Origin of the sequence: Vibrio chemaguriensis, assembly GCF_012275705.1 — a bacterium.
GTDB lineage: Bacteria > Pseudomonadota > Gammaproteobacteria > Enterobacterales > Vibrionaceae > Vibrio > Vibrio diabolicus.
Genome location: NZ_SHOE01000006.1, coordinates 1 through 57,671, shown reverse-complemented (window position 1 = coordinate 57,671; position 57,671 = coordinate 1). Strand labels below are relative to the sequence as shown.

Sequence of the window (57,671 nt, the reverse complement as noted above, 5' to 3'; positions counted from 1 at the left end):
CGCCATTCCAAAAGACTTTTTCCTGAACGGCTCTCTTCATTCGATGAAAGTGATCTGTATTGCGCGAATTTGACGGTACCAACTCGGTAATCGGTTTCGCTAAAATATCCGCATCAGCGAAAAAGAGTTGTTGGTGAAGTTTTGTATTTACAGAGGTAATGCAGCCTTTCTTATCCAGCGTTAAGCGAAGCATTTCTTCATCTAAACTGTGTTGGATTTGCTGCAAGCGTTGCAGATCCTGCTTTAATCGTTGGTTTTCTTGCTGAAGCGACTTATTAAAAAACATAACTTTCTCTCATTTGACTAATCTTCGAACTAGTCAACGGTTTATTATTTATATGCCCAATAGCCTGCAAAGATACGATTTCGTTTGATCGTTCTTCAAACGCAACTCCTGTCTCCGAGCTGAGACACCTACATGACATAAGGCTATTTTTCTTTGGTATGACTTAAGCGCAGTATACTGAAATTTCTTCACCGCCCAAGTTGTTTATATATTTATCAATATTAAGGCAATTGGCAGCTATTAGAGATCCGTATTAATGCGGATAGTTGTATGGAGAAAGGATGTATTTGGATCAAAAAAAGCCCTTTCCAAAAAGGAAAGGGCTTTGACTTAGTTCCCAAAATTTTTGCCGTTTTACAGCAGTTCCACCGACTGTTGAGCGATTACCCACTCTTCATTGGTAGGAATAACTAGTGCTTTCGCACCGAGCAACTCAGATGTTGCGATAACACCTGCGTTGCCAAATCTTGCATCTTCGTTGCCTTTCTCATCTTCAACAAAACCTAGCAGTTTTAGGTTTTTCAAGATTTCACGACGAATTGGTAGTGAGTTTTCACCAATACCACCAGTGAAGATGATGCCGTCTAATGAATCCAGAGCAGCTAGGTAAGAAGTAATGTATTTCGCAACACGGTAAGTGAAGATTTCAAATGCCAACTTCGCACGTGTGTTACCCGCTTCCATGGCTTCTAGTACACCACGTGCGTCACTTGTTACACCGGATACACCTAAGAAGCCTGACTTCTTGTTCATCATCTCGAACACTTCGTCTTTTTCCCAACCTTTACGGAAAAGGAACTCGATAACACTTGGGTCGAGGTCACCACAACGAGTGCCCATCATTAGGCCAGCTAGCGGCGTCAAACCCATACTTGTATCAACACATTCGCCATTTTTAACCGCACTCACTGATGCACCATTACCTAAGTGCACGGTGATAAAGCTGCTTTCTTCAACCGGTTTATCTAGCATTTTCGCTGCTTCACGGCTTACGTAGTAGTGGCTTGTGCCGTGAGCACCGTAACGACGCACTTTATGCTCCTCGTAAAGCTCGTAAGGAAGCGCGTACATAAACGCTTTGGCAGGCATTGTTTGGTGGAAAGCAGTATCAAACACAGCGAATTGAGGCAGTGAAGGGAATGCTGCCATTGCTGCTCGCATGCCTTCTGCATTCGCTTTGTTATGAAGTGGCGCTAGCTCAGCAAGACGCTCAACTTCTTGAATAACTTTTTCATCGACTTTTACTGTGCCTTTAAAGGTTTCGCCACCAGCAACAATGCGGTGGCCTACAGCTACAAATTTTGAGCTCAAACCCAAAGTCTCGAGTAGTTTTACCACTCGCTCAACAGCGTACTGATGATGGTTACCGCCAGCAGGAATTGCTTCAACGGTTTTTTCTCCCTGATATTTCCAACTGATTTCAGCTTCAGGTAGGCCAAAACACTCACCAATACCTGATACCAAAGCTTCACCGGTTTCAGAATCAATAACAGCAAATTTTAATGAAGAGCTACCAGAGTTGATCACCAGTACAAACGAATTAGACATGAAATAGTTATCCTGTTGTAGAGCAGAGGTTGTAATAGCGCTTGTGCGCTGCGTACTTCTTGTTTGCCCCTCTATTATTCAATAATTTTTTAATCTTTCAACAATCTTTTAGTAAAAGCGATTTGATTGAACAAATTTTGTTGATCTGTAGCAAGTTTTGATTTTATTTGAAGACTAAAAAATATGACTTGTTAAACATAATTTATGAATAGGTCAATTTGTACAAATTCAGAGATATGAGCTACGTTGTTTATTGGGTGAACAAAAATAATAAACCAATCAATAAATCGGGGTAATAATGTGCCCACTATTGCATTTCTATTAGTGATCTTAGGTTTGATTTTGCTCTGCTGGGGATGGCAGATGACAAAAAACATCTGCTCGAGAACTGATGTACCCGGGTGGACTTTCCTATTGGTGTTAATCAGCTGTTTCATTTTTGCGTATGCCGCTTTTTTACACGCTATAATGCAAAAACCTATCGCTTCCCTCTTGGAAACCGGAGTTTCTCTCATTCTATTCGGTGGCAGCATTTTTGTGGTGCTGGTTATCAAATGGAGCAACGACTCCATACTAGAACTTCATACCGTTGCTGAAAAAGAGAAGCGTAATGCCGTTCACGACGCACTTACTGGACTCCCTAACCGTAAATACTGCTTTGAGTTAATCGAAGATAGAATACAGTCTGGAGACCCTTTCTCAGTGATCCTTTTCGATGTCGTTAACTTTAAACAAGTCAACGATGCTATGGGACACTTTTGTGGAGACCAACTGCTGATTCAAATTGGGCAACGTCTCCAAGAGAAACTTAAAGGCAGTGACAAGATTTTCCGCGTTGGTGGCGATGAATTTGTCATCCTCACCTCGTCAGCATGCGAGGAAACAGGCAAAAGTCTCATCGAAGAGTTAGATTCGGCACTGTCTAATCGCTTCCATTTAGATGAGTTTCAAGTCTCTTCCCGCGTTGTTTTCGGTGTCAGTACCTACCCTTATGACGCTCTATCCAATGATCTATTGATAAAGCATGCGGACATTGCCATGTATCACGCCAAACGAAATGGCAACCTCTTTGCATTTTATAATGAGGACATGAACGTCGGGGCCAAGTACCAGCTCGAAATCTCTTCTCGTATTCAATGTGCGCTGGAAAAAGAGGAGTTCCAGCTATACTACCAACCGTTGATTGACGCACATACTAACTTAGCTGTCGGCTTTGAAGCCGTGATCCGTTGGCATGACGAAAATGGTAAAACGATTTCGCCTAACGACTTCATCCCCATCGCGGAGCGAAGTAATCAAGTGCACAACATCACCATGTGGGTCCTCAACCAAGTTGAAAAAGACCTCCAGACCTTTATAGAAAAAGACATCAAGCTTCCTGTCCACGTTAACTTATCTGCAAAAGATCTCTCGTCTAATTTATTGTTCAACCGCTTGGAAACACTGCTCAAGGTAAACCCTCAATTTGCTGACCTTATAAGCTTAGAGATTACTGAAACGATGGCGATTGATAGAGTTGTTGAGCTCAACCCCCTGATTCACCAAATCAAAGGATTGGGTATTAAGATCAGCTTGGACGACTTTGGCACCGGGTATTCATCTCTGTCGCTTTTGAGAGATCTCCCGGTTGATCAAATTAAAATCGACCGATCATTTCTTTGTACCGCAAGCCGGACAGAAGGCACCCGCTCTATCGTTGAGAACACAATAGCGTTAGCGCATGGCCTAGGGTATTCAGTCGTCGCAGAAGGCGTTCAAGACATGGATACACTGCATTTTTTGCGCAGTCGTGGCTGCGACATCATTCAGGGCTACTTGTTCTGCCCAGCCCTACCCTTAAACGAAGTAATAACCTGGGTAAATGAGCACGATGAAAAACAAAGCCGTATTCGACGCGCATAAAAAAGCCGAGCATTTCGCTCGGCTTTCAATTCTTACGGCAATTTAATCAATTGCTCTAATCACTGATTCGTGATTATGCTTCTTGAGTGCGACGACCACGGCCGTGACCACGCTCACCACGGTGGTTACCACGGTGATCACCACCACGGTTACGATCGAAGCGACGTTCGCCACCTTCACGGTTACCATCGCGGTTGCCGTCACGGTTACCACGGAAGCCACCTTCGCGACGACCGCCTTCACGACGATCACCACCACGGTTGCCGCCTTCGCGGTTGCCACGGTAACCGCCGCCATCACGACGACCACCATCGCGACGACCACCGTCACGGCGACCACCACGAGACTCTCGGAAGTCATCGAAGTCACATACTACAGCACCAACATCTTGTTGACGGATGCGTAGTTTGCTTAGCTTGCCCGCAGCTTCAGAAGTCATTGCTTTTGGTAGCTGAACGAATGTGTGGCCTTGTGCTAGCTTGATCGCACCGATAGAGCCTTTACCTAGACCTAGTTCGTTCGCTAGAGCACCAACGATGTCTTTAACTTGAACACCTTGCTCGCGACCAACTTGAAGCTGGTAAGTATCCCAATCTTGGTTGTTGAAGTTACGACCGCCGTCACGACCACCTTCACGGCGCTCTTTGCGGCGTTGCTTATCACGCTCAATCGCTTCAACCATTGGATCTTCGCCAATGTAGAACAGAGGACGTTTACCTTGCTGGCGCTTAAGAAGCATAGCAGCAAGCGTTGCTGGGTCGATGTCTAGAGAAGTTTGTAGTTTCTCTACTAGCTCAGCAAATTTGTCTAGAGCTTTGTGCTCTTTCTCTGCTTCAAGCTCAGCGCCTAGCTTAGCTAGACGAGCTTCAGCAACTTGGTCACGTAGAGGAAGTTGAATCTCTTCCATAGATGACTTAGTTACGCGCTCGATAGTGCGAAGCATACGGATTTGGTTAGTGCGAACAAGAAGGATCGCTTTACCTTTACGTCCAGCACGGCCAGTACGACCGATGCGGTGGATGTAAGACTCAACATCGAATGGGATGTCGTAGTTGAATACGTGCGTAATACGTGGAACATCAAGACCACGTGCCACAACGTCAGTTGCAACTAGGATGTCGATAACACCTTGTTTGATGTGATCAACAGTACGCTCACGTAGAGACTGAGGAATGTCACCGTGCAGAGCAGCCGCTTTAAAGCCACGTGCAGATAGCCAATCAGCTAGACGCTCAGTGTCTTGACGAGTACGTACGAAGACGATTGACGCATCAGTTTCTTCTGTTTCAAGAAGACGAGACATCGCTTCATCTTTCTCTACACCCTTCACTACCCAGAACTGCTGTTGAACTTTGTCTACAGTGTGGTTCTTACCAGCAACGTCAACCATTACAGGCTCACGTAGGAAACGCTCAACGATTTTCTTAAGCATCGGAGGCATTGTTGCAGAGAATAGAACGCGTTGAGCAGACTCTGGTGCATGTTCCATGATCGCAGTAACGTCATCAACGAAACCCATGTTTAGCATTTCGTCAGCTTCGTCTAGTACAAACGTGTTTACTTCATCTAGGTGTAGACGTTCACGGTTGATAAGGTCTTGTACACGACCTGGAGTACCAACAATAACTTGTGCACCACTCTTAAGAGCACGCATCTGATCTACGATAGAAGCACCACCGTAAATCTCTAAAACTTTAAGACCCTTGATGTTCTTACCAAGGTTTTTCATTTCAGCCGCAACCTGAATCGCTAACTCACGCGTTGGCGCAAGAACGATAGCTTGTGGTTTACGTTGGTTGAGATCGATCTTATTTAGAAGAGGCAGAGAGAACGCTGCCGTTTTACCTGTACCTGTTTGAGCTTTACCCAGCGCGTCAGCACCTTCCAACAGGTGTGGGATTGCCGCAGCCTGAATTGGAGTTGGTGACACGAAACCCATTCCGTCTAGAGCAGAAAGGATAGAATCATTCAGAGATAAATCGCTGAATTGAATAACAGAATCTTGCATTGGGATCCTACTTAATTAAACAAAAAAACAGTCCCATATGCTCTTCCAATTCGATACTGATTCATCCAGTTACTGATTCCATTCAGACAGGAACACAGCACAGTACACAACCGCGATAAGCCATTAGGGACGACTAAGGGAGGCGGATTATTCCTTAAAAGCATAAAAAAAGCCAGAAAAAATTGAATTACATCACAATTTATTCTCAATAATGGCATTTTTAGCATATTTTTCCACCAACCCCACCATTCCCCGTAGATTTGCGCAGCTCGCAGATGAGTTTTTCATCAATATTTAAGCCGATTTCCTGCAATTCGATCAGCAAAATTCACGGCGAAATTGCGCTCCACAGGTAGTAATAATAGCTCGCAATGATTATAGTGTGCCCAACTCCATAGGTAATTTAAGAAAAGATGTTTCAAGATAACCCACTACTCGCTCAGCTTAAGCAGCAAATCCAAGAAAACCTGCCGAAAAAAGAAGGCTCAATAAAAGCCACAGATAAAGGCTTTGGCTTTTTGGAAGTGGACAGCAAGACTAGCTTCTTCATCCCACCTGCGTACATGAAAAAGTGCATGCACGGTGACAAAGTCGTCGCCATTATCCGCACAGAAAATGAACGCGAAGTTGCAGAGCCACAAGAGCTGTTAGAACAAGCCGTGACTCGCTTTATTGGTCGAGTCAAAATGTTCAAAGGCAAGCTAAACGTAGCACCTGATCACCCGCAGCTTAAAAAGCTTTCTCTTAAAGCGAAACTAAAGAAAGGTCTAAAACCTGACGAGTTCGCTGAGGGAGATTGGGTTGTCGCACATCTTATTCGCCACCCTCTAAAAGGCGATAACTCTTTCTTCGTAGAAATTTCTGAAAAAATCACAGACGCGAACGACAAAATTGCACCTTGGTGGGTAACGCTTGCTCAAAACGATCTACCAAACTCTGAGCCAGCAGGCATCGAGAACTGGGAACTGAAAGACGACGCCGATCTAGAACGCGTAGACATGACACACGTTCCTTTCGTGACTATCGATGGTGAATCAACCAAAGATATGGACGATGCGCTGTACGCGAAGAAAACCGAATCTGGCGATTTCGAACTGACTATCGCTATCGCAGATCCAACCGCCTACATCACACCAGAAGATGAAATGGATAAAGTAGCACGTGAGCGTGGCTATACTATTTATCTTCCGGGCCGCAATATTCCAATGCTGCCTCGCGATCTAGCAGACAACCTATGCTCTCTGATTGAAGGCGAAATTCGCCCTGCTATTTGCTGTACCGTAACCGTAAATAAAGACGGCGTAATTGGCGACGATATCAAGTTCTTTGCAGCAAACATCAAATCACACGCACGCCTAGCATACGATCACGTGTCTGATTGGCTAGAAAACGGCAGCTCAGAAGCATGGCAACCATCTGAAGAGATCGCGACGATCGTTCGTGACCTTTACGACTTCTCCCTTGCTCGCGCAGAATGGCGTGAGAAAAACGCAGTGGTCTTCCCAGACCGCCCTGACTACCGTTTTGAGCTGAGTGAAGACAACGATGTGGTTGCTATCCATGCAGATATGCGCCGCAGTGCAAATCGCTTGGTTGAAGAATCAATGATTACCGCAAACATCTGTGCTGGTCGTACACTGCGCGATAAATTTGAAACAGGTGTTTTCAATACTCACGCTGGCATTAAGACTGAGAAGATTGAAGAAGTGGTTCAACTTGTCAATCCAGAAGGTGCACTGGAATTCACAGCGGAGTCAATTACTACTCTAGAAGGCTTTGCTGCATTGCGTCGCTGGTTGGCTGCGCAAGAAACCTCTTACCTAGATAATCGTATTCGTAAGTTCCAAGCCTACAGTGAAGTAGGTAATCAGCCTCTTCCTCATTACGCTATGGGGCTGGATATCTATGCGACTTGGACATCACCAATTCGTAAGTACGGCGATATGATCAACCATCGCATGTTGAAGGCCGTCATCCTAGGTAAAGAGCCAGTGCAAAAACCTGATGATCAAGTCGGTGAAGAACTAGCTCTGCACCGTAAACATCATAAAATTGCTGAGCGAAATGTCTCAGATTGGTTATATGCACGTACGCTTGCTGATGAGCCGAACAAGAAAACTTGTTTCACAGGTGAGATTTTCGATATTAATCGTGCTGGTGCACGTGTCCGACTTCTCGAAAATGGCGCAGCAGCCTTTATTCCTGGTGCACTAATTCTTGATAATAAAGAAAGAATTGAGTGCAATGGCGACAACGGTACCATCTCTATCGATAAAGAGGTCGTATACAAACTTGGTGATACATTGGAAATTGTCCTTGCGGACGTAAACCAAGAGAACCGCAGTTTAGTTGCAAAGCCAACCCAGGTATTTGCTGAACAACCAGCAGCACAAGCAGAACAAACTGTAAGTGAATAATACCGAATGAAGTTAAAAGGCGCTCTATTGAGCGCCTTTTTTATTTGTTATGTAAAAATGATAAGAACGAATATGCCGAACATTGAGATCATTCGCTTTAATCACTTCACTGCGCGCAAAAGTGAGCGTTACACCGCAACACATAATGGCTTATATGTTGTTGAAGAAGGTGCCCTATTAGTTCATCAACCAAATGGTGAACAGTTTGAACTTAAAGCAGGAGATTTTACTCTCTACAACTCCGCTGATTTGAGCAGCGCAGAAGCTATCCCTAGTGAAAAAGGCTTTAAAGCACTGGCTCTAGTCTTCAACCCAAATCTATTCTGTGACTTTAAAAAAGCACACCCAATGCTACGCTCCAAGACGGAAGAAAGGCGCTTCTATCCTTTTTCAGCGCAAGCCAGCAGCGAAGTAGCACAACTAAAAGACACATTGGTCAACTTAGCGAGTCGCAATGCTCCAGACTACACACAAGGTCATATCGCAATGGCACTGCTGTCGTTAATGGTGGAGGTAGAGCCAAACATCCTATCAATCATAGATGATGCAAGCAGCCTAAGCGACTCTCAAAAGGCCATCAAGTATATTGAGAACAATATCGAGAAAGATATCACTCTGGAAGGCTTAGCGGCTCATATGAGCATGTCTATCGCGACCTTAAAACGCCGCCTCGCCGCAGAGGATCTTTCATTTTCACAGATATTAAAAGTGAAGCGGATCAACTTCGCCGCAACCCAGCTGCGCATGTCAGAAAAATCTATAACAGAAATAGCGTTTGAATCCGGATTTAAAAGTGCAGCGCATTTCAGTACCGCATTTAAATCGGTTTACAACATGACGCCGAAAGACTTTAGAAACCAAGTCGTTAAATCCAAAGCATAAATTATGGCGACATTGGCAGCTGTTAGAATTGGAGCGTTCCCTATTCCCAAAAACACGCTTGAGGATCGCTTTCCAATTCGGTGAGTAGTTCTTCAAGCGTTTGGCTGTATGGAAGTGGCTTATAAGGTATCCACCTTAATAATTCGTTGCGATACGTTGGGACGTAGAAATACCAAAGCTGATTGCCCTCATCAAACACGATCTTCGCGACGGGAGAGGTATATTCGCTGTGCTGTGAATCAAGAAGAAAATGCGCTCTATGAAGCTCTACACCATTCTCCACTGGCTCATATAGGCACTTACCCTGCTCGACAGGCAGGTTAGCATTACGCGCAGAGCAGAGCGATTGAACTGATTTGTATAAACGACTTGTCGCCATTTGGGACACTGACATCAACGTTCTCCCGATGGATGATAGTTAGAGCTGTCGATCCTAGTATATAACCTTTACACCACCACCGATGCTGATTATCTGCCTACCTCAAACAAAGGATGGCTATATTCTCATTTCCTCAGATTATCATCTCACTTTACTTGGAAACGCTACCTACATCACCTCTTGGTTAGAAAGAATTCCCTTGTTTAGACCTGACAGTTCACAAAAGTGTAACCTGAACGCAATATCATAAACGCTGCTTTATACCGTATATGGAGTTTAATATGTTACGTTTTACTGTGGCGACGTTATTGGCCATAGCAGTCTCCCTCCCCGCCATTGCAAAAGAAATTAATATCTCTGGGTCAACCTCGGTTGCTCGCGTAATGGATGTACTTGCAGAGGAATACAACAAAACACACCCGGACGATTACATTGCAGTTCAAGGTATTGGTTCTAGTGCGGGTATTACAATGGTTAATAAAGGCGTAGCCGAGATTGGGATGAGCTCTCGCTATCTGACAGAAAGCGAAAAAGGTGAAGATCTCAACGTATATCCTATCGCTTATGATGGCCTAGCTGTTGTTGTAAACCGTACAAACTCTGTAAAAAACCTTTCTCAACAACAACTGTTTGATATCTACAAAGGTAAAATCAAGAATTGGAAAGAGGTTGGTGGTGCAGATCAACCTATCGCTGTTGTCACTAGAGAGGCGTCTTCAGGCTCGCGCTACAGTTTTGAAAGTCTGCTAGGACTAACCAAAATCGTAAATGATCGCCTCGTCTCAGATATCAGCCCGAACAACTTGGTTGTAAATAGCAACAGCATGGTAAAAACCATCGTGAACCATAATACTCGTGCAATTGGGTTTATTTCTGTGGGATCAGTAGATCGCTCAATAAAAGCGATTCAATTAGATGGTATTGACCCAACTTCGGCAAACATTAGCAATCACAAGTATAAATTGGCGCGGCCATTCCTAGTACTCTACAAAGTCAATAAGATTAGCGAACCAGGTAAAGGGTTCGTCACCTTCCTTCGCTCAGAACAAGGACAAAAAGCGATTGCTGATTACGGTTACACTCCAGTAAAAAGCTTTAATCAATAAAACCAAAAAGAGAGCATATTAATGCTCTCTTTTTATATGTTTTCTATCTGGCTCTGGAATTAGAAATGCAGTTGAATAACAGAAACGACAACAGCACCAGGTCGACGAATACCTTCGATTTCCACTTTAATTTCACGCTCGATCTCCAAACCTTTTTTGATCGGCGTTACTTTTGTCAACGTGCTGACAGCACGAACGTTGTTTCCTGCTTTAACAGGGTAAGGGAAACGAACTTGGTTTAAGCCTAAGTTAACGACCATTTTGGCTGTTGGGAACATTGGCTTATCAGGGTCCACTGAGTCAGTCAATTTAGGCAACAATGCTAATGTTAAAAAGCCATGAGCGATGGTTGTTTTAAATGGAGATTCAACTGACGCGCGTTCTGGATCTGTGTGAATCCACTGCATGTCTTCCGTTACCGCACCAAATTGATTGATACGTTCTTGAGATACATGCACCCAGCCACCAGTGTGAATCACTTCACCAATTTTTTCACTTAACTCGTCATACAGCTTTTGAGCCTCAGGTGCCATTACGATTGGTGCAGGTTGAGGCGCAACCTCTTCGTTAACAGCTGGCTGTTGGTGATCACGAACTTTCGAGAAAAGAAAGCTATTCTGAGCTTTTCCCAAAAAGTCACTCCAATAATCGCGTAACGTTGGAGACATCCAATTCATAAACTCGGATTGATGAGCAGAAATCGCATCAACTTTGTCTTTAAATAGATTTGTGACCTTCATAAACACCCTTAAAAATTTAAGCACAACTGGCTATACCAGTTAATTTTGAATTAGTTCACAAAGTCTTGCAAATACTTTCGGGCGAACACCTGTACCCTAAAAGCAAGTTATTTCTTAAATATCATAAAGATAACAATAAAACACCATTTTATTGACTTGCGCCAATATAAAGTAAAAACTCTATAAATCGCTACTATTTGTCTCTTTTTTAACCCATTTTCAAACTGTTTAACATTACATCAGCGACTATAAAACGAGCAAACAGTACTTCTATTATAATTCAGCACTTTACAATTCGGACTATGCTCCCTATTATACGTTCCGCAACGGAGAGATGGCTGAGTGGTTGAAAGCACCGGTCTTGAAAACCGGCATACGTTAATAGCGTATCTAGGGTTCAAATCCCTATCTCTCCGCCACTTATTCTTAGAAAAAAGCCTTTGATTATCAAAGGCTTTTTTCGTATCTGAAGCATAGAAAAGTCACCTAACACAGATAGGTGATACATATGTATTTGATAAAACTGGCTTCTGGCGTGTACTACACACGTATTGCCACCCCTGCTTTTCTACAAAACTCCCATGACTATCCGAAGGAAGTTCGCTTCTCTTTGCTTACTAAAACGCGTCGTGAAGCGATTAAACGCAATACTCGGTTAGCTAGTGCTATCTGCTCTCTCTTTGACAGAGCATTCAATCAGTACATGCCATACAAAACGTTCAAAGCCATTCTCCTGGTGTTGATAAAGCGTGTACGCGAGGAGTTTAAGACGAGTTCGAAGATGGAGCCTCATCATGCGCCAATTACCGTCGAAACTCCGCCACCAACTCCTGTGGAAGCCTTACCTGAACAACAATCTAAGGACTCGAAGTTCTTCGCAACGGAATTAGATGATTTTATTCGCTCTAAAAGCCTTGAAAACATTACTCATCTATCTTCTGTTCAGCTTAAGCAACGTTGTACAGACTTCATCTTCTTTGTGAAGAAGCGGAAACTTCCAGTAACGCCTAAAACAGCCATACCCAAAAGAGACAGGTCACTCCTCACAAATCTTCATTTAAAAAACAGTTTAAAATAGACACTATTTTGTAGACAGTTTAACGCAGACAAAATGCCATTCTAGGGACATAGAAAATGATAAGAGCTTATTTAAGAGCCTCAACTGATGAGCAAGACTCTTCTCGTGCTAAGCAGGAATTACGAGAATTCGTTAAATCCAATAATCTACAGATTGCATCTTTCTATCAGGAGAATATATCAGGTACAGCAGCCGAGCGTCCTGAGCTAGATCGGCTCATTGAAGACTCTGAAGATGGCGATGTCCTATTGATTGAAAAAATGGATAGATTGACGCGCTTGCCGTTCCAAATCTGGGAAACCCTCAAAGCGCGAATCAAAGCTAAAGGGATATCAATCGTAGTTGCAGATCAACCTATGACCCACCAGTCTTTATCTGATGCAGATGTGTCAGTCTCGGCAATTCAGCAGGCGTTAACAAACTTCATGTTGGATCTGGGCGCAGCGATGGCTCGTGATGATTACGAAACGCGCCAGAAACGTGCTCAGCAAGGTATCGCAAAAGCAAAGGTAGAAGGACGCTACAAAGGACGACCTGTGAACGCAGAGACAGCACAAAAGTGCCGAACTGTTAATTTGCTAGTTTCTGACGGTGAAACCGTCAGTGCTGCATGTAAAGCACAGGGTGTAGGTAGAGCAACTTATTACAAGTACCTATCCGCCCGAGGCTGACGGCTCAAATATACTCTTTAGCGTATAAATAGAAAATATACGCCATAGAGTATATGAGGATTTGAATTACTGGGTAAAAGGAAGATAGAAGATGTACGTGAGTGATCCATTAGCGTTGGCAAACTGGATGCGAGAAGCAAGGCAAAACAGTGGATTGACACAAAAGCAGGCTTCAGAGTTAAGCGGGCTACGGCAAGCAACGATATCTAAAATCGAAAATGAACCAGCATCTTGCACCATCGAAACCTTGTTATGCCTGGCTAGAGTCTATCAATTAGAGCTTCACCTGTTACCGATGCTGGTTAAGGGGGAGAACTATGAGCACGAGATTTCTAAGTTGGAATGGTAGGTGTACTGTATAGGAGGTTTCCCTCCTATACAGTTAGTGAATTTAGATTAGGGTAGATACCACTCTACAAGCTCCCGTACTTCTTCGGGGCCACCATGAATGTTGTCTTTGAAAGATATTGTTGCTTCAGATATAGAATCGACATATTCAGCCAATATTTTAACATCGTCTGGTGGGAATCCATATCTGAGAAGTAATGTATGTACTGAGTTATTTGTTCCATACTTCAGTAGCTCAATCATTTTCAGGGCGTTATTGTCCTTTGTGAATTTGTGATAGATAGACATCGCTCCTATCAAAACATCTGACAACGAGAATGAGATAACAGTATCTAAATAATCATAAGTATCAAAAACTATAGCATCATAGCTTACATCTTTTGCTTTTGTTCCTATAGGAAATAATGAGAATCTAGAGGTTAGTTTACTGTCTGGCAGTTTGTTTGCTGGTTGTGAAAACGCAGCATTAACATTTCTGTTTTCTCCTCGTTTTGATATGTAACTATATCTTATACCAACAATCTCTTTAAATGATCGCCCTTGAATAATTTGAAAAAATATATTAATCGCATTGTCAAAAACACTGTCTTCTCCATCGTAAAGTTCTCTTCCTAAAGATAAACAATATATTTTCTTAAGAGCAGATTTACAAATTATTCGATTGTCTTGATTCTCTGGTCCAAATAAGCTAATACCAAAACCATTACCATAGAACAAGTTCAAGACAATTTTTATATTTTCGAGTGATTCATCGGTTGATAATCGTTCTATTTTAGTTTGAGGTAAGCTCAGTTCATCATTAAAAGTTCCATCTTTAATTGATGAAATTAGTTCTTTTTCGTCTGAAACGTTATCTACATCTTGATCTAACAGTGATTCTTCAGACAATTTAAAATTATTATTTATCCGTTCTATCGCTAGCTTAGGGCTTTTGGTGTACACATAACCAAAGTCAAATTTCATTTCACTAGAAAGTCTGCCACTGCGCCCAATTAAGTTTTTGAAAGATAGCGCTCTATCATCATCGGAGTCGCTCTCAATACGCATACTTTCAAGCCAAACGATATCAAATGGCATATTTATGCCTTGTGCTAGGGTACTTGTAGCGAAGCAAATTTTCGCAAATCCTTGACGTATAAAATCTTCGACTAAAAATCGAACATCTAAAGGAATCGAACCGTGGTGAATAACAACACCTTTCTTTAGTAGATCAACCAATCTAGAACGATGATCAGTATCGTTAGCACCGAGGTGGTCCTCTACTTGAGAAATTATCTTCAAAGCGTGAGGGTCTGTAACAGCTTCAAATTTATCTATATACTTAGAGAAACCGTCAATAAAGTCGCCGCGATATATAGAGGCCTTTGATACAAAAACTAATACTGACTTTGTTCCATCAAAAGCGGTAACTTCAAACTTGTTTTCCAGTTGTAGACAGTTTTTTACTAAATAACCTTTATTATTATATGGAGAAAAGTAATAATCCTTATTGTTCTTATGACCAAAAACAAATACTTTACCTACTGTACTGTGTGGATACGAGCGTGAAAAAGAATTTTCATCACTTATTTCATGCTTCTTAAATTGTGCGGATGGGTTTTCAACGAATGGATGTGCGAATATTAGCTTAGCATCAGGGTATGCTTTTTTAACCCGCCTAACTAGCACATCAAAAATAACACCGCGTTCTTTTTCCTCAGACACCTGTGCTTCATCGAAGAAGAATAGCTTTATATCTCCTTTGTCTTTTGAGTGGAATAGTTCCCTTGCCCTTTCTGGAGTTAGTACAAATATTCTTCTTAGATGCCTGTCAGTAAATACATAATCAACAAATGACAAAATCATAACGGATTTATTACCCTTAAAAGAATCGCGTAATGTCTTTATATACTCGGCAATAAGTGCTCTAGAGGGAACTACTATTACACAATCCCCTTGCATTTCATTAATATAATCTCTGATAGAAAATGATTTTCCCGCACTTGTTGGTGCTGATATTGAAACATACTGCTGGCTTTCTATTGCATTCCTCACATGAGCTTGGACGGGAGTTAAGTATTCATTGTATTTTTTCTTATGTGTATTACCAACCCCAGATAAAATAAATGAGAGTAAGTTGTTAGGATTTGGGTTTTTATAAAACAATCCAAGGGTAGATATTACTTGCTCTTCAAGATCAAAAAACACTTCTGGATAAAACAATTTTAAATATGATATTTTTTCAATGATTTTATTATCCGTCGGACCATCTCTATGTAAAATTGATATGGTGTCTAGCAATAATCTTCTTGCGTCATTTTCATTTTGTATGTTTTTTATTTCGAACATTTTACACCAACAACATATATTTTATTAGCTTTGCCAATTAAATCTGATTTGGCTATGCTAGCTAAAGCGTTTGCCATTATTTTATCAAGCTCTTGAGATGTGATAGAAAAAGCTGCGATAACTCCATATTTGTCTTGATCTAAGTTTTCTATACTTTCCTGTTTCGTTAGGTTGATGAGATGTACACGATCACGAAAGTGTTTTTCTTCATTGAGAAATCTACCGATTTGAGGAATAGCTTCACCATGAGGATTTGTACTAGCTGAATATTTAGCCTCACCGAAATTTATTAAGTTGTCATTGCATTCCGTATGAAAGTCAAATCCTTCATTTTGTTTTTTTTGCGGTTTCCAGATTTCCGCGATTGGTAATCGGTTATGTTCAAAAATTAGTTCTAGCGCTCGAGAGGAACCTATGGAGACCATTACTTCACCAAATTCAGCTCCCAAAGGGTTCCCATTCGCTACTTCATTAAAGATTTGGACAAGGGCTTCAGCAGTCTCATTAGCAGTGTATTTATAACTACGTTGGGTTCCCGCGTCCATATTTAACATCCATGATGTATCCAATACGGATTGAGTTAACATTTGGGCGATGAACGTTAAATCTTCTACATTGACAATACAGGCATGAATTGATTGTTCATCAGAATGCTTCGTATGCGTACAGCCCCAATCAGGATCTGCTACCTCCATTCAATACTTCCTATTAGTCGGTGAAAAATTCAGTCCAGAAATGATATTTATTAATCATTAGAGATGAAAAAGTGGAGTTATTTTAGTTAGTTAACTATACCAGTTAATCTAAGAACCGTTAACTCAAGGTAACCTTCAGTTGGTAGAAAAAGTGCAACTAATCACATAAAATGATGAGATTTGTGCGCTACCCAACAAAATTGATTCTGCTCTTCTTGAAATGCTGTGCGGACAGCTAGTGAGCATAATTACCCTTGCTAGGTTCTGGTTTCTATAGTTGAAAATTTGTACTTTCCAAGAAGAAGATAGAGTGTTAAATTGAAGTTCCTGATGTGACTCACTGTTGGGTTCTAGACTTTTCCATTTTCAGCAGAAAATCCTCCATCGAGTCAAAGACTTTGATTTTTATAGGTTTCAGTGTAGATAGTTTTCAAATCCCTATCTCTCCGCCACTTATTTAGAACGCTCGCATTTATTGCGAGCTTTCGTCGTTTTAGTGTTTGTAAAATGACGGAGGTTCGAACCCCTAGTCGTATACGGCCCCAGAACTTCACCACATTCGAATAAAGAGCCCGCTAAAAATTAGCGGGCTCTTTATTTCTATTTTCTAGTGTTTAAGCAAACTTCTTAATCATTTCAGATAGGTCATTGGTACAACTTTGCACTTTAGAGTTCATCTGATTTGTTTCTGTCATCAGATCATACGATTCACTGTACTTTAAGTTAAGCGACTGGATGTTTTCGTTAATCTCATCCGTTACGTAAACCTGTTCTTCTATAGCTACCGCAATTTGTTGATTTCGCTCGACTACATCCTGAACGAGAGATTGCAGCTGTTGGATGCTCTCTAAAGCCGTGCCTAATAATGTTACCGTTCCGGTCGACATGTCATTGCCTTTCTCTAGCGCAGAAACCGCTGATTTACTGCCCTTTTGAATCCCCTCAATGGCCGCTTTAATTTCTGTTGTCGATTCCTGTGTTCTTTTAGCAAGGGTTCTCACTTCATCCGCAACGACTGCAAACCCTCTTCCTTGTTCGCCTGCCCTCGCCGCTTCAATTGCTGCATTCAACGCTAATAAGTTGGTTTGTTCAGCAATATCATTGATCACTTCAACAACAGTTCCTATTTGCTCGGTTTGTTGGTTCAAACGCATGACCACTTTAGAGATTTCGCCGAGCTCACCCACCAGCTCTAGCACCGAGTGGTTAACATTATCGATAACGCTACGGCTATCTGTCATCGTGTTCTGCGCTTCTAGCGTAGCATCAGCAGTCGCTTGAGCATTATTTGATATCTCAGATGATGAGGCTTGCATCTCATTGACCGCTGTAGCGACCGAGTCGATCTCTACTTTCTGTGCACTCAAGTTTTCCGTCACTTGCTGGCTATTAGTCGCAGCACTGTTGGCACTTGCACGCGTTTCTTCGCAAGAGTCTTTTACAGACACCCCGACTCGCCCTAATAGCGCATCTGCAAATTGCTTACGCATCTTCATACCCAGCTCAATTTCAGCCAGATCGTTAATTTTTCCGCAATAAATATACTCCATTAGTGGATTATTGAAGTCTTGCCTAGCCTGTCTAGCGAGCTTCTCAACTGGCCTTGTTAATACATAAATTGAGAAAACGGAAAGTAATGCAGCAATGCCAAAGGCCACCGCTGGTGATTGATTCATTTGTAGAGTTAGCAAGCCAAGAAGGTTTGAAATGAAAAGAAAGAAGGCTGCTCTCATCCACAAACGCGTACGGGGAAGATACATTTGCAATGGTTTACTGTTATTCCGAAGTTTTGAATACGCTTTTTCCGCTCGTTGAACGTGTATACGCTCAGGTTTAAATCGAACCGATTGGTACTCAACAACTTCACCATTGGATTTGATAGGAGAAGCAAACGCATCAACCCAATAATACCCTCCGTTTTTACGTCGGTTTTTCACCATTCCCATCCAGTGCTTTCCAGTTTTCAGGTGAGTCCATAAATCTTTAAAAGCCTGTTTCGGCATGTCGGGGTGGCGTACAACATTGTGAGGCTTACCGATAAGTTCACCATCATCAAACCCCGCGACTTCATTAAAGTTTTCACTGGCATATTTGATATAGCTGGACGTATCGGTGATAGAAACTAGGCTGTAACTCGAAGGGTAATCATATTCCGTTTCACTCATAAACATGTGTCCTTACATTGATTAATTAAATAAACGGCAAGTATGAGTGTAGCAGCATAACATTTATGCGCATAATGATAAGCGCATTGTAAAATTCAATGAAATTACTGATAGGTCAATTTATTACCTGCAAGCGTAGTGGCTGTTTCACTCTCAAATAGCACTACCCTTGAGTGCTCACAAGATGCTGCATTGATTAAAATTAATACACAAAAGCGCTTCCTTACTGAGTTCGTAAATTGTTATAAATAAACGATTACAACGAAAACAAGGAAGACAAACATATGACTATTCGTTTTAGTCAACTTGCTGCTCAAGGGAACACGGCTCACCTATTTATTGACGATTGGAAAATAGATACTCAGCAATCTTGGGGAATATTCAGCGCGGATGGGGATATTGGTTCTCTACTTGGAGACCTTATTTGTGGTGAACTTTCACCAATAAGCGGAAAACTTGAGCTTGATGGGCTGTCCGTTGCTCAAGTGTCGTTATCAGAGCAACAGCGATTACTGGAAAGAGAATTAGAAAAGGACGATACAGACTGCCTTGATCGTATCGATCAAGGCAGTACCGTTTACTCACTCATTCAGGAGCGCAGCCAAGACTCTAATTTAATAGATCAGCTGATTACCGACCTCGACCTAACTCACCTTAAACACAGTGGCTTTCGTGTTCTCTCTACAGGGGAAACAAGACGAGTGATGCTAGCTCGCGCTTTAGCAACACAGCCTGATTTGTTACTGCTAGATAACCCATTTACTGGTTTAGATATTGCCCATCGAGCAGCTCTCGCTCACTATTTACACTCGATTTCTCAAACCGTACAGCTGCTGGTCACGTTTTCTCGCGAGTCTGATATACCTGAGTGGATTGATCGAGTTGCGCTTTTCAGTGCGGGAAAGCTGGACAGTACGATGGATAAATCCAGTTGGGATAATCATCCAATCATTGAACAAATTAAATCTCAGTCCGAGCAACAGAGTGAAGAAATGATGAACTTGATACGTCAGCATCAGCACTCGACACACTTCGACAATCCAATATTTGAACTAACAAATGGGTCTGTTGAATACACTGATAAGAAGATCTTTACTGACTTAAACTGGCGAATAGACAAGGGTCAGCACTGGCAAGTCAAAGGTCCAAATGGCTGTGGGAAGAGCACCTTGCTTGGGTTAATCTTTGGTGATCATCCTCAGTGCTACAGCAATGACATTGATATCTTTGGTAAAAATCGAGGGTCTGGCGAGACAATCTGGGAAATTAAGCAGCACATAGGCATGGTATCTTCAGCGTTACACCTTCAATACCGCGTTAACTGCAGTGCGCTAGACGTGATTTTGTCCGGTTTTTACGACTCCATAGGGTTGTATAACCAACCCACTCGTAAAGAAGTGGACATCGCAGACGAATGGCTCGACATCCTACATATGAGCCAATACCGAGAAACCTCATTCAAGCAATTAGAGTACGGTCAGCAGCGCCTGTTGTTGATTGCAAGAGCCATCGTTAAACAACCAACATTACTGATTTTGGACGAGCCATATCAAGGGTTGGATTTTCTTGGCAGGCGTTTAGTTAAGAATACACTTGAGCTCATCGCCCGAGAGAATTTAAGCCAGCTATTGTATGTATCTCATTACCAAGAAGACCGCTTGGATAGCATCAAGAATGAGCTAGAGTTTGTTTTTGATGACAATGACCAATGTTACCGGGCTAACGTTTACCAATCATAATGACTTCGCTGAGCAAGTTGATCATAAGGTAAAGGCTTGGAGTAAAAATATCCTTGATGATATCGCACTCCCATCTTTTTCAAATGGTCGGCTTGCGCCGTTGTTTCTACACCTTCAGCGATGAGTTGTACTTTTAGCTCTTCCGCAAAGTGAACAATAGCTTTTAAAACGGAAGCACTAAGGCTAGGTATACCAATAGTTTCGACAAAACATTTATCGATTTTTAGGTAATCAATACGCATGTGCTGCAGAAACGCCAGCGAGGTTTGACCGGTACCAAAATCGTCGATCAACACATCAATTCCATGTACTCGCAGCGCTGCGATGCACTTTCTGGCTTCAGCATCAATGAGTTGACGTTCTGTTATCTCTATGCCTAATGAGACGTTATTTCGACTTAACTTCCTATCAATGAGTTGAATCTTTCTAATCGCGTTTGGCCCAACTAAGTAACCGGGCGGCACATTAATACCAAGGTGAACAGACTGATTAAAGTCTAATTTACTAAAGTCTTCTGCCGCTTTATCGAGAACGTAATCCGTGAGTAAAAAGACCAATCCACTTTGCTCCGCCGCTGGCACAAACTCATCAGGAGAAATGAACCCTTTATTCTGATGTTCCCATCGCACTAGGGCTTCAAAACCAAATAGTTGACCAGTATTGACGTTAACCTGGGGCTGGTAATACAGAGTCAACTCGCCTTTCTTTATGGCTTTCTTTAAATCCAGGACCAAGCTTCGATGAGGATCGATAAATTTATTTAACGCATATAAGCAAAGATAGATAACAAAAATGATTGGAATTGAATACAAAAAATAGGAAAGTGTTCTCTGTTTGACGAATAGATCGCTAGCTTCACTCAAAGCTTCATATTCAAACATTTGCGACGATTTGATGCCAATAGGGTTACTTCCCGTTCTCAACGCTTCTTCAGGTGCAACTTGGTCATGGATAAATAAGGCAGAGCGTTTTAAACGTAAATCGTTATTAAATCCTATCTTCGCATTAAAGTAGTCATGATCAATAATCGTCACCGCTTGATAACCTCGCTCTCCTTCGGTCACGACGAGCAAAAATTGGTCATATACGCTATCCACGTTTCCAAGTGCTAATGCTTGTCCCTCGGGAAATGTAATGTGCTCGGCTAACGGCTTAGAAATTACGCCCAGTTTAGAAGAGCACGTAATGATCCCATCTTTTACAATCAGCATTTCTTCGATATCTCGTTCAAACATCAAGTTTTGCTGAAGCTCTTCACATCGTCTAGGATGCAACAAAGCCGTGCGGTTTTCGGTCTCTATTTGGAATAAAATTTCGTCTGCGATTTGAACGTTTTTTTCTAATAGATGGTTGAGGTTGTTTTGCACGCTTTCACGAGCTAAATACAAGACTTCGCCAACAATCAAAGGAATGGGCAACAAAAAAATGATGGCTTTTTTAAAAAGCGCCTTATTCAGCATATAAAAGTAACCTTTTATAAAACCGATTTACTGAGATGGTATCTGGATTCTGATACCCACTAGCAACTCTCGTTTATAATATTATTTATTTAGATTAACTCAGTATGCGAAACACTTGGTAATACCGCAAACTAAACAATGCCTTAATCCCTCCTGTTCCAATTTAGCATCAAACGACTCAAACCTGAGACGTCAATACGACATCATTTTTGAGCCTATCGGTACCGAGGTAAGCCCTCAGTCGTCAAATTCTCACTCTACGAGAATTACCCATTAAAATTATTTTTCTTTTCTCAGTGATTAAGAATTATATTTGTCGTAATTCATATAACACGTTACAACACTCTCATGACGACAAACAAAGCTAATGCGAACCAGGTAAACGAAAAAGCACTGCAGTTGTTAATGCAAGTTGCAGTTAGTCCATTCCCAGTCTCTGCGAAAACGCTAAGCGAGCAATTGAACGTTCCTTTGAGCAGTCTCTACCGACACTTGAAGCTGCTCAAAGAGTGGAACTTGATTGAAGAAAGCGTACACGACAAGACATTTGTAGTTGGCCCGGCAGCATTGCTGCTCATGCATAGCTATGAGACCGCACAGCATGGTTTAGATATGGTCGAAACCATACTGGCTCGGTTGGTACAACAAACAGGGGAAATGGCCGCTTATATGGTACCTGCAGGGTATCGCGCGCTTTGTGTCAGACAAAAAGAAAGTATGCAGGCGCTGCGTTGCAGCTTCGTCCAGGGTCAAAGTCAACCTCTGCTACGTGGTGCCTCATCTAAAGTGATGCTCGCTTTTATGCCTCAAAGTCGATGCGAGAAAATCTTGAGATACTTTAATCAAGATCACCGACGAGACGAATGGGAAAAAGAGCTCACAACCATCCGTAAACACGGATATGCCGTCAGTACTTCTGAAATTGACCCGGGTGTTTCTGGCATCAGTGCACCAGTGATGAAAGGAAGCAAACTGATCGGCGCGGTCTCGGTGATGGCTCCGGCCCACCGAGTCGAAAAGGATAAGCAGCGCATTATTTTGCATGTGTTGCAAGCGGCAAGGGCACTACCACCAGAAAGGTAATTCATCATGTTAAGCTTTTTCAAACGCTATAAACTCCACCACACCGTGAAACAGCCGCAGCATTACCCTTTTTCTTTTATGACAGTGTGTGAGTATTTGCCACCCATGTCTAAGGGCGCGTTTGAATTAGCTGATCAAAGTTTAGAAAATGCTAGCGACTGGCTGTACCAACAGCATGATCATGAAACCGCTGAAAACTTTGGTCACTTCAACCACGACAAGCTGGAAAATGGCGAGTTTCAGGAAGCGTTAAGCCTTTCGCTTTCTCGTCATTCTATTCCCGTTTTAGTGACCAACTGTACCGAGGCAATCTTGTCCATGTTACCTGTGGTCGTGTCCTATCGAGACGAAGTGGGTGTGGTAAATATTGGACATGACATGAACTTGAAGCCGACACTTGAACCACGTTTAGGCTCGGCATTCCATTTTGCTCTTTCTCGCTATCAAAACGTGCGATTATTTTTTGCTGGTGTTAGCGAACAAGATACAAAGCAAGAAACGTGGGAATACGCGGAGGATCAAGGTTGTGACTGGGTAACCGATAAAGAGTTTTCTTTTCGTCATCGCAATAATGTAAAGCAGTTGATCGGCAATTACCTCGACCATTGCGACCAAATAATCCTCAGTATCGACCTTGGCTCCCTAAAAACCAAAAACAGCCTTGATGGTACCTCAGAAATTGATATCCAAATGGTTCTACGCACCATTAGGCAATGCCTGGTTGCAGGTAAAGTCAGAGCCATTCAACTCGTTGGCGATCGCGATCGTCTGGTCTATTCGAGACAAACGAAAGCCATACTAGAAGAGTTATATCAAATGGCCCCACTCATTGTTCACGCAGCCTAGGATTAAGTTCTGTTCAGAATCAGGACGCTCAAGCTACTGGTTCTGAATCAACATGGTTAATTATTATCTTTTACCAACAAATAGTTACATAAATAAAGCGACTCATGTCACACTTAGCTATTGAACTAATCTCATACTTAAGTTCTAATAACGCCAATAAGCTTTGGTATGACATACGAAATAAAAATAGCCAAAGTTCAATAAGTAAGCGGATTAAAAACCAAAAACACCGCCGACATTTCAACTTCTGTGAGCACTTGCTCACGCTCGCTTGATGCCATCTTGTTCCACTTTTTTAGGACATTTGATGATGCGTCTTTGCAGTATTTTCGCTGCGGTTCTTGTTTTACCGCTAGCCTCACACGCCACCACTTATGACGTCAAAGATCTATCTGAGCTAGGTCAACTTTGCTCACACAAGAGTTTTAATATCGGAAGCGATGGTACGACTTATCACTGTACAGGGAAACTAGTTCTACCCGCTGGTGACAAAATTATCTCCTCATTACCGGAAAAAGAGATAACGTTAAAAGCAGATTATGGCATTGTGTTAGAGGGGAACAATACGATTGGTGAACCCAATAAGCGTATCTCTCTCCACGCACTCGCTACCGGATTAACGGTTAACAATGAGAAAGCATCAAGCATTGACGATTACCAAAACAAGCACACGGTTATCTATGGTGATCTTCTATCGGCTTACCCAACAAAGCTGAATAACGTTCTCATCGATGGGGATATAGAGCTAACAGGTGAGGCCCTTCATATTGATGGTGAGTACAACACCATTATTGGTGACATTTTGACTCACAGTACGACCGATATATTCAACGCTAACGTTTGTGGCACCATTGAATCAAAAGGCCATCAATTGCATCTCAAGACGAAGAACCCTCTCCAACGACATTTCGTCGTCGGTGATATTGTGGCGCACAGTTCTCTGCTTATTGATGACATGGAGATCTACGGCACTACTGAGACTAAAGGAGCATCTGCCGCATTGAACGGTTCGTTCTATGGCTCTACTACAGCAATTAAATACTTCCAAACATTGAACTTCAACAACGCTCCAAATCAGCCAAGTCAAGTTTGTGGTGAAATCCAACAAACGCCAGGAAGTGCACAAACGAAAGCACAAGACAACAAATACACGCAATACTGTGGATTGGGCGACACTGATTGTCACTACTCTTCTCAGCTCTGTCCGATCATCCCTCAAGATGTTCCGAATTGTAGCATGCAACCTCCATCTGAGAACGACTTCGACCTAAACGTCACACCATCGGACGACATGGCACTGATGTGCGGCGACAATCTTCCGCAATTTACAGCAACAACAACCAATAATGGAGAAGTTGTAAGCGCAGAAGTCAGTGCAGCCCTATCACACCCTGACTTGTTCACTTTAGAGGTGGTCAAAGGTCAGCAGATATTAAAAGCAAACCAATTTATGTCTGACGACAATGGTGAGCTCGTTGTTCGAGTGGTCCCGAACGATATTGATACCATCGCGTTAGGTACTAACTACACGCTGACTTTCACTATGGCAGAAGACACCAGCAAGCATCAAACGGTTAGCTTTATGTTTACGCCATATATGTTTGAGGCCTATTCAAAGACGAAAAGCGCAACTTTAAATGAAATACGCGTTATTGCAGGTAAACCAGAAAACGTGCATGCGCGATTGCTTGCTTGTGCTTCCACCGGCGAACCTGTAGTCGCAAGCAACTACAATGGTACTCCTAAGATTTTTCATCCATTGGTTCAACCATTAGGAGGAAGTGAAGGAAACTTTAGCTATTCAGCGGAATTTAAAGACGGCTTGTCTGAACATGGTCTTGTCACGAACGAGTCCGGCATATTTGAAGTGACACTGTCCGATCATTTTGAATGTGAGGGATTTGAAGAGTGCCCTGAAGAAGGCAAAGTGGAAGTGAAAGGGACATTTAATGTGTACTCGCGACCATGGACACTCGCTATTTGTGACAACCAACGTGCTTTGCCTTCTGGCACCTCTGAACAAGGAGATGGGTTTATTGCCGCCGGAGAACTTTTCTCTCTAACAGTGAAGCCGATCATTTGGCAAACTGACGGCTCTGTAAGTGGTTCTGTTGAATCAGCACGTTATTGTGATGCCTCTATCACCCGTAATTTTATGCTTGATGACGCTCCAGCAGCATCCGTTGTCTTGTCGAGTGAGCAACATACGCCATCAGAGACAGCGAACCAAACCTCGAAATTGCTAAAAAGTAGTTACTCACTGGCTCAGGCGCATAATTCAGCTAAGAATGATCAATTCGTCTTTAATGGATTATATTGGGAAGAAGTCGGGAGCTTGAGAGTAAAAACAAACCTAGAAAGTAAATATCTAGGTATGACTGTTAACGAAGGCTATCGTTACATCGGTCGTTTTTACCCAAAATATTTTCAAGTGCAAGACCAAGAATGGCACTACCCACATGGCCAAACTTTTGCTTACATGAATCAACCTTTTGAAAAAGTCACTTACGATGTTGTCGCACTCAATGCGAATAAAGAAAACGTGAAGAACTACGTCCACTTTTCATCTAACCTTCAACAACATTTCGATTTAGGCGAGCTAAGCTCATACTCCGATCGGTTTTTGCCGCCTAAGCCTAAGAAGGTAGACTGGAAACTACTGGGTAACGCGAGTGTTGGAACGTTTGTTATCGAGAAGCCCTCGACCAATGCGACTTGTAACAATAGCCCATGTTGGAAAAAGAACACGACCGATAAACAATACCCTGATGGCCCATTTAATAAAGGGACTAACAGTGACAGCAGCAAAATAGGTATAGTCACGACTAAAGCCGTTGATGAGGTAAATTTCTTTGATAACAGCGAAATGCTCACTCAACAACCGGACATTCGATTCGGTCGTTTGAACTTTCAAGATGTAGGTGGCAACCAAGGCATGGTGATCAAAGTGCCACTTGATGTGGAAATTTGGCAAAACGGTCGATTTACGACTAACTTCGATGACAGCTCAACAACGGCGAATGGTGAATATTACTTCAGCACGCCAATTTGGTCGCATGCGCCAGCAAACAACGCCCTGCTTTCTGGCGTTGGAACGATGAGTATTGGCAGAATGACCGATATCGTTGCAAGCCAAATTGACTCAGCGCGCGAGCAAATACAATTCCACCTAGATTTAGACAGCTCAGGCAATCGCATCCCTTGGCTGAAATACGACTGGGATAGCTCTACAAGTGAAGAGGAAAACCCACCCGTCATTGTTACGTTTGGTATTCACCGAGGAAACGATCGCATTATTTATCGTGGTGAACCCAATATGCTTGGCCTAAATTAACGCGAAACGGCAAACAAAAAGAGCCCCTCAATTGAGGGGCTCTTTTCATCACAAACTGATGTAATTTACTTTGCGCCACGACGCGCTTTCAGGCGCTTCACCATAGCAAGACGACGCTCTGCCGACCCTTGGTCTGTTGCCGACTGGTTCGGATTATTACGACGACCTTGACGATTCTTGAATGCTGGTTTTGAGTGCAGCTTTTCAATGTAAGATTCACGCTGTTTTGGTTCATAGCCTGCAAGCTCAATACGGCGAATGCGTTGCTGGATTAGATTTTCAACCTGAACCACCGTGAGCTCTTCATCTCGGTTTACAAATGAAACAGCATGACCTTGTTTACCTGCACGACCCGTACGACCAATTCGGTGAACGTAATCTTCCGCTAGGAAAGGCATGTCATAGTTCACAACGTGAGGTAAGTCTTCAATATCTAGACCTCGAGCAGCGACATCGGTAGCCACCATGACACGTGCTTTGCCAGACTTGAACTCTTCTAGCGCACGACGACGAGCGCTTTGAGCACGGTCACCATGACAAACCACCGCTTTGATACCATCAAGTTTCAGCTCTTTTACCACTTCGTTTGCGGTCTCTTTGTAGTTCACAAATACCAACACTTGTTTCCAGTTCTTACGACCAATTAGCTCTGAAAGCAGTTCCGTTTTTCGCTCTTGATCAACTGGATATAGCACGTGAGCAACTGTTTGTGCCGTCGTATTTGCACGCTCTACTTCGATACGTTTTGGTTTACGCAGAATGTCTTTCGCTAACAGATTTAGCTGGCTTGAAGTCGTTGCCGAAAACATCATGATTTGTGGGTCTGTATCCACATCCAGCATGATCTTACGAACTGCATGAATAAAGCCCATATCCAAGATACGGTCTGCTTCATCAAACACCAAAAACTCTAAGTGTGCCACCGAGACATTACCTTGTTCGATGTGTTCTTCCAATCGACCAGGTGTAGCCACAAGGATATCAACACCATTTTCCAGTGCCGCAACCTGAGAAGACATTTTACGACCACCGAAAATCGCCGCCACCGACAGATTGGTGTACTTCGTGTAAGCTTTGATGTTGTCAGCAATTTGTTCAGCAAGCTCGCGAGTTGGAGCCAAGATAAGTGCACGAGCAGTCTTACGAGAAGCGCTACGGTTACTGTCTAACAACTGCTGAATCATAGGCAGAGAAAACGCAGCCGTTTTACCAGTACCTGTTTGTGCTGTAGCGAAAATATCATGGCCTTTGCGAGCCATTGGAATCGCCTTCTGTTGAATTGGCGTTAACTTTTCATAACCGCATTCTGCCAGTGCTTTAACCACTTCTGGCGCAAAACCTTGAGATGAAAATGACATTGAGCGTATTCCTTAAACAAACCACTAAAAATAGCTTTAAAAATTTAGCCGTGCACTATACCCGAATTTGAGTGATTTATCTCACTTTTCTCATTGAAACGCTACAAAAGCAAAAACGGCGAACGCAGACAGATTGCTGGTTCACCGTTTCCGTTTAACATTTGTTCGATTTAACGCTTGATGCCAGACAACTGAAGGAGAATTTGCTCAAGTTCATCCCATGGCAACAGCTGAGAATCTATCACTTCTAATCGTGATTCAAACCCTTCTAAGCTGATTTCATTCACCGACACGACTCGGTTGGCAACATTAAACGCGTAACACCCCTGATCCGTGTTGACCACCGCTTTAACACGTTCCGCCGTTAATTCCGAAAGCATTGAGAAAAGTTTATCAAAATCAAACGTGTACTCTGCCCCAAACAACCACCCGCAACTAAAATACCCTTGCCCTTTGTTCTCTTTACGCACAAAGGCTTCACCTGGCGGCAACTGGAATTGAGGCTCTTGGTGAGCATGGTCATGATGATGTGACTCGATATGGGAAGAAGCGCTGCCGTAAACCCGTTCGATATCCAAGACTTCTATCGGTAACTCACCGTCATGAATAAGCTTACTGAATACTTTTGAGGGAGATTGGTCCGTCACCCAGTCATTAAACACATCAATGTCGTGACTGGTACAAAGGTCAACCTTACTGCCTATAACCACATCTGCGCTGTCTAACTGGTCCACGAAATTTTGGTTAGAAAGGTACTTTTCATTACTTAAGTTACGCGGATCAACCAGAGCGATCGTCGCTTTTAGATCAACGTAAGGTTCATACTGTTCTGAGGTAAGCGTCGCGATAACCTGTTTTGGATGACCAAGGCCTGTCGGCTCAATCAATAAACGGTCCGGTTTTTGGCGCAGTAACGCGGTAATACCGACCGACATCGGCACGCCCGCCGTGCAACACATACAGCCACCCGGTACTTCTTTAATCAGCGCACCTTGGTCTGTCATCAATGCACCGTCGATGCCAATCTCACCAAATTCATTGACCAAAACCGCCCAGTTTTCGTTTTCCGGTTTGTTCTTCAGTAGATTTAAAATCGTGGTCGTTTTACCGACACCCAAAAATCCGGTCAGTAGGTTGGTTGGTACTCGATTTGACATGCTTATCTCCGACACGTTAGTGCATTAATGCTCCAGCAAAGCATACGGAGAATGTGACTCGCTTCAACGCTTTTTATCGCGCTCATCAAGCTCATTGCGTGATGCGTGGGTACACATTTTTTGAGAATGATCAGAGTGACTTATCAACTCTGAACGCTTCATATCAGAAAGATACATACTGGTGTAAATGACGCAGGTAAAAAACGCGATAATAGCGACTACGATGGGAAGAACTCCGAGTGTGTTTTCGAATTTAAGCGCAGCGATAGCCAATGCGAAAACAACGACAGAGATAAGTGCGATAGACTTACTTTTGTTGCTTTTCATGATAACTCGCCTTTCGTAAGGGTAGCCCCTAATACCTCCTGTATTAGAGGAGTGCCAGTTTGAACAACATCCAACCTGACTATTCAATGCTACTCCTTTCGCTACTTGTGAAATTTGACAAAGCTAACATTTATTACAACATCAAACGATGAACTTATTACTAGCTTTCAGACACTTAGTGGACTGTAAAACACTTACTAGCAAATCGACCCGCCGCTAACCAATATGTCGTTTTCATTGGCAATACAAACTTGAGCCACCAGCCTTAGCCCTTCGACTATCATCTCCAGAGACATGGAAGGCTGACTGCCATTTGCTGCTTGTTCTGGCAATAATGGGATATGAACAAACCCATGACGAATAGGTTTGTCTTTTAGATAATGTTGAATGCCATAAAAAAGGTGGTTACATACAAATGTTCCGGCACTGTTGGAAATCTGGCTAGGTATCCCCTGCTTTTGCAGCGTTTGAACAATACGCTTTATCGGCAGCGTCGAGAAGTAAGCATCTGGGCCATCAGCCACTACAGGTTCATCAATCGGCTGATGACCAGCGTTATCTGGAATACGAAAATCATCCACATTAATTGCGACACGCTCTGGGGTGATCACGCCACGTCCAGCCGCTTGCCCAACGGTAATCACACAATCTGGCTGGTGCGCTTCTATTGCATCAATAACGGTATTCACTGACTCATGCCGAATCACAGGAACTGGGCAAGTAACGATCATGGCATCTTCTATTGCCACAGCCTCTAATCGCTTCACCGCTTCTAAAGCGGGGTTAATGGCGTCACCACCAAAAGGTTCAAAACCGGTAATCAGGACTTTCTTCATAACAACCTTTAGGAAAAGAGTTTCACAAATTATTGCACTCCCCTTCACCCCATCCAATAACAAAAGTATTGTTGACATAAGCCAGACAACATTATGTGACTCATGTCTAACCAGCGAGGGTTTTCACTTTATTGAATCTAGACAAGTTCCGGACTATCGAGACTAACTATCGATGATTAGTGGCAGGGCGAGGCTCTCTCATTACATGGCTCACGCAGAAACTTGGTTTCCACGCTTAACTTAGGTAGAGTACGCGACCGCAATGCAATTCGAAGAGATTGAATACAATGAATATTGATAACCATGTAATCGAAACGATTGAAGAGTTAGAGGCATTTCTGCATTTAGTAGAAAGCGGCGCTCTGGGTCTTGAAGGTGTCACTGGCGTTGCGCTAGCCACCTCTAATACCGATGGCCGTCCATTTGTTGCCGTATTAGGAGAAAAGCACCAATTGCTCCTTGGCCGCTGGGTTTCGCAGCACGTATATGACAATGGTAAAGACATCGTTCGTAACGGCCCAACCAGAAAACACTAAGCGCTCAGCACCATCTATAACACCATACCGTCTTATACACCAAGCGTATGCTTTGAAAGCAATGCGCTTGGTGTACTTAAAAAATAAAAAAAGAAAAGGCTAGCCTTTATTAATTTTGTCGGTATACTGCACATCAGCTCTTACGGAAAGAGCTATTAATGTAATTAAAGATCAAAGTTTCTCTCAGTTCCACATCGAATTCCTCGTTTACGTTCCTGCGACAAAATAGTTATCTCTAAAATCATATAGTAGCACTTGATATTAGCTAAAAATTCAATATTTAAAACAATCAAATATAGAGGTATCTATGTCTAATAAATTAACTGGTTCAGTAAAATGGTTCAACGAAACTAAAGGTTTTGGTTTTATTTCTCAAGACAATGGCGGTGATGACGTATTCGTTCACTTCCGTTCTATTGTTTCTGAAGGCTTCAAAACTCTTACTGAAGGCCAAAAAGTATCGTTCGTTGTTGAACAAGGTAACAAAGGTTTACAAGCTGCTGAAGTAACTGCACTGTAATTCTTTGTGTGGCATCAACGTTGTTGGTGCCACCATCCCCTTCCACTTATTACCGCCCTTACTATTCTCTATCTAAGTTTATATACCCAAATCACTTACCTCTCCCACACCGTCATTAATCACTTTCAATAAAGTCACTTTGGTATACATCTTTAGGTAATCACACTACCTATCTTGCAATTCCAGTTTGGAATTAAGTTAATCTGATTCATATCTGAATCACTTCGCCTCATGCTTTGCTCATATAAATAAAGTTTATAAAATAAAAGCGATTGGCGAATATAAGAGAAAAAAATGAAATTAAATATATCCGCACAATCAATAAATTCTAATAATTACGAGCACATTATCCCTAGCCGAGACGTTATCCTTAGCCTATTCGATAAAGTTAAAAATCACTTAAGTCACGAGCAAATTTCTCGCTCTACTGGCTTAGATGAGAAACCACAAAAAGACGCTTTAAAAAAACGTTTACGCGCTATGGAGCGCGATGGCCAGTTGATTTTCACGCATCGCCGTGGCTATAAGAAAGTCGATCAAACCGCTTTGGTTTCTGGAAAGGTCAGCATTCACGCAGACGGCTTTGGTTTTGTCACTTACGACAGTAATGAAAAAGACCTTTTCTTACCTAAACACCAACTTACTCATGTGTTTGATGGCGATATCGTACTGGTTCTGAAAGGCAATGCTCAGCATCAAGGACGCTCAAATCATCGTTTCATCAAAATAGTGGAACGAAAAACAACCCACATCGTAGGCTTGTTAAAGAGAAAAGGTTCGAACTTCTATCTAGTGCCAGAAAGCGCGAAACTGACTCAAACCATTCATGTCACACCAAATGATCTTATCGCCAAAAGTGCCGGTAAACTCGTTCATTGTAAAGTCACGGCCTATCCAGATCACAGACAATCAACAACAGTTGAAGTGGCTGAAGTATTAGGGCGTCCGGGAGAAGCAGGGATTGAAGTTAAATTGGCGTTACGTCGACATGGCATCAATGACCATTGGGATGATGAAGTTCTTCACGCTGCTTCCGCATTTGGCAATCACGTAGAAGAAAAAGACAAAACGTCCCGAGTGGATTATCGAGATTTACCGTTCGTCACTATCGATGGGGACGACGCGAAAGACTTTGATGATGCCGTTTATGCATACCAAATGGACAATGGGCATTGGAAGTTATTCGTCGCGATTGCAGACGTATCTCACTACGTTCAGCCAAACGACCATTTAGATCTTGAGGCGCAATCTCGTGCAACGTCCGTTTACTTCCCCGGATACGTTGTACCAATGCTACCAGAAACATTATCTAACGGTTTGTGCTCGCTTAACCCGAATGAAGACCGATTGGTTATGGTATGTGAGATGACCTTTGACGACGAAGGTAACATGCTAGATTCAGAGTTTTCTGAAGGGATCATTCACTCACATGCTCGTTTAACTTATAACGAAGCTTACCGCATTGTTTCCCAATCAACGGAAGCAAAAAAATACCAAGGTAAGAACCCAAAACAAAACATTAAACAGCATCTGGTGAATCTCCATCGCTTGTATTTGAACCTATCTGGTCAACGTCAAGTCCGTGGTGCCATTGATTTTGACACGCAAGAGCTTTCATTCACGTTAAACAATAAAAAGAAAATCGCGTCCATCGTTCCTGTAGTTCGAAATGATGCCCACCGAATGATCGAAGAATTCATGCTGTGTGCCAACGTTGCCACCGCTCAATTTTTGCAGCAACAAAAAATACCGAGCTTATACCGCGTGCACTCTGGTCCTCAGATGAAAAAACTGTCTTCATTAAGAATGATGCTTGCAGACAAAGGGCTAACGCTTGCGGGTGGTGATAAACCAACTTCTCATGACTACAACGCATTACTGGAGCAAGTACGAGATTTAGATGAGTGTGATGTGATTCGTACCCTACTGCTACGTTCTCAGAGTCAAGCCGAGTATTCGCCGAAGAATATGGGTCACTTCGGTTTAGCTTATGACGCATACGCGCACTTTACTTCGCCAATTCGTCGTTACCCAGACTTACTAGTTCACCGCGCCATTCGCGCTAAACTTCGAGAGCAAAAAACAGGCAAGCTACGCAGTCTGCTCATGAAACTAAAACCTATTCGTCAATTGACAGGTGCTGCTAACAACTACCCTTACGATACAAAAGTAATCGAGCAACTGAGCGTGCACTGTTCGCATCAATCTCGTCAGGCAGATGAAGTGAGTCGAGAGGTTGAGTCAGCACTGAAATGTCATTACATGAAGCCATTTATCGGGCAACACTTCATGGGGACGGTGTCTGGAGTCACACACTTCGGAGTATTTGTTGAGTTAGAGGAAAACCGAATCGAAGGTCTCATTCCTTTATCAAGTTTCCAAAATGGTGAGTTCGAATTTGATGCAGTCAAACAAAAAATTTCCAGCCAGAGCACCACGTTTACTTTAGGGACTAAAGTGCACGTGTTGGTTAAAGACGTCGATTCGAAACAAAGAAAGATCATGTTCAATTTAAAAGATGCAGAACACACGGTAGGTTAGTCTGTCGTAGTCTATTTTCTAACCCATTGTTCAAAAATAAAAAATAAGCTTTAGATACCGCGATTAACTTGTGACATTTCGCTGACATCAGCTCATTCTAAAACCCTAATATCTGGCAAAGGAAACGAATCTAACTTTTGTTTCCAGACACCATCGCAGAGTGTATTTCCAGCACTCTGTTTGCCTCGAGAGGTTCTTATGACAGCCTAGGATCTCTCGGGGCTTTTTTGCGCCTCTTAAACCTTACCTTATGTTGTATCCAACCCGTTACCAACCACACAAATTGTACTTTTTAACTAGTGCACTAGATCGCGAACTCTGATTTAAGCAACTGATCACACAACCACTTCTAAATTTTGGGTATAAAAGTATCAATACTTTCGTTAACTAGGATGTAAATAATGAAAAACTCGTTTGATCTCACCATGCCCAATGAAGAAGGATACTTTGGTGAATACGGTGGTAGCTTCGTGCCGCCGGAGCTTGAACAAATCATGCGTGACATCAACGCAGCTTATGAGGAATGCAGCAAAGATCCTGAATTTAAAGCGGAACTTGCTCGCCTGTATAAGCACTTTGTTGGACGACCTAGCCCAATCTTCCATGCAGAAAACTTGTCTAAGAAATACGGAGCAGACATCTACCTAAAGCGCGAAGACTTAAACCATACAGGCGCACATAAAATTAACCACTGCTTAGGAGAAGCCATTCTCGCTAAAAAGATGGGTAAGAAGAAACTGATTGCTGAAACTGGCGCAGGACAACATGGTGTCGCGCTTGCGACAGCCGCCGCACTGGTTGGCTTGAAGTGCGATATTTACATGGGTGAAGTTGATATTGCCAAAGAGCACCCGAATGTCGTCCGTATGAGAATCCTTGGTGCCAATGTCATCCCTGCCACTCACGGGCGCAAGACTCTCAAAGAAGCGGTTGATTCTGCCTTCGAAGCCTACTTAAAAGATCCTGACACACAACTTTACGCGATAGGATCCGTCGTTGGCCCTCACCCATTCCCAAAAATGGTACGAGATTTCCAGTCAATTATCGGCAACGAAGCACGTGTTCAATTCAAAGAAATGACTGGTAAGCTACCCAATAATCTCGTTGCATGTGTTGGGGGAGGATCTAATGCGATGGGGCTATTTACTGCTTTCTTAGACGATGAACAAGTCGCTATTCACGGCGTCGAGCCAGCGGGCCGCTCTTTGCAAAAGGTTGGCGAGCATGCTGCAACACTCACACTCGGTGAGCCAGGTATTATGCACGGATTTAAGTCTTACATGCTCAAAGATGAGCAAGGCGAACCTCAAGAAGTGTACTCTGTAGCAAGTGGCTTAGATTACCCATCGGTTGGGCCTCAGCATAGTTACTTAAAAGACATTGGCCGTGTCAATTACGGCTCAATCACCGATGACGAAGCGATTGATGCCTTCTTTGAACTGTCTCGCGAAGAGGGGATTATTCCAGCGATTGAATCTTCACACGCTGTCGCTTACGCGATTAAACTCGCGAAGCAAGGAGAAACTGGCTCAATTCTTATCAACTTATCCGGTCGCGGTGACAAAGACATTGATTTTGTCGTTGAACACTACGGCGCAAAATACGGCATTGAATCAATTATTTAGTCCCCGTTTGGTAGGCTAACTGTCTATACAAAAAGCTACCTATGCTAGGTAGCTTTTTGTTTGCGCCTTATTTCCCCTACATGCTCTTTAAAGGCTTAACTACACAGTCCAAATCTTTTACTTTTGAGAAATAGGCATAGCTTGAGAAAGCCCTATCACTCACCACTCCAACTATGCCTTTAGAGCGTAATTCGATTAACCGATCAGAGCAGGAATGCCCGGAAGCTGACCAACGACAGCAAGGGAGCCTGCACAGACGATAAATGCAGTGCCAGGAATCAGGTATTTATCTTTTCTCGAGAGTTCGTTGGCACGCTCATGGTCGCCGATAAGTCCAAGGTTATCCAGCAGCATAGTGATTGCCCAGCCAAAGACTGGATTAACGAATGCACAGGCAAAAATACAGATACCTGCACTGAGTGAATCTTTATGCTTGTGGATCATCTGCATACCCGCTTCTAAAAGTGGTAAGAATACACCGACAATCAAAGCAACACGCAGAACAGGCTCCCACATCGCTAGATCCATAGGGTAACCAATTACCGCCGCGGCAATACACATGAACCCCGTTAACAGTGCGCCACCTGGAATCGGACGTTTGGCAATTGCGGCAGGAATCATGTAAGTACCCCAAGAAGAAGCCAGGTTACCGCCCCCTAATAGTGAGCCAACCCCCTGACGAACAGACGCTCCGACCATCGTGTCGTCGACATCCATTAGCACGCCTTTCGCCTCTTTTGGGTAGTTAAGTTCTTGAAACACACGATGGCCTAGGTAGTCAGGTGACCACATAGCGACTGCCAGTAGCGCAAATGGAGTCACGGCAATAAAGTGCTCCAGGGTTGGCCAGCCTAGTTGCCAGCCAGTATTTTCACCCCACCAGTAGAATGGACTGAAATTAGGCAGGCCCGGCTCTGTGGTAAAAGCAAACTCAGCGCCCATCAAATAAGCAACAATCCCCGCGAGTGCAGAACACAGTGGGATTGCCAACCAACGCTTGTTGATCTTAGCTAGGTAGGCATAAACCATAACCGTTAGACCAATAACCACAAACGAGATGTAACCTTGGTCTGTACTCGCAGCCCACGCCTCAGTCTTATTGATCTGTCCGAGCAACCCAACAGCGCCTAGGTAGATCAATAACCCTCCTCGAACCCCAATGCCAGTCAAGGTCATGAGTTTAGAACCGCCTTTAGTCAAAGCGAGAATTAAGCCAAAAGCACATACCATCAAGCCAAGCGCCAGAGGATGCCCTCCTGCGGCAGCAATCATGGGAATCAGCGGTATCATTGGGCCGTGGGTACCGGCTAAGTTTGCGTTCGGGTTTAGGATGGCAGAAAACAAAATAACGAACAAAGCACCCGCGATAAGCAATTCGTAACGCACATTTTCTGCAACGAACTCCGGAGATAAACCGAACTGAGCAGCAAATGCAGCAACCATGGCGGTGACCATCACCACTTTACCAATGGTTGCGGCTAATGCAGGCACCCAGTCTTCGATTTCAATACTGTAATCACGTGATGGCAAATGAATACCCCAGCGACGAAAGCTCATGATGGTTAAATCATGGTTTAGAAAGTCTTCACGACTTTCAAATTCATGCGGTTTTTTGCGCACATCCCTGTAAAAGGTCTTACTTGAGTCAGACATTGAGCTATCCTTTGTTATATTTCAACGTTGAACTATGCCAACTAGAGTTTCGCTTGGTATACAGACCAATACGAGACAACACCCACATCAAACATCGAGGCCACACTAAGAAAGTGGTATGGCTAATTTTTGATTTGAACCTATTAAGCATGTATTGCTATCGGTAGGAATATTAGACATTAGTAAAAGAACAACAAAAATCTCACTTATTACACAAAGATTTAACATCACATTAGAGTACGCTGATCTTTAGTGAGAGTTTTTGAACAGCAATTCAAGAAGAGGAACAGTCGCAACTCCACCTGTGCTTTTCAAGGTAGAAAAAACATATCCGTATTCACATAGGTAATTGGTTAATTTGGCTCATGCAAGTACGCACTAACAACATCAAATCGAGTTGCAATCCAAACTATCGCTGCCTAACTATAGATATCTCTGTAATGTATACTTTGCTAAACTCCATCCTTTGATGAGTAAGGCCCCTAAAATGATGACTGACGAAGAAAGAATCGAACTGCAACGAAATAACCCACTGCACGGGTTAAAGCTAGAAACTATGTTGCAAGAGTTGGTGGATTTTTATGGCTGGGACATTCTAGATACAGCAATGCGCTTTAATTGCTTTAACACTAAGCCTTCGATTGCAAGTAGTGTGAAGTATTTAAAGAAGACCGAATGGGCGAGAGAAAAATTAGAAAACTTTTACCTTTATCGCTTTAAGCGCATGCCACGCGCAAGTGAAGAAGAATATGATTTACCACCGAGAGCTCGTACGTTCCCGCATGGTCTTGAACCTAAAGAGCCAATGCCGCTAACCGTTGACTCTATCCTCAAGTCACAAGCTAAAGCTGCATCCGCATTTAAAAAACGTTCACCTCGTGGACGTCCGACGCGTCGATAGTACATAACCTTGAAAAGCAATAGAGCCCTACTGGTAGTTCCAGTAAGGCTCTATTGTTCTTTAAAGAAATGGCTAGAAGCGAATACTCAAGCTAGTGCGCCCCATTCTCCAGCGCCTCCCGTAAGTAAACTCACAGGTTGTTTACGTATTCTATTGACTACGCTTTTTCTTCTTTTTACCCGTACCTGCCGGCTTTGCTCGCGGCTTCATTGGTAAAAAGTAGGCTTCACTCTGATCGTCTTCCACTTCAAAACCTACTACCTGCTCGCGTTCAAGTTGGAACTTATTTTTCTTTTCTATCACTTTGAAATGGTGGTAGTCATCGTAATCGATAAGAGATAACCCTAGACCCACTTCACCAGCACGACCACTACGCCCTATTCGATGCATATAGTCAGCAGGACTACGTGGAAGATCGAAGTTAATCACCACTGGCAGCTTTTCAATATCAAGGCCACGTGCTGCGATATCGGTGGCAATAAGAACTTGAATCTCGCCAGACTTAAAACCGTCAAGTACACGAGTACGAGCGCCCTGCCCTTTATCACCATGGAAAACTTCAGCAGTAATACCGCGTTTTGACAGCTTTTGAGCTAAATGGTTACAGGCATTCTTAGCATTCACAAAAATCAAAGTCTGTCGCCACTGATGCTGTTTGATTAAGTGCGCAAGTACCGCCGTTTTCTCACCTTTATTTACACTAAACACGCGTTGCACCAAAGTGCTGGCTTCTGCGCTCTGCAACTGAACTTCAACAGGGTCGCGGAGCAAGTGCTGAGACAGCGTCGTGACTTTATCAGGGAAAGTAGCAGAAAATAGCAGCGTCTGTTTTTTCTCTGGCAGTAACGCAAGAATCTTATTGAGTTCTTCGGTAAATCCGAGGCTCAACATACGGTCAGCTTCATCGAGCACGAGCGTTTTTACTTGGTCCAACTTAATCGCGTTACTGGATACCAGATCAAGTAATCGACCCGGCGTAGCTACGATAATGTCACAGCCACCACGAAGCGCCAGCATTTGTGGGTTCACCGATACACCACCAAATACGGCAACCGTTTTGATCTTATCTCTAAGATGGTATGAGTAAGATTTGACGTTGTATGCCACCTGTGATGCCAGCTCACGAGTTGGAACTAAAATCAGGTGAGAAACGAAGTTACCACGGCGATGATTTGTTTCGTTTTGCTGAACAATTTTTTGCAGAATTGGCAGCGAAAAAGCAGCGGTTTTACCAGATCCCGTATTGGCACCGCCAACAATGTCTTTCCCTTCAAGGATATAAGGAATGGTATGAGATTGAATGGGCGTCGGTTGGCTGTATTCTAACGCTTCTAGTCGCTCGACTAAGGTTGGAATCAGGCCAAGATCGGCAAATGTCGCTTGCTGTGTTTTATCTGTCATTACGATGAGTGGCTCAGTGCTAGTAAAGGCCGTGTATCTTATGCTATTTCGCGTCTGGATGTTAGAGATAATGAGCCAAACAGAAGACTGGTGAGAGAAGCACTGTAGGGAGCAGGAATTTCCTTTCACTAAAATGAGTTAATGGTTTCTATAACCCTCACGATGGTAGCGTTCGCGACGAACACTGGAAAAAGGAGCCAGGCCAGTCTGACTCCTGTAAAGCCAAAACACATTGTATCTTGGAAAAATTAAGGTTGCAGAGACAGACCAGCTCCGCTTGAAAGGCTTAATCATACTATCTAAACCTTCGGTGTTGAGAGCTTAATATAGCTTGAGAAAACTCCAGCTCACTAATGTCCATCGTTATCTATTTAGCTAATGTTGTGGACTCGGTTGTATAGATTACTTTCGCCCGATACCAGGTTCTTCTCAGTGTACGTTTGACTGCTGTAGCCACAATCGTTGCTGATGTCGTATATGGAAATACCTGTTGTCAGAAAGGTAACGCGCCAAGATGAGTAATGTTGCATATCATCCTCGTAAGCCCAATTCCTTCACGAGGTAGTAATGGAACAAATTAATTTACCCCGATATCTGATATGTAGCTTCGCCTTTGTGTTGCTTTATCCTACGGCAATAGATCTCTACTTGGTTGCTTTACCACAAATCGCCAATGACCTGTCTGCGAGCGAATCACAACTTCATATTGCCTTTTCTATTTACCTCGCTGGTCTAGCATCGACGATGGTTTTTGTTGGGCGAGCTGCTGATTGTTTTGGACGCAAACCTGTTGCCATTTGCGGTGCAGTGATTTTTACCCTTGCATCAATGTTCGCGGGCTCTGCTGAGACCAGTAATAGCTTCCTAATAATGCGCTTCTTTCAAGGTGTAGGTGCCGCATGTTGCTACGTAGTGGCCTTCGCCATTTTGCGCGACACTTTAGGTGAGCAAAAGCGAGCTAAGGTTCTATCGATGCTCAATGGAATTATCTGTTCTATCCCGGTACTTGCCCCCGTGATCGGCAATCTGATTATGATCAAGTTTCCGTGGCCCGTGTTATTCACTGCCATGGCGATGATGGGTATTGCGATAGGCTTAATTGCTTGCTTTGTCTTAAAAGAAACCTTGCCTAAAACCAAGCGCACACTTTTAGATATGAGTGAAGATTCGAACGAATCACTATATAACCGTTTTTTTATATCGCGCGTTATTTATACATCTTTAGGCGTCACAGCGATTATCTCTTATGTAAATACGTCACCAATGATAATAATGGATTCGATTGGCTTTACTCGAGGCGATTACTCAACCACGATGGCACTACTCGCAATGGTAGGTATGGCAACATCGTTTTCAGTCCCATTTGCTCTGTCTTACTTCAAACAAACCACATTGATGTTCGCTGCACAAATGACCAATTTTTTGTCGGCTATCGTTATTCTCGCGGCTCACTTGAATAGCGATAGTCCGACACTTTATATGGTAGGGTTCACTCTGCTCAGCATGAGTTTCCCTATGGGGTTTGGTGTGGCGATGAGTCAGGCGCTAAGTCAGTTTTCTCGTAAAGCTGGTCAGGCAAGTTCTATGCTTGGCATAGGGCAGGTTTCTTGGTCTGCGCTTTACATTTGGTTGATGGCGACGTTAGGTGTGTCGGCTGTGATGATGTTAATGATAGCGTTGGTTGCTAGTAGCGTTATTGGACTCTCCATAATATTATTATTTCCAAATCAGAACGTTAGTGAGCCTCATGAAGAAATCTCTTGCCCGACTTGATCTTAATTTACTGCTCACTCTGCAATTGCTACTGCAAGAGCAGAGTGTTACGAAAACGGCGAAAAAACTTAATGTAACTCCCTCAACCGTGAGTAAGTCTTTAGGCAAATTGCGCGCTTGGTTTGATGACCCGCTTTTTGTGAATACGCCGCAAGGCCTAAAACCAACAAATCTCGCGACAAACGTGCAAGTGCTTTTGTCAGACTGGATGCAGATCGGTAACCAGATTGTTTCACACCGAGGTGATGATGCGCCAAGCGGGGTTAAATTTCATCTTGGAGTAGAGTCGCCATTGTCACTCATCATGGCGGATGAACTGACCAAACGAATCCATGATTTTTACCCAGACTCAACGGTAAAGTTCCATAACTGGGATTACGACTCGTTAGACGCCATTACCAGCGGTGAGGTGGATATTGGTTTTACTGGCCGTGAAAGCTATCCTCGCTCCAAAGAGTCGTTAGAACTGCTCCCGTATTTTATTAATTTCGAAGTGCTGTTTTCGGATTTACCTATGGTGTATGTCCGCAAGGATCATCCTGCACTCAAGCAAGAGTGGAATTTAGATACTTTCTTAAGCTATGCCCACATCAATGTAGCATGGGAGAAAAATGACAGTTGGGCATTGGATGAGATCTTGGTTGAGCAGGGACACACTCGAAACGTTAGCCTAACGATGGCGAGTTTCGAGCAAGCTTTATTTGTTGCAGAAAAGCCCGATCATCAAATGTTAACCACAGCACCAAAATATTGTCAGCGATACTGCGAACAGCTTCACCCCAACTTAATAGCGTTGCCTATCCCCATTGCGGAAGATTATCAGCACAAGCTACTGATTCCATTTACTATGATTTGGCACAAACGCAATAACAAGAACCCTAAAATCGTGTGGTTGAGGGAGACGATAAAGAGCCTGTATGGCACAAGTTGAACGGGTAATTTTGAAGTACATTTAAAGCAAAGGAATGAACATTCTCCCCCCTTTATGTTGTCAATAACCGTAGGAGTGTGGTCTTGCCTTCCATTAGATTAAATATTTTAAAATCTTGAAATCTTGAACTCTATTATCCACTTCGAAATTGATTTCAGCTCATTTGGGCAGAAAGAAGCTAGAAGCACTTGCTTATGTTGGGTGAGTAAATGTATGCAAAACCTCAGTACATAAAAACGAACCTAATTTAGGTAAGCTCTTGGCAACTATATGCCACGACTCGAAAAGTAACGCGTGGGTGAATCGCCATAGACCCGACGAAACATCGCGATAAAGTTACTGGGAGTCGAATAACCCAAAGCATGTGCAACCGCTCCTACAGATTCTCCGCGAGCCATCATTTCTAACGAATGTATTAGCAGTGCTTGTTGCCGCCATTCACTAAAACTCATGTTTAACTCACTTCGAATCAATCGTCTTAACGTTCGAGATGAGACTGCCCCGATCTTTGCCCAATGCTCCACAGAATGTTTGCTATTTGGGTCTATTAAAATTGCTTGAGTAACTTTTTGCAGTCTCGGATCTCTGGGCAGGGGGATATGGAGTGACTCATGAGGGCTATTGACGATTTCATCGGATATTACGGCAAGAATACGTAAAGACTGTATGGATAGCTCGTCTGTTTTGCTCCATATCGATGCCCTAACCGATAGGGCTTTCAAGACATCGCTCATTTGGATCACACAAGGTCTCATTGGAAACCGCTCACAACTCTCTGGAGTAAACAGTAATGAACGACCTTTCAGAGAACCACAAAAATAAACACTGTGCATCGCACCCGGGGGGATCCAACCAGCTCGGTGAGGTGGTAGTATCCACGCTCCTTCATCGGTTTTTACCTGTATTAGCCCTTCATCTATACACAGTAACTGGCCTCGATGATGACTGTGCCAATTATGTGGCCGTTGCTCCAAATGGTTGAAGTCGCTCCTTTCATGCTGCCACTCCTTAGCGATCAGTGCGGCTCCATTTTTCCATTCGCTGTAGTCAGAGTTTGTCACTTTATTTACTCAATTCCATTTTGGCCATTATTCATTATTTTCTGTCCTCTTAACGTTACCATAGCAAGTTAGCGTTCGAGTAACATTTTAGCAACGACCATTTTATCGAAGGCAGAACCATCATGAACGAACCTATCTTTATTATCTATTACATTACAGCAGGCTTGGGCATTGGCTTTCTCGCTGGACTCGTTGGTGTTGGTGGTGGTGGAATGGCCGTCCCTATTTTTGCGTTTCTGTTTTCACTACAGGGAATAGCTGATACAGAAGTAGTCCATCTTGCGTTAGGGACATCAATGGCTTCGATGATTATTACAACATTGGGCAGCATGCGCGCTCACTACAAAAAAGAGAATGTAGACTCGACAATGGTAGTAAAAATGTTGAGCGGAGTTCTAGTCGGAACATTTTGCGCCACATTCGTAGCATCGTATCTACAAGGAGTCTATCTGGCAGGCTTTTTCAGCGTATTCATGTTGTATGTTGCTTATAAGATGTTTCTCAACACTGAAAATGAGTACAATCCGAACCCACATGGGGCTATCGGTAACATCACTGTAGGCTCTGTGATTGGCTCTGTATCAGCACTTGTCTCAATAAGCGGTGCGGGGTTGATCATCCCCTATCTTGTCCAGCAAAATTTTGAGGTAAAACGAGCTATTGGCACCTCTGCTGCGATAGGTTTCCCTATCGCGCTATCAGGAAGCCTCGGTTACATGTTAAACGGATGGGAAAATACAGATTGGAACAACTTAGTATTAGGATACATATACCTTCCTGCAATGATCAGCTTCTCCATTAGTAGCTACTTAACTACTAGCCTCGGCGTGCGTTGCGCAGAGTATTTCCCAAATAAAGTTCTTAAGAAAATCGTTGGTATTTTGTGTGTTCTTCTAAGTTTTAAAATGCTGGGACAAGTACTTAATTAAGGCAAATAATACCGTCACTAGTAGGTCTTGCAGTATGGTGGAGGGATAAGCCTGCAAAAACTTACTTCTCGCTTTGCTTGTTCAAGCACACAATGTGTAAGAAAGCTCCTCATTGTTGCACTCTTATGACTTTGTTAACCTAGCCAGAATTACATCCAAAATTTGCTGATGATTGTCCTTTCTGGAAACCTCGTCACGCTCCTGGCAAAGTGCTTCCTCCCCTTCTGATGCGAGAATTTTAATGCCACGCTCAGTACATTCTGCGAACGCACTAAACTGACTCGCACTGGGAATCTCTTGAAATGTCACATTGGGAAGAGCAACAAGTGATTCGGCTGGTGTCAGTGCGGGATGTAGCCGATCAGAAAGCGTCACCACGGTGATAGCATTGTTCATCAAGGCCAGAGTTTCAGGGACAAAAGTTTTCGTTAGCTCAGGGTTGATAACGACGACCGATTTCAGTTTGCTTTCAGACTGAAATCGGGGGAATTTTTGATCCGGGATGTTGGTAATATCAACGTTATTTTCACGTAACCAATGACAGTCTACATTGGTGACGTTGTGACACGATGTTCGATATTTTTCCGGGCTTATTTGCGCTCCGGAGAGCATCAGCATAGATGTGCCACCCAGAAAAAAGCCAACACCCTGCACTTCATCAGTATCTACACCTCCGGACAGTATCCCGACCGAACTTAATTCGTTCAGCCCAAGCACCAAATCACTGGTTCTGAAAGTGATTTCATCAACAGCCATTTCTGCATTGATTTCGTTCGGTGCAGGAGGCTTTGGTACAACAACGATATAACCTTGTTTCGCTAGGCCTGAAGCTATCCAACCACTGTGGGAAAATGCTGACCGTGTTCCGCCCTGCGACAAAAGCACAACGGGAAATTTTCCACTTGCTAAAGGGGCATCTAACTGCGTTTCGACTGATTTAAAAATGTTACCCCTACCAAACGTGAAGTTGGTTTTTCCGTTCGTTGTGGGATACCAGTAGTAGACTTCTACAGGCTTGTCTCTGTCTTCACTGAATACCGTTTTGACTGTTAGCGCAGAATGGTATTTCGGCTCATTCGTACTGGCGCTGACACTGACACACAATGAAGCGAGTAGAAACGATATTATTATTTTGGTTTTCATTTTTACCCCAGCCGATCAATACATTACTCTGCACGGCATCTAGAAAAAATAACGCGCAGGAGATTCTCCATATATTTTGCGAAACATAGCAATAAAGTTACTCGGAGTCGAGTAACCCAAAGCAAGTGTCTGCTTTGAACTGCGCCAGCAAGCTTTTGGACAGAAATTTGTTATTAAATTTTCTAAATTAGCTTTTAATGGATTAGTAGAGGTATGGTAAACAACTTCTATCTGAGTGGCCAATTATTCTCATCCTCTCATCCAGTCCCCCATGTTGTACCTGTTTAGCATAAAAGGGATACGCTACATAGCAGATAAAAAGTATGGATGACGACCGTTACCAGCCTTTGGGTAAAATGGCTAAATTTGTGACTCAAGCTGCTGCCAAGGAATCAACTCCTCCATTAGACCAAGGAAGAGTTCTTTGCGATTTATTGGCAAATTCAGTATCGGCGAGGGAAAGCTGGTTCATGGTTGGCTGAAGTCGTCGTTAGATTAACTTGACAAAATTGTCCCATGTTGCGGTCTTAATCGCATGTTCCTTAAGCAACTCACGCGTATTCTCTGAGTTATCAACCATTACCTTGGTTGTGACGCCATGCTCACAACCAAGGTCGATAGAAATCCACCGAATATCGAGAATGCGACTAGGATTTTCGAAGTCGATCGAGAGTGTTCATCAATCTTCTGTTTGCCTCAAAAGTATCGATACAATATACCTTATCAAACTGTCTTCTTAGCTCGACAAGAGACTCATTTATCACTTCAGAGGGCGAATTTAATACATCCCAAAATGGGTGGACGACCATATAAGCTTCTTTTTCATCTGTAACCACTGGCAAGTTAAGCACTCCCATCTGAATCACTTTCCTTGTGCTGGGATTCAACTTTTGAATCGATAGGGCTGCTTCCATTGCTAATTTTGGCCAATCACTTAATTCTCGATAAGTTTCAAAATCACCGTCTAACCCTACGCGATGTTCAGGCTCTAACAGGCAACGTATAAAGCTTAGTCCGAGACGCCAATCAAGAAGACCATGATAGTTTTTGTTGCCAAAACGTTGAATACAGCGATAACACGAAAGCGCACATTGATCACGATGTTGCTGCTCAAAAAAAACTCTCGACATTTGGTCTTTTGGATCATTCAACATTGATCGCATTAACTCTACAGCTAACGGCTCTTTGAGACAGTTTGCAGCGAGTCGCTTACTAAAACCTGCGCCGTTAACCAAAGTATCAGCAATTTGCAGGTATGGGTGACCTTCCCGTAATCTAGGCTCAAGCACTTCAAACTCTTCTGGCGCAATATCCATCGCCAATGCAGCTCGCTGAACAAGCATGTGTGTTGCACTGAGAGCTGCGGAACGTATTTTTGTATGCTCTCGTTCTCGCGTACCTACTTTATGAAGATCTAATCCAGGAGCTATGCTTATCATTCCCAAACTGATTGCATCTGTTTTCTTTTTTGAATAGAAGCGCACTTGCTCTGGTTCAGAGCCTTCTGGAGGGGATTGCCAATTATTACCATAGACTAGTTCTGTATCTATAGTTTGATTAGATAATTGACTTAGTTTGACATCAGCAGAATAAACATTAGTTTGTGTTTTTCGAACTAATGTAAAAGGCTGATGCTCGAATGTAGTATCAATCGGTCCTCTATTTCTTCTGATAACGAGGGCATCACTACCACTTGCAATCATAACATTAGTTCGTTCAACCTGATGATTGACCATCGGAGATATGATTGAGCTGGTTTCTCTTCTTAATGCAGGCTTTTGTGGCTCTGTTCCATCGGAAACTTGTGGATAAAAATCTGTTCTAAATGCCGCTGGTGAGTGGTACTGCTCGAACATAGATACAGGTATAGATTCGCCACAGTCAGAACAAACTTGGTCAGCAGCCACGTTGTCTATAAATTTACTTTGTAAAGCCCCACAATGAGGGCAGTCAGCCAACATCTCTGTATCAGTCCACCACTGGGATACTGGCTCAGGTATAAGCTTGTTACCCTCTCTTGAAGGCTGGATAAAACCTAAAGAACTGGTTACTCCAATACTCTTATGCAAACGCTTATCTCGAACTAATATCTGCCCTGGTGAAAACTCATAGATTGCTATGTCTAAATCACGATCAACTGCATCCCATTCAGGGTCTTTGCCATTTTTAGATTTCATCCCTAGATATAGTGGGCGAATACGTGTCGGCATACCAAACATGGGTAGCAAGGCGCATTCCGCTAAGAATTGCCCAAGACCCAAATCCCTGTTTTTCCCCTCTGATTTGAAATGTTTTATTTCCTCAAGAAGTTTTGTGGTCGATTCAGTATACCCAATCAAACTATCCAATATTTCAGGCTTCCCTTGACCCAAACTTTTCGCAACGTCTTTAGCAAAGTTAATAGTTTGGTTTGCCGCTCGCAAAAGTCGAGCAGACCAGTTAGTCGAATCATCGTAAAAAAGTGCAGCAGGTATAAATTCACCGTGAATATCCGGCGCAACCACATCCCCAGGATACCTAGCTCCATCTTCATCACGTAAAATCTGAAAGGCCCGCGTTAGCCAAGCTTTTCGCAGCAATCGAAGACTAATGTCGATATGATCTTGTGTTAGAAAAGGCGGTGGCGGAGCATCACCAGTTATCTCTTCAGGGTGATGAAAATAGTGCTGATCATGACTTCTTCCACGACACAAAGTCATAGCTAATGAGAAGGCTTGCCCTCGTCGACCGGCACGGCCGACACGCTGCTGGTAGTTAAATCGCTGTGGGGGCATGTTCGCCTGATAAACGGCTTGCAGAGAGCCGATATCAATCCCTACTTCCATAGTGGTTGTCACCGACAACAAATCAATTTCTTCCGACAGTTTCTCAAGTTCATTGGTGTTATCAATAAAGATACCATTAAAACGGCGTAAACGATCTGCCGGATCATCTGTTTGGCCAGTCAACTCCTCACACCTCAATCGGAAGCTATTATCCTCATTGGATGCTCGTGTTAAGCGTCGTGAAATATAGTTTCGGTCACGAAGATTTTTTGTTACGCCATTACTTTTAACCGGAAGCGGAGCATGACAACGCGTGCAAATACCTGCGCCTAAATGTAAATGCACACGGCCACAAGTCGTGCATTCGTATACAGGATCGCTTTCTTTGACAAGGCAAATATGCAACTTCTCTATTCGAATCACACCATTAGTGTGACCATATTCTGAAAACAGTTTTAGTAGTTCATTTACCTTGTCTTCAGTAAGTCCAGCTTTATTAATAAATGCTTTTACTCTTTTGCTACTAATATCTGAGTAAACAGCCCATTCCTTGCTATCTTTTGTAAACCACTTATTCGCTTCAACTCGATAGTTATCTGACAGCACACGTAGGAATGCATCTGCAAGATCCGAGCTTTTATCTCGTTTATTAGTTAAGCATGGGTAGCCCAAACCAGTTTCTTCCAATGAGAAGTAGTTTCTTGCAAAAAGTACGTCATCTAGTAACGAGAACTGCTCGGTTGAGATATGTCCGCGAGCTGCAAGAATATCATTCGCCGGTATATCTTCATTCCAATAGACGTTATCTTGTTCGATCTTGAATAAGTCGGTCCAATCATACTTAACTTTTCGATCAGCCCCATCAGCACCAAAAATCTTAGATACTCCAGAATCATCTGTAGGATGCATACCTAAACTGGCCATACTTCCCAGCAAAGATTTTGTTTTACGTGCTTGATTGTCAACCTCGAGCACATGAGTAAGTGCAACTCTGTTAACATCCCCAGAATTTTTAATCTCCTTGATTTTCTTCGACAACTCATCAAAAAGATCATCATCCCCCGCATCTTCAGCCTCTTCTCGCATTTTTCTTAATTCGGCTACCGACTCCTTCGGCATTTCTATTTGCTGAAGCGCTTCAATTAGGAGTTTTCTACGTGTATCAATGTGGTGATTACGCTCAATATTCAGAGCGGTTTTTGCTGCATCCTGCCGACTATCGGAAAAGGAAATGAGTTTTGTCGCTGTTCCTGAGCGTTTTAGTATTTCCATAACCTCAGTTGCTAATAATTGAGAAGTCTTGTCAAAACCGGTTTTAAAGCTACGAATAGGAGATCTTCGATACTCTTCACTTCGTCGTGAGTAATCAGTGCCGCATGCAGGACAAACATGCGGTGCTGCTGTTTTAGGGCTTTTAAGTGCAAGCTGAGACCCTTGCTTTAGAAAAAGGCGGCCAGACAATATAAAAGGGCTATCTGATACGTTTGAAGCTTCTTGCTTTACCTGACCATTGCGAGTGTCTAGGAACGCCAGTTTCCAAATTTCCTTCTCATCATCCCCCTTTTGAGCATCATTCTGTGCTGGCCAAAATAGTAAAAAGTCATCATGACTCAATTGCTCAATTGCTACTTCAGCACCGGCTTCCGGTAAGCGCTCTAGTTCAGGAGTATTAGGCAAAATCTCATAGTCTTCTTTAGGACCTCCTTGGCTTAATTTACCTCTACGGCCACCAATAAATTCTTCATGACAGCTTTCACAGTGGAAAAGTTCGAAAAGTCGTAGGGACTCTTCGCCAACCTTAATATGACTACTACCCTTCTCCACATTGAGGCCATGATATGTCAATTGACCATCAATTAACTGGGCACTTGCGTAAAGCCCTTCTAGACTGCGTAAGAAAAGATGTTGCCTAAAACTAGTCGCATCAATATTTTTTAGTTTATCACCCAACGCTCTCAGTAGCGTCAACCCTCGCAAGGCTTCTTGCTGATGGCTCGACCCGAAAATAGCTTGAGCAATTACAGATAGTGGTCGCGCTTTGATTCCATCCTCACCTTTACAAGCGAGCATTAACCGTGTTGCGGCCTCTTTTATCACTTCTTCAGATGATAATATTTCCGCCCCTAATGACTGCCCACATTCAGCAATTAGCTGTAAAAGTTTTGGATCGTCATCCAACTCTACATGAAGTTGCCCGATAAACTCATTATTTGACGATGAAAGGTAACTGAGCAGCTTTACAAAAGGCTCTGGACTCAAGATATCTTGATGCTTTGGCTGAGGTAATAAAGGATGTCCCGTTAGCACCGCCTCTTCCCAGTCATCAGGACTCTCAGCACCTGATTCAAGAGAGCCAGAATGCGTACCCGCATCACCAAAGAAATCGTAGAGATACTCGAGGCTTTGCTCCCGCATATCTCCCTCAAGCGGTAAAGAAGCACTCGAAGCCAAAATACGTAATTTGTGTCTAAATGCTGATCGATCCAACCCCAAGCGATTAATAAGCAGGCGCAGCAAGCCAGCCATTTCCGTTCCAGCAGAACCTCGAATTAAATGCAGCTCATCCAGCACCAAGAAGAAATACGCATCAGGATCTGTTTCCAGCCATGTCCTTGTCTGATCAAAGATGGGCGCCTCTACTTCCCTCGACAACATTGCATTCAGCATAGAAACGTTAGTGACTAACAGATCCGGTGGTGTTTCCTGCATATCCCAGCGAGAAATAAGCTCTGCACCATCTGGCGAAGGAAATAGAAATCTCGTCGAATCATTTTTTTTCTGATCTGGTTCTTTAACTGTTCTATTAAATTCTTCGGCACTTTGGTCAGCATTAAATGCCGCTTTGAAGTGTTTGGCTGCATCTTGCAAAGCCTTTTTCACTCGCGACTGTCGCTGCTTTTCTTTCTTGGAATCCTTTGATCTTGGATGCTCACGATAACCTGCAACAGGACTAGCGCCTGTATAACGGCCAAAAAATATCCTGTTGCCATTAGCTCTTGTATCCAACACTTCGCAAGCTTCACTAGAGTCCAGCATTTTCCTGAGACGAACCATCTGGTCTTCAACCAGAGCATTCATAGGATAGAGCAAAAGTGCCCTGACAGCTTTTGGTCTATCAGGACTTTCTCCCTCTCGATGCAAAGAGAACTGACTCCCCTCACTCCACCACTGATTTCTAAGATAATCAGATTTCGGCACTGGCCAACGAGTCGCTTCAGCAACCAGTTCTGAAAGCACGGGTAATAGAAAAGACTCTGTTTTACCCGAACCAGTACCAGAGGTAACGATACCAGGTCGTCCAGGCTTCAATCCACGCCAAAGCATGTCTACTTGATGCTTATACGGTTTAAAAGCATTGACTCGTTTTAACTCACCAGTCCCATCCTTACCTGGAAAAAGCCCTGAATAGATCATTTCTAAAATAGCTATTCGTTGTTCCCTGTTAAACCTTTTGAATGGGTTTGCTTCGGTTTCGTCATCCAAAAATGACTCTAGCGTACTTTGTGATGGCTGATAGCGTAAAATTGGCTCTAAAAATGGCTCAGGCATTAAAGTACCAGGTTCGCTCAACAATCTTCTGCGGTCATTCGATAGCTCTTCTCGCCGAATACGATAAGCAGTATCCAAGTAAGACAGATACAATTTGTGAATTTCTTGATATGCACCAATAGGATCTAGCATGACAGCTTCCTTGAAAGTTTATTCGATAATGCCCTTTAACCACTTCAGCCCTTGTTCTCGAAGGTTTACAGTTTTATCTAACTGTTCGCTGACTGGAGTATTAGAACTATTGACCATAGCTAGCGCGCGATATAAAGCGGTCTTAGTTCTGAGTGCGAAATAGTCATTTTGATCACAAAGTTCAATCACCTCGTCTAAATCATCTTTATCCACCATGATATCAGCTCCCGAACTCCAGCAAATTGAGGTGATTTGCTTCTGATCAGGATTTAAGAATTGCTTCAAACCACATGACTGGGTTTTAGGCACAATAGGGAAAGATGATTTTGGTAACTCCCTCCATACGCGATCGGCATCCCATTGGTTATGTTCGATACTGGCTACCACTAGAAGATTTGAAGGCCTTTTCTCGCTATGCAACACTCCAATCAAACTTGGCAACCATAAGTCCATTGGACTTCGGTGTAGGCCATCCAACCAGACCAACTGAACTTGATCAGGATTACTTTCTGCTTCTAGCCAAGCATATGCAAACCCAGTTGGTTGATCTTTAGCAGGGTGCGCCCAAAGATCATCTAGATGCAACACACTAGGGCCAAGGGCAACACGAACAAAATCTCCGCGACTAACCGCACGAGCATACGCAGGAACCATTACTTCTGCTTGTGTTTGAGGCACAATTACAAGGCCTCCCGAACGAGCACCCACATCAAACAGACTCATGGACTCAGATAAAATTCCAGCCTCACGGGCGACTTTATTGAGGCGATCAGGCAATTGAGAGAAGGTTATCTGCTCACTGGAACTGGCGAATTGCGCCAGTGACCAGGGAGGAATCTGTGCATAACGAGGCGACAGATGTTTGGCATGATCTCCCAATATTGAACGAAGGCTGTTCAATAGTTGCTCAAAGTCTTTATCAACCAAGCCATTTTCTAAACCAAGTACCGGATTTAGGCGCTGAATTTGACTTATTAGCTCGTCTCTCAAGCCAGCAAAAGTAGCTTCAATACCATTTTTTTCATTTTGTTTTACTGCCAGCTCTTCAGATAATGCTTGTAATTCATTACGAGCCGCTTCTATCTCTTGCTTAAGTTCTTGATAACAGTCTTCAAGCTGTGAGCGAACGTGTAGCTCAAGCTCTTCGCGTAAGCTGTTTTCGACTTTGCAACGAGCCTCTTCAAGCTTTTGTTTTACCGGCTCAATTTGTATTAGAGTGTCAGCAATTCGAGTGGGAGCATCGACATAGGTATCTAAGCGATTAGAAAATGAAGGAAGCCAAGCAGCTAGATGCGCCATATCTGTATGCTCATCGGCTAAGTTCTTAGCTCGGGTAAAAACACTTACTAACTCATCTCGTTTATTCTTACTAAGCCCGTTGCTATCGCTCTTACGAAGAGCATCTAGCAAGTCGCTTAATAAATCTTGATCAAATTTCCAGGGCAAATCATAGAGTGGTTCGCCGACTGTCTTACCAGGCACCTCGAAGAGTCGATCTTTGATTCGGTCACTCTCGAAAATGGCGGGGTTAAGTGAACAAACCGTAACCATTCCACTTGGTGAAACATAACGATTAGTTGTTAGATCTAAAGTGAAATAAACGACAATGCATTGCTCATCTGATATTGCAATAATGACTTCTTCCGACTCAATGGCATCAATTGAAAAACCAACCTCAAGACACTGATAGCGTGCATACTCCACTCCACCTTTACGAAAATCTAGGATACTCCGCACTGGCTTAGCACCTGGGTCTACGATGAACTGATCATAACCATCGCGTACATCCTGTGAAATTGGCTGTACTTTGAAAGCAACCAGTTGGTCTTTTTTAAGCCAACTTAGTCCAGAAGCAATTGCAAATGCTTTCCCCTTTGGAGGCAGGTTATCTTCGAAGTTATTTGCAAATACCCAATAGCCATTATTCTCTTTTGCTGCAGCTTTAATGCGTGTTCCATGCCCAGATGAATAGTCATAATCGCTAAAACCCAAATACACTTCGTCTAACACTTATTATAACTCCTTGTTGATTGGCCAATGACTGCGCTGACCTCTTTGTCGATCTTGTGCCATTATCTGAATAATATTTTGTTTTCTTGCCGAGCCGTTATCACCAATAGCTTGACCAAAAATTCTTTTTAACTCGGTCAACTGAGCACTTGTTACACCATAGCCATAGCAAAACTCTGAATCATCCTGTCGAGGGCCAGATTGCTGAGCCGTTACTCGTCGAAGCCATTTCGAGATGCACAGTGGTAAATAACCAGATTTAGCCTGACGAATAAGTGAGTCTTCTCGACTCGCAAACAATGAAGTACACGTTTGACGTGAATACTCTAAGAGAGCAGCTAAGCGCTCAGAATAGCCGAACACCAACTTCTCGTCATTCGTGATGCAGAAAAAATCCTGGCTATCATCTCGAACATACCGATACAGCTGTAGTTGCTCTGTTTCAGAACGAAACTCTGACTTTTTAAAACTTTTGGTATCGGGGCACCAAACACTTTCTAACTTTCGACCTTGATGTGTTCGACTATCGGTAAACCAGCAACTAGGAGCAGGCTCTAATAAGGGTTCTCGTGCATGAATCAGAGGCCAATTTAAATCATCGGCTAAGCTTTGAAGGTTTTCTCCTTCAATACCTATTACAGGCACAGACCAAGGGTGTTCTGCATTAAAGAAATAATTGACACCGTGTCTTTTGGCTTCGACTTCAAGAAGCTCTCGTTCAAGAAAGCTAGTTGCCCCCTCAATGATTGCTCTACCATGACCCGTTTTAACTATGCGAGGTGGTAAAACTCGCCAACGTCTTCCGCACCATTTTTTGCTGACATCTTTCTTCAACCATCCCGCTTCTTCTAATGAGCGCAATAGATCCCAAGGATTAAGTTTCCCAGGCAAAACGGGCTTTAAAAAGCTTAAAATGTCACGTTCAGAACGGGTGGCGCCTGCTCTGGCATAGATGGCCTCTAATACATCAAGCAACCGTGAAGAGCAAAACTCTGTATGTACAGGTACTACGCCATCAAAGATTAACTCACCTTCCTCGAACTGCACTTCTTGTGCGTCAACAAAACCATTTTCTGGACGGCTGGGCCATTTCTCATTTCGAGCTGCCTTACTCGTGAACGACAAATCCAGCGACTTATAGAATTGATCTCCATTTATCTGAATATTCCACTGACCATCCAATACGTTGTTAGCACCAATCAATGCGACATGATTCTGTATTTGAAGATTCAACTCTGGTGATGATTCAATATCCGTAGATTCAGGCAAATTGATATACGGGAAATAACCTGGAATGCCCAACCACCGTCCCAGACGATCTTTGATTCCCCCCTCAATTGAAAGCTCCCGAGTTACTACCTTTGAATCACCGGCAATCCCTGCCCCAAACGTAAGTTGCTTAGCTTGATCAATATCCATTTTCTCAGATATAAACCAGCCACGTTCTAACTCCAGTGGTTTTCTAAATGAGTAAATATAGGATTTTACATTAGTCAATATAATGGTGGATACATTATCAACAGGCCGATCATCCTGAGTCCACAAACCATCATGCCCTTCAAATAGCAGAACCGTGCCCATCGCCATTATCTGCTGAAGTTGAACAGGGATCATAGGATCGTTTAATGAGCTTAATAGCTGCCTGAAACTCCCTTCCCAACAAGGCTGACTTAGTTCTTCCCTCTTGTTTCCTCGTGCAACCAGAACATCTATTCCACTTTCACCCGCCCCATAAAAATCTACCGAAATCCGCCAAAGTAACTTGGATTGGTTGAAAGCTTCTTCGTTTGAAATGTCATAGAGCACACGTTCAACTATTCGCCAGAACGCATGATTTTCTATCGGCCTTCCGATACGGAATCGACCTTCTAGTTCATTAATATGTTTGCCTATTCTCTGGCGCGCCAATGCAGGCAGTTCGTACTGACAGCTACGAATATGCTGCAAAAGAGCATAACGACTATGCATGTCTTTAACCTGAGCTTTCTTAAGTATTTTCTTAAGCGCAGCTAGGTCTTCCCAGGATGGATAGGCCAACTTGAGGGCAATACCTATATTTATATAACTACCAGGATCTGGCAGGACAATAGGTCTCCAAGAGGAGGACTTATTAACCCACTCAGCGAGTGCTTCCCATAAAGAATTGACACCAGAAACTCCCTGTTCCCTGCCGTTACCGTCATGGAATAACTCACCAAGCCGATCTCGAAAGTCTTTATTATCACCAGCGCCAATCGGAGTGGAAGTGACAAAGCAACTTAAAACTAAATAATGGAAGTTATTATAAGCAAACATTCCCTGATGCTTAGAAACCTTATTCCCAAGCACTCTACGAACCCCCTTTCTGCTGAAAAGTTTCATAAATGCATCGAGTACTTGGTCCTGGGGAGTATCAGGATAGCCCACAGCCTCAGCTAAGTCTTCAGCTGTTGCGTTTAACCATTCCAAAGGCTGTTGTCCATAGGGGCCATCAACGGAAAGATAGTGCTTTTGCAGGTGCTGCGTCCACTCCGCACGAGTTAATACCTCTATAGGAATACTGAATTTTTGATCAATAAAACCGGTAACAGTGGTCCTTTCATTGTGATCTATTTGACTCATTTCTATAAAACTCGGCGTTTTCGCCCCAGTGTTTTAGCTAGGGGAAGAAACTTTCCTGCAAACGTATTACAAGCCTTCTCTAAGACGTCACCATTGATTCGATTTAGTACTTTCTTTGGTGTGCTAACACGCTGCGGTACTCAACGCCTTCTAACCTCACCTTGGTGGGTCGAAAGAAGTATTCAGTGCGTACGTCTAGCACTTTCACAAGCTTAAGCAAGTTTGAAGAAGAGGGCATAGTTGTACCATGTTCGTACTTTTTAATAGCGTTAGATGACAGGCCAACTTTCGCTAGCTAATGCCAGCCTTACGGGCTCGTTCTAGGCGTTCTGCAAACATGGTATCCTCTCAAGCAACGGGTTAGTTTGTCAAAAAAGTAAAACATCAGAAAGAATAAACCTTGTGAGCACTATTTTCTACCAGTTTCATAGTGCAGAAGTCACATTGGTTGAAGTTGGACCTTATTAAGCCTGTAGATGGACGCTGTCTTATAAGAACAAAGTCACAGCTCTAAATTTTCAGATATGTTGAGTGCGTCTTCCATCTACAACATAAAGAATGAGCCTTCTATTTAACTTTTTTGGGTGTATTGGTGAATTCGATTCAATGAAATCGACTAAATGCTCAGAGCTATATTTATCTGAAGCCCATTGAAAAGTTTGTTGTGCCAGTGGTAGCGCAAGAGCTGCAAATAGCGTAACCGTATCGGTTAAGTGCGAAAATACATCTTCTCGAATATTTGATACATACGATTCAAACATGCTGCTTGAATACATATCTGAAAAAATTTTAATAGCATTGCTCATTTGATACAACTTACTCTAAATCTGTCTCTTATACACATCTGAAAAAAAAAAAAAAAAAAAAAAAAAATACACAAGATAAGATGAGAATATGTTATTAAAAG

At 43.0% G+C, this 57,671-nt stretch carries 42 protein-coding genes, 1 tRNA gene and 1 pseudogene (1 of these 44 running past the window's edge); 20 read left to right on the top strand and 24 right to left on the bottom strand.

Annotation, left to right across the window (positions count from 1 at the left end):
* On the bottom strand, positions 1-286 hold the beginning of the coding sequence (locus EX191_RS07730) for a methyl-accepting chemotaxis protein (RefSeq protein WP_006742423.1). It extends 1,028 nt beyond the left edge of the window; 286 of the gene's 1,314 nt are visible here — the first part of the coding sequence; its start codon is at positions 284-286; the stop codon falls past the left edge of the window.
* Positions 287-640: 354 nt separating this feature from the next.
* Positions 641-1,834, bottom strand: coding sequence for an acetate/propionate family kinase (locus EX191_RS07725; protein ID WP_104970111.1), 1,194 nt, complete (start codon positions 1,832-1,834; stop codon positions 641-643).
* A gap of 363 nt (positions 1,835-2,197) precedes the next feature.
* Between EX191_RS07725 and EX191_RS07720 the strand changes: the two genes are divergently transcribed.
* Positions 2,198-3,736 (top strand): putative bifunctional diguanylate cyclase/phosphodiesterase, encoded by a 1,539-nt coding sequence (locus EX191_RS07720; protein ID WP_193447488.1) that lies wholly within the window; start codon positions 2,198-2,200, stop codon positions 3,734-3,736.
* Between the two features lie 73 nt (positions 3,737-3,809).
* On the opposite strand, the gene EX191_RS07715 is transcribed toward EX191_RS07720, so the two are convergent.
* Positions 3,810-5,744 (bottom strand): DEAD/DEAH box helicase, encoded by a 1,935-nt coding sequence (locus tag EX191_RS07715; protein ID WP_012842482.1) that lies wholly within the window; start codon positions 5,742-5,744, stop codon positions 3,810-3,812.
* A gap of 413 nt (positions 5,745-6,157) precedes the next feature.
* Between EX191_RS07715 and rnb the strand changes: the two genes are divergently transcribed.
* Entirely contained in the window at positions 6,158-8,161 is a 2,004-nt protein-coding gene (gene rnb / locus EX191_RS07710; protein ID WP_012842481.1) for an exoribonuclease II, read from the top strand.
* Between the two features lie 72 nt (positions 8,162-8,233).
* The gene (locus EX191_RS07705; protein WP_012842480.1) at positions 8,234-9,043 is read left to right on the top strand and encodes an AraC family transcriptional regulator; all 810 of its coding nucleotides are present in this window, start codon (positions 8,234-8,236) and stop codon (positions 9,041-9,043) included.
* 40 nt (positions 9,044-9,083) lie between these two features.
* Here EX191_RS07705 and EX191_RS07700 read toward each other — a convergent pair whose 3' ends face one another.
* Positions 9,084-9,437 (bottom strand): DUF3024 domain-containing protein, encoded by a 354-nt coding sequence (locus tag EX191_RS07700; RefSeq protein ID WP_012842479.1) that lies wholly within the window; start codon positions 9,435-9,437, stop codon positions 9,084-9,086.
* A 266-nt stretch (positions 9,438-9,703) separates the two neighbouring features.
* On the opposite strand from EX191_RS07700, the gene EX191_RS07695 reads away from it, so the two are divergent.
* Positions 9,704-10,528 carry a phosphate ABC transporter substrate-binding protein gene (locus tag EX191_RS07695; RefSeq protein ID WP_005391035.1) on the top strand — a complete coding sequence of 275 codons (825 nt, stop codon included), beginning with the start codon at positions 9,704-9,706 and terminating at the stop codon, positions 10,526-10,528.
* A gap of 59 nt (positions 10,529-10,587) precedes the next feature.
* Here the strand turns inward: EX191_RS07695 and EX191_RS07690 are convergent, their stop codons facing one another.
* Entirely contained in the window at positions 10,588-11,268 is a 681-nt protein-coding gene (locus tag EX191_RS07690) for a MaoC family dehydratase (RefSeq protein ID WP_193447487.1), read from the bottom strand.
* A gap of 328 nt (positions 11,269-11,596) precedes the next feature.
* Here EX191_RS07690 and EX191_RS07685 point away from each other — a divergent pair.
* The 4 genes from EX191_RS07685 to EX191_RS07670 all read left to right on the top strand — a co-directional run bounded on the left by EX191_RS07685 (position 11,597) and on the right by EX191_RS07670 (position 13,366).
* Positions 11,597-11,687, top strand: a tRNA-Ser gene (locus EX191_RS07685).
* A gap of 89 nt (positions 11,688-11,776) precedes the next feature.
* A complete protein-coding gene (locus EX191_RS07680) occupies positions 11,777-12,346 on the top strand; it encodes a DUF6538 domain-containing protein (RefSeq protein WP_193447486.1) in 570 nt (189 codons plus the stop codon).
* A gap of 56 nt (positions 12,347-12,402) precedes the next feature.
* Positions 12,403-13,017 (top strand): recombinase family protein, encoded by a 615-nt coding sequence (locus tag EX191_RS07675; RefSeq protein WP_193447485.1) that lies wholly within the window; start codon positions 12,403-12,405, stop codon positions 13,015-13,017.
* Positions 13,018-13,108: 91 nt separating this feature from the next.
* A complete protein-coding gene (locus EX191_RS07670; RefSeq protein WP_193447484.1) occupies positions 13,109-13,366 on the top strand; it encodes a helix-turn-helix domain-containing protein in 258 nt (85 codons plus the stop codon).
* A 47-nt stretch (positions 13,367-13,413) separates the two neighbouring features.
* Here EX191_RS07670 and EX191_RS07665 read toward each other — a convergent pair whose 3' ends face one another.
* From EX191_RS07665 to EX191_RS07655, 3 genes are all read right to left on the bottom strand, one after another.
* Positions 13,414-15,693: a DEAD/DEAH box helicase gene (locus EX191_RS07665; protein WP_193447483.1), complete on the bottom strand. Its 2,280-nt coding sequence runs from the start codon at positions 15,691-15,693 to the stop codon at positions 13,414-13,416.
* Positions 15,681-16,388 carry a hypothetical protein gene (locus EX191_RS07660; protein ID WP_193447482.1) on the bottom strand — a complete coding sequence of 236 codons (708 nt, stop codon included), beginning with the start codon at positions 16,386-16,388 and terminating at the stop codon, positions 15,681-15,683. Before EX191_RS07660 ends, EX191_RS07665 begins: the two co-directional genes overlap by 13 nt.
* Before the next feature lie 614 nt (positions 16,389-17,002).
* Complete coding sequence (locus tag EX191_RS07655) at positions 17,003-18,553, bottom strand: methyl-accepting chemotaxis protein (RefSeq protein ID WP_193447481.1); 1,551 nt, start codon at positions 18,551-18,553, stop codon at positions 17,003-17,005.
* 284 nt (positions 18,554-18,837) lie between these two features.
* On the opposite strand from EX191_RS07655, the gene modF reads away from it, so the two are divergent.
* On the top strand, positions 18,838-20,292 hold the full coding sequence (gene modF, locus EX191_RS07650; protein ID WP_193447480.1) for a molybdate ABC transporter ATP-binding protein ModF: 1,455 nt from the start codon (positions 18,838-18,840) through the stop codon (positions 20,290-20,292).
* Here modF and EX191_RS07645 read toward each other — a convergent pair.
* Positions 20,280-21,752, bottom strand: a complete 1,473-nt coding sequence (locus EX191_RS07645; protein WP_176319588.1) for an EAL domain-containing protein — start codon at positions 21,750-21,752, stop codon at positions 20,280-20,282. The genes modF and EX191_RS07645 overlap by 13 nt on opposite strands.
* Before the next feature lie 348 nt (positions 21,753-22,100).
* Here EX191_RS07645 and EX191_RS07640 point away from each other — a divergent pair, with 348 nt between their 5' ends.
* The 3 genes from EX191_RS07640 to EX191_RS07630 all read left to right on the top strand — a co-directional run bounded on the left by EX191_RS07640 (position 22,101) and on the right by EX191_RS07630 (position 27,015).
* Entirely contained in the window at positions 22,101-22,835 is a 735-nt protein-coding gene (locus EX191_RS07640) for an IclR family transcriptional regulator (RefSeq protein WP_065646954.1), read from the top strand.
* Positions 22,836-22,841: 6 nt separating this feature from the next.
* The gene (locus tag EX191_RS07635; protein WP_005391051.1) at positions 22,842-23,681 is read left to right on the top strand and encodes an arginase family protein; all 840 of its coding nucleotides are present in this window, start codon (positions 22,842-22,844) and stop codon (positions 23,679-23,681) included.
* A gap of 307 nt (positions 23,682-23,988) precedes the next feature.
* Complete coding sequence (locus EX191_RS07630) at positions 23,989-27,015, top strand: DUF6701 domain-containing protein (protein WP_193447479.1); 3,027 nt, start codon at positions 23,989-23,991, stop codon at positions 27,013-27,015.
* A 65-nt stretch (positions 27,016-27,080) separates the two neighbouring features.
* Here the strand turns inward: EX191_RS07630 and EX191_RS07625 are convergent, their stop codons facing one another.
* From EX191_RS07625 to pcp, 4 genes are all read right to left on the bottom strand, one after another.
* Positions 27,081-28,373 (bottom strand): DEAD/DEAH box helicase, encoded by a 1,293-nt coding sequence (locus EX191_RS07625; RefSeq protein ID WP_005386186.1) that lies wholly within the window; start codon positions 28,371-28,373, stop codon positions 27,081-27,083.
* Positions 28,374-28,543: 170 nt separating this feature from the next.
* Positions 28,544-29,530, bottom strand: coding sequence for a CobW family GTP-binding protein (locus EX191_RS07620; protein ID WP_193447478.1), 987 nt, complete (start codon positions 29,528-29,530; stop codon positions 28,544-28,546).
* 63 nt (positions 29,531-29,593) lie between these two features.
* On the bottom strand, positions 29,594-29,857 hold the full coding sequence (locus EX191_RS07615; RefSeq protein ID WP_005391057.1) for a hypothetical protein: 264 nt from the start codon (positions 29,855-29,857) through the stop codon (positions 29,594-29,596).
* A 197-nt stretch (positions 29,858-30,054) separates the two neighbouring features.
* On the bottom strand, positions 30,055-30,693 hold the full coding sequence (pcp, locus tag EX191_RS07610; protein WP_193447477.1) for a pyroglutamyl-peptidase I: 639 nt from the start codon (positions 30,691-30,693) through the stop codon (positions 30,055-30,057).
* A 287-nt stretch (positions 30,694-30,980) separates the two neighbouring features.
* Between pcp and EX191_RS07605 the strand changes: the two genes are divergently transcribed.
* The 4 genes from EX191_RS07605 (at position 30,981) to trpB (ending at position 35,915) form a co-directional block, all read left to right on the top strand.
* Entirely contained in the window at positions 30,981-31,229 is a 249-nt protein-coding gene (locus tag EX191_RS07605) for a hypothetical protein (RefSeq protein ID WP_005375646.1), read from the top strand.
* A gap of 307 nt (positions 31,230-31,536) precedes the next feature.
* Positions 31,537-31,749, top strand: coding sequence for a cold-shock protein (locus EX191_RS07600; RefSeq protein WP_005375644.1), 213 nt, complete (start codon positions 31,537-31,539; stop codon positions 31,747-31,749).
* A 294-nt stretch (positions 31,750-32,043) separates the two neighbouring features.
* On the top strand, positions 32,044-34,290 hold the full coding sequence (gene rnr / locus EX191_RS07595) for a ribonuclease R (RefSeq protein WP_193447476.1): 2,247 nt from the start codon (positions 32,044-32,046) through the stop codon (positions 34,288-34,290).
* A gap of 401 nt (positions 34,291-34,691) precedes the next feature.
* Complete coding sequence (gene trpB / locus EX191_RS07590) at positions 34,692-35,915, top strand: tryptophan synthase subunit beta (protein ID WP_048625224.1); 1,224 nt, start codon at positions 34,692-34,694, stop codon at positions 35,913-35,915.
* 195 nt (positions 35,916-36,110) lie between these two features.
* Here the strand turns inward: trpB and EX191_RS07585 are convergent, their stop codons facing one another.
* A complete protein-coding gene (locus EX191_RS07585) occupies positions 36,111-37,568 on the bottom strand; it encodes a DUF3360 domain-containing protein (protein WP_085344663.1) in 1,458 nt (485 codons plus the stop codon).
* A gap of 487 nt (positions 37,569-38,055) precedes the next feature.
* Here EX191_RS07585 and EX191_RS07580 point away from each other — a divergent pair, with 487 nt between their 5' ends.
* A complete protein-coding gene (locus EX191_RS07580) occupies positions 38,056-38,469 on the top strand; it encodes a VF530 family protein (protein WP_005391068.1) in 414 nt (137 codons plus the stop codon).
* Positions 38,470-38,619: 150 nt separating this feature from the next.
* Here the strand turns inward: EX191_RS07580 and EX191_RS07575 are convergent, their stop codons facing one another.
* Together EX191_RS07575 and EX191_RS07570 are read right to left on the bottom strand one after the other, a co-directional pair.
* Positions 38,620-39,870 (bottom strand): DEAD/DEAH box helicase, encoded by a 1,251-nt coding sequence (locus EX191_RS07575; RefSeq protein ID WP_104973814.1) that lies wholly within the window; start codon positions 39,868-39,870, stop codon positions 38,620-38,622.
* A gap of 371 nt (positions 39,871-40,241) precedes the next feature.
* The gene (locus tag EX191_RS07570) at positions 40,242-40,400 is read right to left on the bottom strand and encodes a hypothetical protein (protein ID WP_164665753.1); all 159 of its coding nucleotides are present in this window, start codon (positions 40,398-40,400) and stop codon (positions 40,242-40,244) included.
* A 37-nt stretch (positions 40,401-40,437) separates the two neighbouring features.
* On the opposite strand from EX191_RS07570, the gene EX191_RS07565 reads away from it, so the two are divergent.
* Entirely contained in the window at positions 40,438-41,643 is a 1,206-nt protein-coding gene (locus EX191_RS07565; protein ID WP_193447475.1) for an MFS transporter, read from the top strand.
* Positions 41,618-42,574 (top strand): HTH-type transcriptional regulator YidZ, encoded by a 957-nt coding sequence (gene yidZ, locus EX191_RS07560; protein WP_193447474.1) that lies wholly within the window; start codon positions 41,618-41,620, stop codon positions 42,572-42,574. Before EX191_RS07565 ends, yidZ begins: the two co-directional genes overlap by 26 nt.
* Before the next feature lie 266 nt (positions 42,575-42,840).
* On the opposite strand, the gene EX191_RS07555 is transcribed toward yidZ, so the two are convergent.
* Positions 42,841-43,635 (bottom strand): AraC family transcriptional regulator, encoded by a 795-nt coding sequence (locus tag EX191_RS07555; RefSeq protein ID WP_006742022.1) that lies wholly within the window; start codon positions 43,633-43,635, stop codon positions 42,841-42,843.
* A gap of 122 nt (positions 43,636-43,757) precedes the next feature.
* Here EX191_RS07555 and EX191_RS07550 point away from each other — a divergent pair, with 122 nt between their 5' ends.
* Positions 43,758-44,564: a sulfite exporter TauE/SafE family protein gene (locus EX191_RS07550; protein WP_085344666.1), complete on the top strand. Its 807-nt coding sequence runs from the start codon at positions 43,758-43,760 to the stop codon at positions 44,562-44,564.
* 123 nt (positions 44,565-44,687) lie between these two features.
* Here EX191_RS07550 and EX191_RS07545 read toward each other — a convergent pair whose 3' ends face one another.
* The 7 genes and pseudogenes from EX191_RS07545 to EX191_RS07520 form a co-directional block, all read right to left on the bottom strand.
* Positions 44,688-45,707: an alpha/beta hydrolase family protein gene (locus tag EX191_RS07545; protein WP_046873678.1), complete on the bottom strand. Its 1,020-nt coding sequence runs from the start codon at positions 45,705-45,707 to the stop codon at positions 44,688-44,690.
* A gap of 363 nt (positions 45,708-46,070) precedes the next feature.
* A pseudogene (locus EX191_RS23115) lies at positions 46,071-46,179 on the bottom strand (IS5/IS1182 family transposase); the annotation flags it as partial.
* 175 nt (positions 46,180-46,354) lie between these two features.
* Entirely contained in the window at positions 46,355-52,153 is a 5,799-nt protein-coding gene (locus EX191_RS07540; RefSeq protein ID WP_193447473.1) for a DEAD/DEAH box helicase, read from the bottom strand.
* A gap of 18 nt (positions 52,154-52,171) precedes the next feature.
* Positions 52,172-54,163, bottom strand: a complete 1,992-nt coding sequence (locus EX191_RS07535) for an AAA family ATPase (RefSeq protein WP_085344669.1) — start codon at positions 54,161-54,163, stop codon at positions 52,172-52,174.
* Between the two features lie 3 nt (positions 54,164-54,166).
* Complete coding sequence (locus EX191_RS07530) at positions 54,167-56,764, bottom strand: hypothetical protein (RefSeq protein ID WP_085344670.1); 2,598 nt, start codon at positions 56,762-56,764, stop codon at positions 54,167-54,169.
* 103 nt (positions 56,765-56,867) lie between these two features.
* Complete coding sequence (locus EX191_RS23160) at positions 56,868-57,044, bottom strand: helix-turn-helix domain-containing protein (protein ID WP_369335222.1); 177 nt, start codon at positions 57,042-57,044, stop codon at positions 56,868-56,870.
* A 238-nt stretch (positions 57,045-57,282) separates the two neighbouring features.
* Positions 57,283-57,570: a hypothetical protein gene (locus tag EX191_RS07520; RefSeq protein ID WP_085344671.1), complete on the bottom strand. Its 288-nt coding sequence runs from the start codon at positions 57,568-57,570 to the stop codon at positions 57,283-57,285.
* Positions 57,571-57,671 lie beyond the last annotated feature (101 nt).

Excerpts from the sequence above, each read along its gene's own strand:
- EX191_RS07725 (WP_104970111.1), bottom strand. The coding sequence starts at position 1,834 with ATGTCTAATTCGTTTGTACTGGTGATCAACTCTGGTAGCTCTTCATTA.
- EX191_RS07720 (WP_193447488.1), top strand. The coding sequence starts at position 2,198 with ATGACAAAAAACATCTGCTCGAGAACTGATGTACCCGGGTGGACTTTC.
- EX191_RS07715 (WP_012842482.1), bottom strand. The coding sequence starts at position 5,744 with ATGCAAGATTCTGTTATTCAATTCAGCGATTTATCTCTGAATGATTCT.
- rnb (WP_012842481.1), top strand. The coding sequence starts at position 6,158 with ATGTTTCAAGATAACCCACTACTCGCTCAGCTTAAGCAGCAAATCCAA.
- EX191_RS07705 (WP_012842480.1), top strand. The coding sequence starts at position 8,234 with ATGCCGAACATTGAGATCATTCGCTTTAATCACTTCACTGCGCGCAAA.
- EX191_RS07700 (WP_012842479.1), bottom strand. The coding sequence starts at position 9,437 with ATGTCAGTGTCCCAAATGGCGACAAGTCGTTTATACAAATCAGTTCAA.
- EX191_RS07695 (WP_005391035.1), top strand. The coding sequence starts at position 9,704 with ATGTTACGTTTTACTGTGGCGACGTTATTGGCCATAGCAGTCTCCCTC.
- EX191_RS07690 (WP_193447487.1), bottom strand. The coding sequence starts at position 11,268 with ATGAAGGTCACAAATCTATTTAAAGACAAAGTTGATGCGATTTCTGCT.
- EX191_RS07680 (WP_193447486.1), top strand. The coding sequence starts at position 11,777 with ATGTATTTGATAAAACTGGCTTCTGGCGTGTACTACACACGTATTGCC.
- EX191_RS07675 (WP_193447485.1), top strand. The coding sequence starts at position 12,403 with ATGATAAGAGCTTATTTAAGAGCCTCAACTGATGAGCAAGACTCTTCT.
- EX191_RS07670 (WP_193447484.1), top strand. The coding sequence starts at position 13,109 with ATGTACGTGAGTGATCCATTAGCGTTGGCAAACTGGATGCGAGAAGCA.
- EX191_RS07665 (WP_193447483.1), bottom strand. The coding sequence starts at position 15,693 with ATGTTCGAAATAAAAAACATACAAAATGAAAATGACGCAAGAAGATTA.
- EX191_RS07660 (WP_193447482.1), bottom strand. The coding sequence starts at position 16,388 with ATGGAGGTAGCAGATCCTGATTGGGGCTGTACGCATACGAAGCATTCT.
- EX191_RS07655 (WP_193447481.1), bottom strand. The coding sequence starts at position 18,553 with ATGAGTGAAACGGAATATGATTACCCTTCGAGTTACAGCCTAGTTTCT.
- modF (WP_193447480.1), top strand. The coding sequence starts at position 18,838 with ATGACTATTCGTTTTAGTCAACTTGCTGCTCAAGGGAACACGGCTCAC.
- EX191_RS07645 (WP_176319588.1), bottom strand. The coding sequence starts at position 21,752 with ATGCTGAATAAGGCGCTTTTTAAAAAAGCCATCATTTTTTTGTTGCCC.
- EX191_RS07640 (WP_065646954.1), top strand. The coding sequence starts at position 22,101 with ATGACGACAAACAAAGCTAATGCGAACCAGGTAAACGAAAAAGCACTG.
- EX191_RS07635 (WP_005391051.1), top strand. The coding sequence starts at position 22,842 with ATGTTAAGCTTTTTCAAACGCTATAAACTCCACCACACCGTGAAACAG.
- EX191_RS07630 (WP_193447479.1), top strand. The coding sequence starts at position 23,989 with ATGATGCGTCTTTGCAGTATTTTCGCTGCGGTTCTTGTTTTACCGCTA.
- EX191_RS07625 (WP_005386186.1), bottom strand. The coding sequence starts at position 28,373 with ATGTCATTTTCATCTCAAGGTTTTGCGCCAGAAGTGGTTAAAGCACTG.
- EX191_RS07620 (WP_193447478.1), bottom strand. The coding sequence starts at position 29,530 with ATGTCAAATCGAGTACCAACCAACCTACTGACCGGATTTTTGGGTGTC.
- EX191_RS07615 (WP_005391057.1), bottom strand. The coding sequence starts at position 29,857 with ATGAAAAGCAACAAAAGTAAGTCTATCGCACTTATCTCTGTCGTTGTT.
- pcp (WP_193447477.1), bottom strand. The coding sequence starts at position 30,693 with ATGAAGAAAGTCCTGATTACCGGTTTTGAACCTTTTGGTGGTGACGCC.
- EX191_RS07605 (WP_005375646.1), top strand. The coding sequence starts at position 30,981 with ATGAATATTGATAACCATGTAATCGAAACGATTGAAGAGTTAGAGGCA.
- EX191_RS07600 (WP_005375644.1), top strand. The coding sequence starts at position 31,537 with ATGTCTAATAAATTAACTGGTTCAGTAAAATGGTTCAACGAAACTAAA.
- rnr (WP_193447476.1), top strand. The coding sequence starts at position 32,044 with ATGAAATTAAATATATCCGCACAATCAATAAATTCTAATAATTACGAG.
- trpB (WP_048625224.1), top strand. The coding sequence starts at position 34,692 with ATGAAAAACTCGTTTGATCTCACCATGCCCAATGAAGAAGGATACTTT.
- EX191_RS07585 (WP_085344663.1), bottom strand. The coding sequence starts at position 37,568 with ATGTCTGACTCAAGTAAGACCTTTTACAGGGATGTGCGCAAAAAACCG.
- EX191_RS07580 (WP_005391068.1), top strand. The coding sequence starts at position 38,056 with ATGATGACTGACGAAGAAAGAATCGAACTGCAACGAAATAACCCACTG.
- EX191_RS07575 (WP_104973814.1), bottom strand. The coding sequence starts at position 39,870 with ATGACAGATAAAACACAGCAAGCGACATTTGCCGATCTTGGCCTGATT.
- EX191_RS07570 (WP_164665753.1), bottom strand. The coding sequence starts at position 40,400 with ATGCAACATTACTCATCTTGGCGCGTTACCTTTCTGACAACAGGTATT.
- EX191_RS07565 (WP_193447475.1), top strand. The coding sequence starts at position 40,438 with ATGGAACAAATTAATTTACCCCGATATCTGATATGTAGCTTCGCCTTT.
- yidZ (WP_193447474.1), top strand. The coding sequence starts at position 41,618 with ATGAAGAAATCTCTTGCCCGACTTGATCTTAATTTACTGCTCACTCTG.
- EX191_RS07550 (WP_085344666.1), top strand. The coding sequence starts at position 43,758 with ATGAACGAACCTATCTTTATTATCTATTACATTACAGCAGGCTTGGGC.
- EX191_RS07545 (WP_046873678.1), bottom strand. The coding sequence starts at position 45,707 with ATGAAAACCAAAATAATAATATCGTTTCTACTCGCTTCATTGTGTGTC.
- EX191_RS07540 (WP_193447473.1), bottom strand. The coding sequence starts at position 52,153 with ATGCTAGATCCTATTGGTGCATATCAAGAAATTCACAAATTGTATCTG.
- EX191_RS07530 (WP_085344670.1), bottom strand. The coding sequence starts at position 56,764 with ATGAGTCAAATAGATCACAATGAAAGGACCACTGTTACCGGTTTTATT.
- EX191_RS07520 (WP_085344671.1), bottom strand. The coding sequence starts at position 57,570 with ATGAGCAATGCTATTAAAATTTTTTCAGATATGTATTCAAGCAGCATG.